Annotated in this window: 41 protein-coding genes, 5 tRNA genes, 3 rRNA genes and 1 pseudogene (1 of these 50 only partly in view); 13 read left to right on the top strand and 37 right to left on the bottom strand. The window is 39.1% G+C overall.

Features of this window, described 5'->3' with window-relative positions; translation table 11 throughout:
• Positions 1-36 precede the first annotated feature (36 nt).
• From C1726_RS16390 to C1726_RS16360, 7 genes are all read right to left on the bottom strand, one after another.
• Positions 37-118 (bottom strand) — tRNA-Leu (locus C1726_RS16390).
• Positions 119-128: 10 nt separating this feature from the next.
• A tRNA-Lys gene (locus tag C1726_RS16385) sits at positions 129-204 on the bottom strand.
• Positions 205-217: 13 nt separating this feature from the next.
• Positions 218-290: transfer RNA gene (locus C1726_RS16380), tRNA-Thr, on the bottom strand.
• A gap of 12 nt (positions 291-302) precedes the next feature.
• Positions 303-378: transfer RNA gene (locus tag C1726_RS16375), tRNA-Val, on the bottom strand.
• Positions 379-386: 8 nt separating this feature from the next.
• Positions 387-503: ribosomal RNA gene (gene rrf / locus C1726_RS16370) — 5S ribosomal RNA — on the bottom strand.
• 115 nt (positions 504-618) lie between these two features.
• Positions 619-3,553, bottom strand: a 23S ribosomal RNA gene (locus C1726_RS16365).
• Positions 3,554-3,870: 317 nt separating this feature from the next.
• Positions 3,871-5,421 (bottom strand): 16S ribosomal RNA (locus C1726_RS16360).
• The 16S, 23S and 5S rRNA genes sit together here with 4 tRNA genes alongside, the layout of an rRNA operon.
• A 356-nt stretch (positions 5,422-5,777) precedes the next feature.
• On the opposite strand from C1726_RS16360, the gene C1726_RS16355 reads away from it, so the two are divergent.
• Positions 5,778-6,155 carry a DUF488 domain-containing protein gene (locus tag C1726_RS16355; protein WP_102274145.1) on the top strand — a complete coding sequence of 126 codons (378 nt, stop codon included), beginning with the start codon at positions 5,778-5,780 and terminating at the stop codon, positions 6,153-6,155.
• A gap of 871 nt (positions 6,156-7,026) precedes the next feature.
• On the opposite strand, the gene C1726_RS16350 is transcribed toward C1726_RS16355, so the two are convergent.
• Positions 7,027-7,590: a GNAT family N-acetyltransferase gene (locus C1726_RS16350; protein WP_102274144.1), complete on the bottom strand. Its 564-nt coding sequence runs from the start codon at positions 7,588-7,590 to the stop codon at positions 7,027-7,029.
• On the bottom strand, positions 7,580-8,506 hold the full coding sequence (locus C1726_RS16345; RefSeq protein WP_102274143.1) for a DMT family transporter: 927 nt from the start codon (positions 8,504-8,506) through the stop codon (positions 7,580-7,582). Before C1726_RS16345 ends, C1726_RS16350 begins: the two co-directional genes overlap by 11 nt.
• A gap of 197 nt (positions 8,507-8,703) precedes the next feature.
• Between C1726_RS16345 and C1726_RS16340 the strand changes: the two genes are divergently transcribed.
• Positions 8,704-9,399 carry an MgtC/SapB family protein gene (locus C1726_RS16340; RefSeq protein WP_102274142.1) on the top strand — a complete coding sequence of 232 codons (696 nt, stop codon included), beginning with the start codon at positions 8,704-8,706 and terminating at the stop codon, positions 9,397-9,399.
• 87 nt (positions 9,400-9,486) lie between these two features.
• Here the strand turns inward: C1726_RS16340 and C1726_RS16335 are convergent, their stop codons facing one another.
• The 12 genes from C1726_RS16335 to C1726_RS16280 form a co-directional block, all read right to left on the bottom strand.
• Positions 9,487-11,157, bottom strand: coding sequence for a peptide ABC transporter substrate-binding protein (locus C1726_RS16335; protein ID WP_102274141.1), 1,671 nt, complete (start codon positions 11,155-11,157; stop codon positions 9,487-9,489).
• A gap of 24 nt (positions 11,158-11,181) precedes the next feature.
• Entirely contained in the window at positions 11,182-12,249 is a 1,068-nt protein-coding gene (locus C1726_RS16330) for a M24 family metallopeptidase (RefSeq protein WP_102274140.1), read from the bottom strand.
• A gap of 41 nt (positions 12,250-12,290) precedes the next feature.
• Complete coding sequence (locus tag C1726_RS26975) at positions 12,291-12,557, bottom strand: DUF3899 domain-containing protein (RefSeq protein ID WP_407642074.1); 267 nt, start codon at positions 12,555-12,557, stop codon at positions 12,291-12,293.
• A 134-nt stretch (positions 12,558-12,691) separates the two neighbouring features.
• Positions 12,692-14,689: an ABC transporter ATP-binding protein gene (locus tag C1726_RS26890; protein ID WP_102274138.1), complete on the bottom strand. Its 1,998-nt coding sequence runs from the start codon at positions 14,687-14,689 to the stop codon at positions 12,692-12,694.
• A 12-nt stretch (positions 14,690-14,701) separates the two neighbouring features.
• Positions 14,702-15,715 (bottom strand): oligopeptide ABC transporter permease, encoded by a 1,014-nt coding sequence (gene opp3C, locus C1726_RS16315; RefSeq protein ID WP_102274137.1) that lies wholly within the window; start codon positions 15,713-15,715, stop codon positions 14,702-14,704.
• A complete protein-coding gene (gene opp3b, locus C1726_RS16310) occupies positions 15,715-16,641 on the bottom strand; it encodes an oligopeptide ABC transporter permease (protein ID WP_102274136.1) in 927 nt (308 codons plus the stop codon). The genes opp3C and opp3b overlap by 1 nt, the downstream gene beginning before the upstream one ends.
• Before the next feature lie 261 nt (positions 16,642-16,902).
• On the bottom strand, positions 16,903-18,372 hold the full coding sequence (locus C1726_RS16305; protein WP_102274135.1) for an alanine/glycine:cation symporter family protein: 1,470 nt from the start codon (positions 18,370-18,372) through the stop codon (positions 16,903-16,905).
• 191 nt (positions 18,373-18,563) lie between these two features.
• Positions 18,564-20,048: an aldehyde dehydrogenase family protein gene (locus tag C1726_RS16300; RefSeq protein WP_102274134.1), complete on the bottom strand. Its 1,485-nt coding sequence runs from the start codon at positions 20,046-20,048 to the stop codon at positions 18,564-18,566.
• Between the two features lie 36 nt (positions 20,049-20,084).
• A complete protein-coding gene (gene dapA, locus C1726_RS16295; RefSeq protein ID WP_102274133.1) occupies positions 20,085-20,981 on the bottom strand; it encodes a 4-hydroxy-tetrahydrodipicolinate synthase in 897 nt (298 codons plus the stop codon).
• A 162-nt stretch (positions 20,982-21,143) separates the two neighbouring features.
• On the bottom strand, positions 21,144-22,085 hold the full coding sequence (locus tag C1726_RS16290) for a proline racemase family protein (protein WP_102274132.1): 942 nt from the start codon (positions 22,083-22,085) through the stop codon (positions 21,144-21,146).
• Positions 22,082-23,122: a proline racemase family protein gene (locus C1726_RS16285; RefSeq protein ID WP_102274131.1), complete on the bottom strand. Its 1,041-nt coding sequence runs from the start codon at positions 23,120-23,122 to the stop codon at positions 22,082-22,084. Before C1726_RS16285 ends, C1726_RS16290 begins: the two co-directional genes overlap by 4 nt.
• Complete coding sequence (locus C1726_RS16280; RefSeq protein ID WP_102274130.1) at positions 23,119-24,294, bottom strand: NAD(P)/FAD-dependent oxidoreductase; 1,176 nt, start codon at positions 24,292-24,294, stop codon at positions 23,119-23,121. The genes C1726_RS16285 and C1726_RS16280 overlap by 4 nt, the downstream gene beginning before the upstream one ends.
• 392 nt (positions 24,295-24,686) lie before the next feature.
• On the opposite strand from C1726_RS16280, the pseudogene C1726_RS16275 reads away from it, so the two are divergent.
• From C1726_RS16275 to C1726_RS16260, 4 genes and pseudogenes are all read left to right on the top strand, one after another.
• Positions 24,687-26,126 (top strand): annotated as a pseudogene (locus C1726_RS16275) (sigma-54 interaction domain-containing protein); the annotation flags it as partial.
• Between the two features lie 70 nt (positions 26,127-26,196).
• Entirely contained in the window at positions 26,197-26,472 is a 276-nt protein-coding gene (locus C1726_RS16270) for a (2Fe-2S)-binding protein (RefSeq protein WP_102274128.1), read from the top strand.
• On the top strand, positions 26,465-26,797 hold the full coding sequence (locus C1726_RS16265) for a (2Fe-2S)-binding protein (protein WP_102274127.1): 333 nt from the start codon (positions 26,465-26,467) through the stop codon (positions 26,795-26,797). The genes C1726_RS16270 and C1726_RS16265 overlap by 8 nt, the downstream gene beginning before the upstream one ends.
• On the top strand, positions 26,794-28,038 hold the full coding sequence (locus C1726_RS16260; RefSeq protein ID WP_102274126.1) for an NAD(P)/FAD-dependent oxidoreductase: 1,245 nt from the start codon (positions 26,794-26,796) through the stop codon (positions 28,036-28,038). Before C1726_RS16265 ends, C1726_RS16260 begins: the two co-directional genes overlap by 4 nt.
• 244 nt (positions 28,039-28,282) lie before the next feature.
• Here C1726_RS16260 and C1726_RS26250 read toward each other — a convergent pair whose 3' ends face one another.
• From C1726_RS26250 to C1726_RS16250, 3 genes are all read right to left on the bottom strand, one after another.
• On the bottom strand, positions 28,283-28,447 hold the full coding sequence (locus tag C1726_RS26250) for a hypothetical protein (RefSeq protein WP_180968229.1): 165 nt from the start codon (positions 28,445-28,447) through the stop codon (positions 28,283-28,285).
• Positions 28,448-28,458: 11 nt separating this feature from the next.
• Entirely contained in the window at positions 28,459-28,881 is a 423-nt protein-coding gene (locus C1726_RS16255; RefSeq protein WP_102274125.1) for a hypothetical protein, read from the bottom strand.
• A gap of 187 nt (positions 28,882-29,068) precedes the next feature.
• Positions 29,069-30,175: a M24 family metallopeptidase gene (locus C1726_RS16250; protein ID WP_102274124.1), complete on the bottom strand. Its 1,107-nt coding sequence runs from the start codon at positions 30,173-30,175 to the stop codon at positions 29,069-29,071.
• A 247-nt stretch (positions 30,176-30,422) separates the two neighbouring features.
• On the opposite strand from C1726_RS16250, the gene C1726_RS16245 reads away from it, so the two are divergent.
• Positions 30,423-30,495, top strand: a tRNA-Ala gene (locus C1726_RS16245).
• A gap of 109 nt (positions 30,496-30,604) precedes the next feature.
• Here the strand turns inward: C1726_RS16245 and C1726_RS16240 are convergent.
• The 3 genes from C1726_RS16240 to C1726_RS16230 are packed head-to-tail and all read right to left on the bottom strand — an operon-like array spanning position 30,605 to position 32,836.
• Positions 30,605-31,024 carry a TrbC/VirB2 family protein gene (locus C1726_RS16240; protein ID WP_102274123.1) on the bottom strand — a complete coding sequence of 140 codons (420 nt, stop codon included), beginning with the start codon at positions 31,022-31,024 and terminating at the stop codon, positions 30,605-30,607.
• Entirely contained in the window at positions 31,021-31,590 is a 570-nt protein-coding gene (locus tag C1726_RS16235) for a replication-relaxation family protein (protein ID WP_235822792.1), read from the bottom strand. The genes C1726_RS16240 and C1726_RS16235 overlap by 4 nt, the downstream gene beginning before the upstream one ends.
• A complete protein-coding gene (locus C1726_RS16230; protein WP_102274122.1) occupies positions 31,538-32,836 on the bottom strand; it encodes an FtsK/SpoIIIE domain-containing protein in 1,299 nt (432 codons plus the stop codon). The genes C1726_RS16235 and C1726_RS16230 overlap by 53 nt, the downstream gene beginning before the upstream one ends.
• Before the next feature lie 250 nt (positions 32,837-33,086).
• On the opposite strand from C1726_RS16230, the gene C1726_RS16225 reads away from it, so the two are divergent.
• Positions 33,087-33,284: a helix-turn-helix transcriptional regulator gene (locus C1726_RS16225; RefSeq protein ID WP_102274121.1), complete on the top strand. Its 198-nt coding sequence runs from the start codon at positions 33,087-33,089 to the stop codon at positions 33,282-33,284.
• A 32-nt stretch (positions 33,285-33,316) separates the two neighbouring features.
• Here C1726_RS16225 and C1726_RS16220 read toward each other — a convergent pair whose 3' ends face one another.
• Both C1726_RS16220 and C1726_RS16215 read right to left on the bottom strand, forming a co-directional pair.
• Entirely contained in the window at positions 33,317-33,556 is a 240-nt protein-coding gene (locus C1726_RS16220; RefSeq protein ID WP_102274120.1) for a YolD-like family protein, read from the bottom strand.
• Between the two features lie 2 nt (positions 33,557-33,558).
• The gene (locus tag C1726_RS16215; protein ID WP_102274119.1) at positions 33,559-33,777 is read right to left on the bottom strand and encodes a hypothetical protein; all 219 of its coding nucleotides are present in this window, start codon (positions 33,775-33,777) and stop codon (positions 33,559-33,561) included.
• Between the two features lie 104 nt (positions 33,778-33,881).
• Between C1726_RS16215 and C1726_RS16210 the strand changes: the two genes are divergently transcribed.
• Positions 33,882-34,211, top strand: a complete 330-nt coding sequence (locus tag C1726_RS16210; protein WP_180968228.1) for a YolD-like family protein — start codon at positions 33,882-33,884, stop codon at positions 34,209-34,211.
• Between the two features lie 11 nt (positions 34,212-34,222).
• Positions 34,223-35,488, top strand: coding sequence for a Y-family DNA polymerase (locus C1726_RS16205; protein WP_102274117.1), 1,266 nt, complete (start codon positions 34,223-34,225; stop codon positions 35,486-35,488).
• A 258-nt stretch (positions 35,489-35,746) separates the two neighbouring features.
• Here C1726_RS16205 and C1726_RS16200 read toward each other — a convergent pair whose 3' ends face one another.
• Positions 35,747-37,036, bottom strand: a complete 1,290-nt coding sequence (locus tag C1726_RS16200) for a hypothetical protein (RefSeq protein WP_102274116.1) — start codon at positions 37,034-37,036, stop codon at positions 35,747-35,749.
• A gap of 175 nt (positions 37,037-37,211) precedes the next feature.
• On the opposite strand from C1726_RS16200, the gene C1726_RS16195 reads away from it, so the two are divergent.
• The 3 genes from C1726_RS16195 to C1726_RS16185 all read left to right on the top strand — a co-directional run bounded on the left by C1726_RS16195 (position 37,212) and on the right by C1726_RS16185 (position 38,887).
• Positions 37,212-37,487 carry a hypothetical protein gene (locus C1726_RS16195; protein WP_102274115.1) on the top strand — a complete coding sequence of 92 codons (276 nt, stop codon included), beginning with the start codon at positions 37,212-37,214 and terminating at the stop codon, positions 37,485-37,487.
• A 194-nt stretch (positions 37,488-37,681) separates the two neighbouring features.
• Complete coding sequence (locus C1726_RS16190; protein ID WP_102274114.1) at positions 37,682-38,248, top strand: CBO0543 family protein; 567 nt, start codon at positions 37,682-37,684, stop codon at positions 38,246-38,248.
• A gap of 174 nt (positions 38,249-38,422) precedes the next feature.
• Positions 38,423-38,887: a hypothetical protein gene (locus C1726_RS16185; protein ID WP_102274113.1), complete on the top strand. Its 465-nt coding sequence runs from the start codon at positions 38,423-38,425 to the stop codon at positions 38,885-38,887.
• Between the two features lie 51 nt (positions 38,888-38,938).
• Here the strand turns inward: C1726_RS16185 and C1726_RS16180 are convergent, their stop codons facing one another.
• The 7 genes from C1726_RS16180 to C1726_RS26440 form a co-directional block, all read right to left on the bottom strand.
• Positions 38,939-39,994: a glucosaminidase domain-containing protein gene (locus C1726_RS16180; protein WP_102274112.1), complete on the bottom strand. Its 1,056-nt coding sequence runs from the start codon at positions 39,992-39,994 to the stop codon at positions 38,939-38,941.
• The gene (locus C1726_RS16175) at positions 39,991-40,224 is read right to left on the bottom strand and encodes a holin (protein ID WP_102274111.1); all 234 of its coding nucleotides are present in this window, start codon (positions 40,222-40,224) and stop codon (positions 39,991-39,993) included. The genes C1726_RS16180 and C1726_RS16175 overlap by 4 nt, the downstream gene beginning before the upstream one ends.
• Positions 40,224-40,505, bottom strand: coding sequence for a hypothetical protein (locus C1726_RS16170; RefSeq protein ID WP_102274110.1), 282 nt, complete (start codon positions 40,503-40,505; stop codon positions 40,224-40,226). The genes C1726_RS16175 and C1726_RS16170 overlap by 1 nt, the downstream gene beginning before the upstream one ends.
• 137 nt (positions 40,506-40,642) lie before the next feature.
• Entirely contained in the window at positions 40,643-41,026 is a 384-nt protein-coding gene (locus tag C1726_RS16165; protein WP_102274109.1) for a hypothetical protein, read from the bottom strand.
• A 158-nt stretch (positions 41,027-41,184) separates the two neighbouring features.
• Positions 41,185-41,322, bottom strand: a complete 138-nt coding sequence (locus C1726_RS16160) for an XkdX family protein (protein WP_102274108.1) — start codon at positions 41,320-41,322, stop codon at positions 41,185-41,187.
• On the bottom strand, positions 41,322-41,531 hold the full coding sequence (locus C1726_RS16155; protein WP_102274107.1) for a hypothetical protein: 210 nt from the start codon (positions 41,529-41,531) through the stop codon (positions 41,322-41,324). The genes C1726_RS16160 and C1726_RS16155 overlap by 1 nt, the downstream gene beginning before the upstream one ends.
• Positions 41,528-42,175 carry the 3' end of a hypothetical protein gene (locus C1726_RS26440; RefSeq protein ID WP_216629095.1) on the bottom strand. 981 nt of this gene lie beyond the right edge of the window, so the window shows 648 of its 1,629 coding nt (coding positions 982-1,629); the start codon falls outside the window, past its right edge; it ends in the stop codon at positions 41,528-41,530. The genes C1726_RS16155 and C1726_RS26440 overlap by 4 nt, the downstream gene beginning before the upstream one ends.

The following is a 42,175-nucleotide window of genomic DNA, read 5'->3' as shown; positions in this document are numbered from 1 at the left end:
TGTTCTACCACTGAACTACTTCCGCAGATAAAATGATGCGGGTGAAGGGAGTCGAACCCCCACGCCTTGCGGCGCTAGATCCTAAGTCTAGTGCGTCTGCCAGTTCCGCCACACCCGCATTATTTAAATGGTGAGCCATGAAGGACTCGAACCTTCGACCCTCTGATTAAAAGTCAGATGCTCTACCGACTGAGCTAATGGCTCAAAACTAAAAACATGCCGGCCAGAGGACTTGAACCCCCAACCTACTGATTACAAGTCAGTTGCTCTACCAATTGAGCTAGGCCGGCATAATAAAATGATGGTGGAGGATGACGGGATCGAACCGCCGACCCTCTGCTTGTAAGGCAGATGCTCTCCCAGCTGAGCTAATCCTCCATTTTAAAGCTTGGCGGCGTCCTACTCTCACAAGGGGACAGCCCCTAACTACCATCGGCGCTGAGAAGCTTAACTTCCGTGTTCGGGATGGGAACGGGTGTGACCTTCTCGCTATCGCCACCAAACTTTTTTAAAGACAAGTTTTATTATAACGTCTTTTTGAAATTTTTCAAGAGAAAAATTAAAATTTATTCTCTCAAAACTAGATAATGTTAAAGAAGAATTTCAAGTAATCATTTTTTGGTTAAGTCCTCGACCGATTAGTATTTGTCAGCTCCACGTGTCACCACGCTTCCACCTCAAACCTATCAACCTGATCATCTTTCAGGGGTCTTACTAGCTTGACGCTATGGGAAATCTCATCTCGAGGGGGGCTTCATGCTTAGATGCTTTCAGCACTTATCCCTTCCGCACATAGCTACCCAGCGATGCTCTTGGCAGAACAACTGGTACACCAGCGGTGCGTCCATCCCGGTCCTCTCGTACTAAGGACAGCTCCTCTCAAATTTCCTGCGCCCACGACGGATAGGGACCGAACTGTCTCACGACGTTCTGAACCCAGCTCGCGTACCGCTTTAATGGGCGAACAGCCCAACCCTTGGGACCGACTACAGCCCCAGGATGCGATGAGCCGACATCGAGGTGCCAAACCTCCCCGTCGATGTGGACTCTTGGGGGAGATAAGCCTGTTATCCCCGGGGTAGCTTTTATCCGTTGAGCGATGGCCCTTCCATGCGGAACCACCGGATCACTAAGCCCGACTTTCGTCCCTGCTCGACTTGTAGGTCTCGCAGTCAAGCTCCCTTATGCCTTTACACTCTTCGAATGATTTCCAACCATTCTGAGGGAACCTTTGGGCGCCTCCGTTACTTTTTAGGAGGCGACCGCCCCAGTCAAACTGCCCACCTGACACTGTCTCCTGCCCCGATCAGGGGCATGGGTTAGAATTTCAATACAGCCAGGGTAGTATCCCACCGATGCCTCCACCGAAGCTGGCGCTCCGGCTTCCAAGGCTCCTACCTATCCTGTACAAGCTGTACCGAAATTCAATATCAGGCTACAGTAAAGCTCCACGGGGTCTTTCCGTCCTGTCGCGGGTAACCTGCATCTTCACAGGTACTATAATTTCACCGAGTCTCTCGTTGAGACAGTGCCCAGATCGTTACGCCTTTCGTGCGGGTCGGAACTTACCCGACAAGGAATTTCGCTACCTTAGGACCGTTATAGTTACGGCCGCCGTTTACTGGGGCTTCAATTCAGAGCTTCGCGTGAGCTAACCCCTCCTCTTAACCTTCCAGCACCGGGCAGGCGTCAGCCCCTATACTTCGCCTTGCGGCTTCGCAGAGACCTGTGTTTTTGCTAAACAGTCGCCTGGGCCTATTCACTGCGGCTCTTCGAGGCTTTAACACCCCAAAGAGCACCCCTTCTCCCGAAGTTACGGGGTCATTTTGCCGAGTTCCTTAACGAGAGTTCTCTCGCTCACCTTAGGATTCTCTCCTCGCCTACCTGTGTCGGTTTGCGGTACGGGCACCTTATCCTCGCTAGAGGCTTTTCTTGGCAGTGTGGAATCAGGAACTTCGGTACTATATTTCCCTCGCTGTCACAGCTCAGCCTTCACGCAAACGGGATTTTCCTCGCTTGCAGCCTAACTGCTTAGACGCACATATCCAGCAGTGCGCTTACCCTATCCTCCTGCGTCCCCCCATTGCTCAAACGGAGTTTGGTGGTACAGGAATATCAACCTGTTGTCCATCGCCTACGCTTTTCAGCCTCGGCTTAGGTCCCGACTAACCCTGAGCGGACGAGCCTTCCTCAGGAAACCTTAGGCATTCGGTGGATGGGATTCTCACCCATCTTTCGCTACTCATACCGGCATTCTCACTTCTAAGCGCTCCACCAGTCCTTGCGGTCTAGCTTCAACGCCCTTAGAACGCTCTCCTACCACGGACATCGGTAGATGTCCATCCACAGCTTCGGTGATACGTTTAGCCCCGGTACATTTTCGGCGCAGAGTCACTCGACCAGTGAGCTATTACGCACTCTTTAAATGGTGGCTGCTTCTAAGCCAACATCCTGGTTGTCTAAGCAACTCCACATCCTTTTCCACTTAACGTATACTTTGGGACCTTAGCTGGTGGTCTGGGCTGTTTCCCTCTTGACTACGGATCTTATCACTCGCAGTCTGACTCCCATGGATAAGTCTTTGGCATTCGGAGTTTGTCTGAATTCGGTAACCCGATGGGGGCCCCTAGTCCAAACAGTGCTCTACCTCCAAGACTCTTTCTACATGAGGCTAGCCCTAAAGCTATTTCGGAGAGAACCAGCTATCTCCAAGTTCGATTGGAATTTCTCCGCTACCCACACCTCATCCCCGCACTTTTCAACGTGCGTGGGTTCGGTCCTCCATTCAGTGTTACCTGAACTTCAACCTGGACATGGGTAGATCACCTGGTTTCGGGTCTACGACCACATACTCATTCGCCCTATTCAGACTCGCTTTCGCTGCGGCTCCGTCTATTCAACTTAACCTCGCATGTAATCGTAACTCGCCGGTTCATTCTACAAAAGGCACGCTATCACCCATTAACGGGCTCTAACTACTTGTAGGCACACGGTTTCAGGATCTCTTTCACTCCCCTTCCGGGGTGCTTTTCACCTTTCCCTCACGGTACTGGTTCACTATCGGTCACTAGGGAGTATTTAGCCTTGGGAGATGGTCCTCCCTGCTTCCGACGGGATTTCTCGTGTCCCGCCGTACTCAGGATCCACTCTGGAGGGAACGAAGTTTCAACTACAGGGCTTTTACCTTCTCTGGCCGGCCTTTCCAGACCTGTTCATTTACCTCGTTCCTTTGTAACTCCGTGTAGAGTGTCCTACAACCCCAAGAGGCAAGCCTCTTGGTTTGGGCTAATCCCGTTTCGCTCGCCGCTACTCAGGGAATCGCGTTTGCTTTCTCTTCCTCCGGGTACTTAGATGTTTCAGTTCCCCGGGTCTGCCTTCATTACCCTATGTATTCAGGTAAAGATTCTATCCCATTACGGATAGAGGGTTCCCCCATTCGGAAATCTCCGGATCAAAGCTTACTTACAGCTCCCCGAAGCATATCGGTGTTAGTCCCGTCCTTCATCGGCTCCTAGTGCCTAGGCATTCACCGTGCGCCCTTTCTAACTTAACCTACTTCGGTCAACAATCAGCTTCGAATCTCTGCGTCAGCTCTCTCACTCCGCTCCTCACGTACTGAGTACGCTCCGGTGCTCGTTCGGTCGCTTCCTTGATCTTCTCGCTGCTTGTTGCCCTCATGGTTTGTACTCTTATTTTGATTATAAAAAATCATTTAATAAGAGAAAACTAAGATGGCGATTACTCGGTTATTCTTCTTTATATACATTATCTAGTTTTCAAAGAACAAATTCATATGAGAGAATTGCTCTCTCAAAACTGAACGAACAATGAAACGTCTTTTAATGAAGTTAGACTTCATTTCATCCTTAGAAAGGAGGTGATCCAGCCGCACCTTCCGATACGGCTACCTTGTTACGACTTCACCCCAATCATCTGTCCCACCTTAGGCGGCTGGCTCCTTGCGGTTACCCCACCGACTTCGGGTGTTACAAACTCTCGTGGTGTGACGGGCGGTGTGTACAAGGCCCGGGAACGTATTCACCGCGGCATGCTGATCCGCGATTACTAGCGATTCCGGCTTCATGCAGGCGAGTTGCAGCCTGCAATCCGAACTGAGAATGGTTTTATGGGATTGGCTAAACCTCGCGGTCTTGCAGCCCTTTGTACCATCCATTGTAGCACGTGTGTAGCCCAGGTCATAAGGGGCATGATGATTTGACGTCATCCCCACCTTCCTCCGGTTTGTCACCGGCAGTCACCTTAGAGTGCCCAACTGAATGCTGGCAACTAAGATCAAGGGTTGCGCTCGTTGCGGGACTTAACCCAACATCTCACGACACGAGCTGACGACAACCATGCACCACCTGTCACTCTGTCCCCCGAAGGGGAAAGTCCTATCTCTAGGATTGTCAGAGGATGTCAAGACCTGGTAAGGTTCTTCGCGTTGCTTCGAATTAAACCACATGCTCCACCGCTTGTGCGGGCCCCCGTCAATTCCTTTGAGTTTCAGCCTTGCGGCCGTACTCCCCAGGCGGAGTGCTTAATGCGTTTGCTGCAGCACTAAAGGGCGGAAACCCTCTAACACTTAGCACTCATCGTTTACGGCGTGGACTACCAGGGTATCTAATCCTGTTCGCTCCCCACGCTTTCGCGCCTCAGCGTCAGTTACAGACCAGAGAGTCGCCTTCGCCACTGGTGTTCCTCCACATCTCTACGCATTTCACCGCTACACGTGGAATTCCACTCTCCTCTTCTGCACTCAAGTCTCCCAGTTTCCAATGACCCTCCCCGGTTGAGCCGGGGGCTTTCACATCAGACTTAAAAGACCGCCTGCGCGCGCTTTACGCCCAATAATTCCGGACAACGCTTGCCACCTACGTATTACCGCGGCTGCTGGCACGTAGTTAGCCGTGGCTTTCTGGTTAGGTACCGTCAAGGTACCGCCCTATTCGAACGGTACTTGTTCTTCCCTAACAACAGAGTTTTACGATCCGAAAACCTTCATCACTCACGCGGCGTTGCTCCGTCAGACTTTCGTCCATTGCGGAAGATTCCCTACTGCTGCCTCCCGTAGGAGTCTGGGCCGTGTCTCAGTCCCAGTGTGGCCGATCACCCTCTCAGGTCGGCTACGCATCGTCGCCTTGGTGAGCCGTTACCTCACCAACTAGCTAATGCGCCGCGGGCCCATCTGTAAGTGATAGCCGAAGCCATCTTTCAGCTTTTCCACATGTGAGGAAAAGAATTATCCGGTATTAGCTCCGGTTTCCCGAAGTTATCCCAGTCTTACAGGCAGGTTGCCCACGTGTTACTCACCCGTCCGCCGCTAACTTTTGGGAGCAAGCTCCCGCAAGTTCGCTCGACTTGCATGTATTAGGCACGCCGCCAGCGTTCGTCCTGAGCCAGGATCAAACTCTCCAATAAAGAGTAAGATTAGCTCTTAAGTTTAATACTTGAATTAACGTTGACGTTTTTTGTTCGTTCAGTTTTCAAAGAGCAATAATGTTTTTTTTAACCCGTCGCCCAGAAACGACTTTATTAATATAACACACGACCTTGTTTTTAGTCAATAATTTTTTTAAAGTTTTATTGTTTGTAAATCATGTTGTTTTACAAGGACGAGTTCTAATATAACATGTACAAAATATGTTTGCAATATAATTTTTCATTCCCCCCTTTTTCAATAACCAAGGAAATAATTAAACCTTCTTTCTTTCCTTAATGTATATTTAGTGTAAAAACCACAAGCTCCCATTTTCTTTAAATTCAGGAGGTAAGTTGTGATAGAGATATTATTAAAAAGAATCTATGAACCATATGATCAAATGGATGGATATCGTATTTTAGTCGATCGTCTATGGCCAAGAGGCATTTCAAAAGACAAAGCAAAATTATCAATGTGGGCAAAGGAGCTGGCTCCAAGCCACGAACTGCGAAAATGGTTCGGACATAAATCTGCATTATATGAAGAATTTCAAATCAAATATCTTGAAGAACTTAAAACTGATCCTACCAAATCTCAATGCTTTGAAAATATTTATCAAATCGCTTTAACTAAAAAGATTACTCTACTATACGCTGCAAAAGACCCGCTTCATAATAATGCATATATTTTAAAAGAGGAATTACTCAAGAAAGCAGACATAATATCCAAATGAATGCTAATTTATTTGTCCAACATAATTCTCAGCTGCTGTAATCATTGAATTGGAGATACATCAATATAATAAATACACATATATTCACAAACTTATTAACAACTAAAATATGAAAAGAAAAGTAATCCACTATTTTATTCACAGCTTGTGGATAACATTATCCTAGTTACCCACAGAATATGAACAAAAAGAAGCTACCCCCATTACTCAATGCAGGAAAGGTATAGGAATAAAAGTTTATGCATATTATCTACTAACTCTATCATTTAGAAAGGTGTGATTCCTGCTGGAAACAGCCGCACTATATTTGTCTGTAATAATGGCAGTGTTTTTATTCTCCTATTCATATATACAGGGGATAAAAATAGCTAACTCAGAAGGAAAGGTATACGGAGGAACTTTCATATTATCACTAACAGCTGCATTTGTATTTGCAGGCTTTACTCATGTTTTTATATAAAACCTCTCCATATCATTCAAGAAGCAATGATCATTAACCTATAAGAAAAACGCAAGCGCCTTGGTTATCTCCGTACAAACGCAGAAGGGCCGGTTCTTTCGATAAAGGAAACACGGCAACCGATGTTGACGCAATCGTTACGGAGGGGACCTGTAGTTTGATAGGCCATAGGACGCTTACGCTAGACAATCCAAAATGCGGAGGCGGCTTGCCCAGGGGCGACAAGCTAAGACGAATCGTCAAGAAGGCTGCTCTTTAGCCTTCTTGGTGAGTTGGCTTATGACCTCGAGCCCTAGCCGCCGTAGCTAGACAATTCTTTAAGTCCAAAGTTTTAAATTCTGATACTGCAAAAAAAGCTTGAGGATAATAAAATCCCCAAGCTTTACAAATTATATTATACAATCGGGTGATCTAGCGAATATTTTCATTTAAAATCGCAGAAACAGCAGCATCCACAAATTTACCTTTTTCAAAATACCGCTTTTTTAATATCCCCTCAAATTCAAAACCATTTTTCTCAAGAACTCTCCCAGACGATCCATTCCTTGGATCATAAAAAGCTTCTATCCTGTTAAGCTGCATACTTTTGAATCCATACTGAATGACAGCTTCAATCACTTCAGTCATTATCCCCTGTCCCCAAAAGTCAGGATGTAGCTCATAACCTATTTCAGCTTTGTAATGCTCCTCTTCGATCGCATGAAACCCACATGTCCCAATTAACTGATCACTATTATCCCTTAAAGTGATCGCCCAGCGGATCTGCTTTCGTTCTGAATATCTTTGTTGAAATCTACGAATAAGATCCTCTGCTTCCTTTTCAGAAGTAAACGATTCTAAATCATAATATTTTGTCACTTCGTCTTTGGAAAAATAGCTAAACATATTGGGTGCATCATACAAATAAATTTCACGCAGTAATAATCTATCAGTTTCTAGAAGAGGAAATTCTAAAAAAGCCGTTTCAATTCCCATCCTTTATTCCCCCAATCATTTTTTTCTTCATTTCCCTTATTCTAACTCTTCGCTCATCTATTAAAAATAATGATACTCCTCCAATAACGATGGCTCCTCCAAGAGCCTGTGTCCAAACTACAGCCTCTTGCAATAAATAATACGCTAATATCGCTGCACCTACTGGTTCAAACAATATGGCCATTGAAATCGTTGATGTACTAAGAAATTTTAACGACCAGTTAAACAATGTATGCCCAAGCAAATTAGGAATAAGTGCTAGAAGAATAAAATAGATCCAATCACTTGTACCATAAGGAACTAAAGGTTCCTGCCTAATAAGTACATAGATAAAAAGGGAAATTGTGCTAATGCTGTAAACGACAAATGTATAGGTGACTAATGATAATCGCTTTCTGACTGATTGGCCAAACATTAAATAAGCTGTAACTAATGCACAAGCAATTAAAGCCAACAAATCGCCAAAAAGGGCAGATCCGCTAATTTTAAAATCGCCCCAGCTTATAATAATACTCCCAAAAACAGCTAGCAGCCCGCTCAAAATTGCTTTCCAAGAAAACTTTTCTTTGAAGAAAAAGTAAGTTCCTATAAATGCAAACAGCGGCTGCAAAGTCACCAACACTGTCGAGCTTGCAACTGATGTGTAATTTAATGATTCAAACCAAAGAATAAAATGAAATGCTAAGAAAACACCTGCAGCGATTGAGAACATCCAATCCCGTCTTGTAATAAGCCGCAGCTCGGGAACATATTTTATTAGGAATACCGGTAACATAAATAGGACAGAAAAAAACATCCGATAGAACGCGATCACTCCTGATGGAGCTGTTGATACTTTTACGAGGATAGCTGATGTGGAAACGGATAAGACCCCTATGGCCAAAACGGCATAAGGATTTACTTTTGTGCCTGACATTCTGTATTCTCCTTGTTCTTAATGCGTAAATTTTATTCTATTGTATATCTTTCAGTGCCTTTTTTCTATGTATTAATTCATTTCTGTACTCGTTATCTGCATTCACGTGGCAAATTAATATTGTTTCTTCATTCAATGTAAGGGTATATATTCATTTTATCAGCACATTTTTTAATAATTACAGGAGCGGGGATGTCATGAGCAATTTGGAAATGGAAATATTAATAAAACTGGGTATATCAGCTTTTCTTGGTCTTGTGATCGGAATTGAACGTGAACTAAAGAGAAAACCTGTTGGATTAAAAACAAGTCTCGTTATCTCTATTGTAAGCTGCTTGTTGACGATTGTTTCTATTGAGTCAGCATACGCATTTCCTGGAAAAGAAGGAATCAATATTACGATGGATCCGCTGCGGCTCGCTGCTCAAATAGTATCAGGAATAGGATTTCTAGGAGCGGGTGTCATTTTAAGAAGAGGAAATGACAGCATTTCTGGCCTTACCACTGCAGCCTTAATTTGGGGGGCAGCAGGGATCGGCATTGCTGTCGGTGCAGGCTTTTATATCGAGGCAATGGCTGGCGTTGCCCTGTTAATCATTAGCGTAGAATTTATTCCATTTATGATCGGACTCGTTGGTCCTAGAAAATTAAGAGAAAGAGAAATTACCCTCCAGCTAAAAGTAACGGACAAAGAAAATATTAAAGACATTCTTTCAGCAATCAAAGACTTAAAAATATCTATTAAACGTGTTCGTATTAAAGACTTAGAAGAAAAGAAACATCTCATCCAGCTCATAGTAACTGTTAATCAGAAGAAAAGCATTACCGATGTCTATTACAGTGTTTCACAGTTAAAAGGGGTTAAGAGTGTTGAGGTGGAGAGTATGAGCTAAACAAAAAGACCCGTCATGATTTGACGGGCTTCACCCAACTATCAAGTAAGAAGCCTTATTCATGTAGGAAAAAGGCTTCTCATATATTTATTTCCCTTCAATATATGCCCACTTATATGAAGCAAATACACCAAAAGGATGTGCGACATACCCCTTAACATAAGGCTTTTTAAGCTGTGCAAGCCCAGATTGATACATAGGTGAAATCGCAGCGTCCTCTTCTATTAGTATTCTCTCAGCTTCTTGCATGTTTTCCCACCGCTTGGCAGTATCTGCAGGATTCATTTTTGCTTCCATTACAAGCTGATCAAAATTCTCATTAACATAATTTGACCAGTTATATGAACCATCTGAAAGATAAAGGTCAATAAATGTTATTGGATCTTGGAAGTCAGGTCCCCAGCCTGAATAAGTAAGGTCGTATTGCATGCTTGATTCAAGCTCCAGCTTTTGCTTATTTGGCTGTTGATTAATTGTTATCGTTAATCCAGGTAAATTAGTCTCTAATTGATTTTTAAAATATTCACTGACTCGTTTTCTTTCCTCGCTATCATAGCTCAAAAACTCTAACTCTATTTTTTCTACTCCTAGCTCCTTTAACCCCTTCTCCCAATATTCTTTTGCTTTCTCTACTCCTTCTTCATTAAAACCTTGATATTTTGCCCGGAAATCTTTTCCGCTTTCATCAAAAGCAAAATCCTTTGGCACTAAATAGGTAGCAGGAACTGACCCATTATTCAATAGGCTTTCCGCTGCTGCTTTTTTATCCCAGCCCATATCAATGGCTTTACGAACATTGACATTAGCCAAATATTTATTATTTTGATTCATCCGGATAAAGAAAACTTCTGGCTTCAGCAATGTACTGTAATCTGGAGTACTCGCATATTGATCAATAAACTCAGAAGTAATTTCTGTTAAATCAATTTTTCCAGTATCATATAAATTGACTCTTGTTGCCGCTTCTTTTACGACTTTTACATTAATCGTATCCAGCTTTACTGTATCAGCATCCCAATAGTCTGGATTTTTCTTATAAACCCAGCCGACCTCATGATCCCAGGAATCTAAAATGAAAGGACCGTTATAAATAAGGTTTTCGACTTCTAATGCATATTTATCTCCTTGAGATTCAGCAAATTCCTTATTTTGCGGAAAAAATACTGGATAGGTGATAAGACTTAAAAAATATGGGACTGGATGATCTAGTTCAACTTGGAAGGTATGATCATCAATCGCCTTAATGCCAACCTCTTCTACCTTTCCATACAAACTATTTTCAGCATCCTGTATAGAAGCAGCATTCTTTATATCATTAAACAAATAAGAATACGTTGACAATGTTTCAGGATTAATCGCCTTTTTCCATGCATACTCAAAATCCTTAGCTGTAACAGGTGTACCATTGCTCCATTTCACATCTGAACGAATATGAAAGGTATAAACCTTTCCATCCTCACTTAATTCATGACTCTCTGCCATTCCTGGTATCGGTGCATGAGAATCATCTAGTCTATATAGACCTTCAAATATATTATTCATTGTTCTGCTTGAAAGCGCATCAAATAATCCAAGTGTATCAAGGGTAGGAATCTCTCCACCTTCAACAAGATTTAACACTTGTTCTGATGAATTTTCATTGGTATTGCTTTTTTCCTCTTCCTCAGAAGTTGTTTTTTGGCTATCTCCTCCATAACATCCTGCCAATAAGGAACTAACAAAAAGCATCAAAATCAAAAAGGTTCGTTTCATTTTCATAAAAATTTCCTCCTATATTCTTTTTTACAAAATGATTAGATCTTTTGATGACTTCGTAAGAACCTCATTTCCATCGCGAGTGATTAAAATATCATCTTCAATTCGAACACCGCCAAGATTTTGAATATAAATACCTGGTTCAACAGTTAAAACCATCCCAGGCTCTAGTTTAATCTGGCAATTCACATTCTTAAATGGCTCTTCGTGTATATCTAATCCAATTCCATGTCCGGAGCCATGCCCGTATTGTTTTCCATATCCTTTCTCAGTGATAAAATCTCTTGAGTAAGCATCAGCCTCTTTTCCTGTTATCCCCGGTTTAATACTTGTTAGCGCCTTTGATAGCGACTCCATGACTATATAATAGATTCCCTTTAACTCTTCTTTTGGATCACCGATTGCCAGCGTTCTTGTTATATCTGATCTATACCCTTCGTAGCATGCACCGAAGTCAAGTGTCACCATATCCCCTTTCTCAATAACCTTATGGCTTGCAACACCGTGGGGAAATGCAGAACGATGACCTGATGCAACAATGGTGTCAAATGCTGAAGAGGCAGCTCCCTGCTTTCTCATATAAAACTCTAATTCGTTTGAAACTTCAATTTCTGTTCTGCCTGGTCTGATAAACGATTGAATATGTGTAAATGCAGCATCTGCAATTTCTGCTGCCGTTCTAATCGTTTTAAGTTCTTTCTCATTCTTAATCATTCGAAGTTTCTCAATGACACCTGTCAGAGGAACTAATTCAATATGTAGCTTCTCTTTGTATTCAGAATAAGAATAATAGCTCACATGAACTTGTTCGAATCCAAGCTTTCCTATATTTAAGCACGCAACTTGCTGCACTATTTCTTCGAGCAGATTTGCCTTTGTGCTTACTTCAATGACAGTGTAATTTTTTGCCTGAGCATTTGCTTGTGCTGCATACCGGAAATCAACAACTAAAAATGCTTCTTCCTTAGTAATAAGGACTAAACCTGCAGTACCTGTAAATCCGGTCATATACCTGCGATTCTGATCATTAGTAATAAGCATTGCATCTATTCCATATTCATCAAATACAGCTCTTAATTTCTCAAGTCTTTCCATACAATCACTCCTAAATAGTAATTCCTTGCATTTCTACCGTGTTATATAACTGTTATAAATAGTGTAAGAAAGAACAATGAGGCTCCAGATAAAAGAATTGGGTACATATATAAATCAATCAAACTACTATTAATTGGGCTTTTAGGTGATTCTTCTATCTGTTCAGAAACATACCCTTCAAGCTTTGACGTACGCTTGTAAAACTGGCGGAAACTATAGATGATACCATTAAACATGCCACCCTTTAAGACTAATAGTGCCCCCCCTATCATCAGTAATAGAAGGCCTATGAAAAATAATAGATTGATAAATTCCAGCCATTTTCTATCAGATGAAAAATAGGAGGCAATAGATGAGATGACTAGAGAAATAATTATGATTCTCAGTGATATTTTAGTAATCTACTTCTCCTCCTTTGTTGGATGGTTCATTTCACTGCTAATTAAATAGCGTTTAATTGTTTTTTTATATTTTGATACTCTTGCTCTGTACACGAAACCCAATGCCCTTTCCTTACTTCTCTTAAAATTGGCTCCTCTCCCTTTCCATTCCAGAAGAATTTCTCTTCAAATTTTATTCTCTTTCTTACTTTCTCCGTTTCTGGATCTGGCAATGGAATAACTGAAAGCAAGGATTGGGTATAAGCATGCAATGGATTATGATAAAGTTCTTCACTATCAGCCAATTCAACAATTCTCCCTTTATACATGACACCTATACGGTCACTAATATATTTCACCATTGACAGGTCGTGAGCAATAAAGAGATAAGTAAGCCCCTTTTCTTTTTGCAGCTTTTTCATTAAATTAACAACTTGTGCTTGGATAGAAACGTCCAAAGCAGAAATTGGCTCATCCGCAATAATAAATTCGGGTTCAACTGCTAGCGCCCTGGCAATTCCAATTCTCTGACGCTGCCCCCCACTAAATTCATGAGGATAGCGATTGGCATGTTCGCGATTCAATCCTACTGTTTCTAGCAATTCATATACTTTTTCCAATCTTTCTTTGTTATTGGATGCTAGCCCATGGATATCTATACCCTCTGCAATAATATCTGCAACGGTCTGCCTTGGATTTAGAGATGAATATGGATCCTGAAAAATCATTTGGATTTTTTGATTTAATTTTTGTAAATCTCCTGACGATTTCTTCTCACTGATATTTCTATTGTTATATAGAATCTCTCCTTCCGTTGCCTCATACAGACGGATAATGGTTCGGCCAGTTGTCGATTTTCCACACCCAGATTCTCCAACAAGCCCAAAGGTTTCCCCTTTATATATATCAAAATTGATTCCATCTACCGCTTTAACCACATTTGATCCTGTAGAAAAATATTGCTTCAAATTCCTTATTTCAAGAAGCTTATCTTCTTTTTCTCTTCTTTTATCTATACGATCGTTTTGTTTTTCTTTCGCCTTAACATGTCTATGCTTTCTAAGCATATCTGGCGGCATAATCTTAGGTGACTTTTCATGCAATAGCCAAGTAGCCGCAAAATGTGTTTCAGAAAGCTTAAACATTGGAGGTTCTAGCTGATAATCAATTTTCATCGCATATTTATTACGTTCAGCAAATGCGTCCCCTTTAGGTGGTTTTAAAAGATTAGGAGGTGAACCAGGAATGGTTATAAGTTCCTCTGCATCCTCATTTAGATTCGGCATCGCTCCTAATAACCCCCAAGTATATGGGTGCTGAGGATGATAGAAAATTTCTTCCACTTTTCCAATCTCAACAATTTTCCCTGCATACATAACAGCTACTCTGTCAGCAATATTAGCTACAACACCTAGGTCATGGGTAATAAAAATGATTGATGTCCCCATTTTTTGCTGTAAATCTCTTAAAAGCTCGAGAATTTGCGCTTGAATTGTTACATCCAGTGCAGTAGTTGGCTCATCAGCAATTAACACCTTTGGATTACAGGAAAGAGCCATTGCTATAACAACCCTCTGCCTCATCCCACCGGAGAATTGATGCGGATAAGAGGACAATCTTTTCTCTGGGCTAGAAATGCCAACCATTTTTAATAGCTCAATTGCTTTTTCTTTTGCTTGATGCTTTGATTGTTTTTGATGCTTCATAATAGTCTCCATTATCTGGTTCCCAACAGTCATTGTCGGGTTAAGGGAGGTCATTGGATCTTGAAAAATCATTGAAATATCAGATCCGCAAATTTTCTGCATCTGCTTCTCTGTAAAATCGACCAAGTTTTTTCCTTCAAAGACGATTTCTCCACCTGTAATTCTCCCGGGCGGACTTGGGATAAGCTTCATTAAGCTTTTTGATGTAACCGACTTTCCAGAACCTGACTCTCCTACAATAGCAAGTGTTTCACCTTTATTAAGATAAAAAGAAACTCCCCTTACTGCCATTACCTCCCCCGCATACGTATCAAAGGATACTTGTAAATCCTTCACTTCCAGTATTTTTCCCATGTATTCATCCTCCTATTTACGCATTTTAGGGTCTAAAGCGTCTCGTAGGCCATCTCCTATCAGATTAAAACTAATCATGATCAAGCTGACAATTATGGAAGAAAATGCAAGCATATGCGGATAGATCCGCAATAATTTGTATCCATCATTTATTAATGTTCCTAAAGAAGCGGTAGGCGGCTGAAGCCCTAGACCGATAAAACTTAAAAATGCCTCAGTAAAAATTGCTGTAGGGATTGTGAACATTGTTGTAATAATGATTGGACCCATTGTATTTGGAATTAAATGCTTCCAAATTAATCGTCTATCCTTTGCGCCAAGTGTTCGGGAAGCTAATACATATTCTTGTTCTTTAAGCTTAAGAATTTGCCCGCGCACAATCCTTGCCATTCCAACCCAGCCTGTAATAACCATCGCTAAAGTAATAGAAATGATCCCTGGCTGCAATACTAAAATCAGGAGAATGACGACAATAAGGCTTGGGATTCCTACTAATATTTCAACAATCCTTTGCATGAAATTATCAATTCGTCCACCGTAATAGGCAGATATGCCCCCATAAGCAACTCCGATGATTAAATCAATAATCGCAGCTAATATAGCAATATATAATGAAATACGGGTTCCTTCCCAAACACGTGTCCACAAATCCCTTCCTAAATTATCTGTGCCAAACCAAAAGTATTCGGTAACTCCGCTTTCTTTATAACGGTCTATGCCCTGAGCATCTGTTCCATTAAGACCTAGCCAAGAAGCTTGTTCAAGAATCGGTATCTTTGGCGGTAAATTGGCTCGTGTCAGATCTTGTTCATCATAGCCATGTTTGTTTGCATAAGGACCAAATATAGCTAAAGCTAGAATAATAGAAATCAATATAAGACCTATGAATGCCGCTTTATTCTTTCGAAAGCGCTTCCACACTTCAGCCCAATATGTAATTGTTGGTCGAGAAATTTCCTCTGAAGTTTTTTCTAAATCAGCTGGCAGGAATAGATCATCTGTGATTTTTTTCTCGTTTATAATCATTATTTTGTCCCCCCAGATAATCTTATCCTTGGATCAATGATTCCATATAGAATATCTACAATTAGAACCACACCTATAAATAAAATGCTATAAAATAGTGTCACACCCATAATTACCGGAAAGTCATTTGTCATAATCGATTTAACAAATTGCTCCCCAAGTCCTGGAACACTAAAAATCTTTTCGATAACCAATGTGCCAGTTAGAAGCGAAACTGTCATTGGACCCAGTATTGTAATGATTGGAATAGAAGCATTTCGAAGCCCGTGCCTCATTACGACCGCAAATTGATTTAGCCCTTTTGCTTTCGCTGTTACAATATAATCCTGCCCTAATACTTCAAGCATTTCAGTCCGCATAAACCTAGCGATTGTCGCAATAACAAAAACAGATAACGATACCGTTGGCAAAATGGAGTATTCGAATCCTTCCCAAAATGCAACTGGCAGCCATTGCAGTTTGACCCCCACCCAATATTGCAATAATCCAGCAAAAACAAAGTTTGGGACCGATAATCCAATAACTGCTATTACCATGGCCGCATAGTCAATGGCTGTATTGTGTCTAATAGCAGCAATAATCCCAAGAATCATTCCAACTATACATCCAATTAGTAATGATTGTGCCCCTAAGACGGCTGATGCCCCAATCCGTTCCCCTATAATGTCAGAAACTGGTCGACCATCATATTGAAAGGAAACCCCAAAATCCCCTTTAAATATATTGGTCATGTACTTTACATATTGAATAGGAGCAGGCTCGTTCAATCCGTATCTCTCATAAAGTTTTTCTTTTTGTGACTCAGATAGTTTTTCATCATTAAATGGAGATCCCGGCAACGTCTGCATTAAGAAAAATGTAAACGTGGCAATAACTAAAAATGTAACTAGCATATAACCTAATCTTCCAAAAATGTATCGACCCATTTTTTCACCTCCACCCTAGAATATTGCCCAAATTGGATATGATTAAAGTAATGCAATTTTCATACCATTTTATTCGAATTCATATAATATTCGGAAAATCACCTCTCCAAAAGACTTATCATTATTTAGGTGTCCAAATAATTAGACATTATCATGTATATTTTTTTTAAAATGTACAAAATTTTTTCAAGTGATGCCTTTAGAGTAAACAAAACAGACAGCCTCTTTATAGAAGCTGTCTATTTACGAGAAATTAAACTTTTATCCTGCAGACTTATTATTATTGAAAGCGCTATCTTCTTTGCATTTCTCTTCCCAGAAGTCTGCCCCTTTAATTCCAACTTTAATTGGATCAAAAACTGGGTCCAGACCTGCTCTTTTTTGAGTTTCATAGTCTTTAAATACTTTGATTGCTGGCTTAGTTAAAAGCAAAATCGCAATGAGGTTGAGCCAAGCCATGCTCCCAAAACCTAGATCGCCAAGTGCCCATAATAATGATGCTGATTCAACACTTCCAAAGTAGACCATTCCTAAAAAGACGATTTTCAAAATAGTTTTTAGCCAATTCATTTTCAATTTTTTATCAAGAAAAACAAGAGTCGTTTCAGCAATATAGTAATAGGCCATTAAAGTTGTAAAGGCAAAAAAGAAAATTGCGATAGATACAAATAAAGATCCAAAGCCCGGAAAGATACTTTCTACAGCCTCTTGCGTCCAAATCGGTCCTGCTTCAATGCCTGCCATTTTATCAACGATTGGCTCTTCCCCTTCAGGCGTAACGCTATACATGCCTGTAATAAGGATCATTAGAGCTGTTGCTGTACAGACAACGATTGTATCAATATATACGGAAAAGCCTTGTACAAGCCCTTGCTTTGCAGGATGGGAGACTTCTGCTGCAGCAGAACTATATGTTCCTTCACCAACCCCTGCCACATTAGAAAATACCGCTCGTTTAACACCCCACGCAATCGCAGCTCCAATTATCCCGCCAAATAGCTCGTTTGCTCCAAAGGCACTCGTGATAATCAAAGAGAGCATCGCGGGAACTTCAGCAGCATTAGCAAATAGAAGGATAAAGGTCACAATCACGTACCCTAATGCCATAAAAGGAACTACTTTTTCTGCTACATTTGCAATTCGCTTTACCCCTCCGAAAATGATTATTCCAAGTAAAAGAACTAAAACGATTCCGGTAATGCTTTTATGAATATCTGCTGTATTTTCAAATCCTACTGCGATCGTATTTGCTTGAATGCCAGGAACTAATATTCCATAGCAAAGGGTGACAACAATCGCAACTAATGCAGCAAACCATTTTATCTTTAACCCCTTTTCAATAAAATAAGGGGTCCCGCCTCGATACTGGTTCCCTTCTTTGATTTTATAAACTTGGGCTAAGGTGGATTCAATAAAGGCACTCGCTCCTCCTAATAAAGCCATGATCCACATCCAAAAAACAGCTCCTGGCCCCCCGAACGCAATAGCAGTTGCAACCCCTGCAATATTGCCTATTCCCACTCGTCCAGCAAGGGCCATACAAAAGGCTTGAAAGGATGATACGCCTGTTTCTGAACTTTTCCCCTCAAATAGCAATTTAATCATTTCTTTAAAGTATCTAATCTGGACAAATCGTGTAGCTATCGAAAAAAATAAACCTGCCCCAAGTGCAAAAACAACTAAGCCAAGACTCCATACTTGTCCAACTGCCCAATCGACTATTTTTTCCATCGTGTGCCTCCTTAAAGTGAATAAGTAAAAATACGCTAAAATTTAATGAATCATAAGAATTTTCAGATATTTATAACTAAAAAAAATAAAGCCAATATACCTTATAATAGAGAACGGATAGCCGCCTAATATGTTAGCTGTCCGTTTCTCCATTGTTACTAAGATTTTCCTAAATTAAGATATTCCAAATATTACTTCAATTTAACCCAAACACATTTCACTTCTGTATAATTATCAAGTGCATAGGAACCCATCTCACGTCCAATGCCTGACTGCTTATACCCGCCAAACGGGGCAGCAGCATCTTCAAGATTGTAATCATTAATCCAAACAGTTCCCGCTTTTAATTTGTTAGCTACATAATGGGCGGTTTTCACATTCTCCGTCCATACACCTGCTGCAAGCCCATAAGGAGTATTGTTTGCCCTATCAATGACTTCTTCTACATTATCAAATGGAAGCACGGCAACAACTGGTCCAAAGATTTCTTCCTTTGCAATTGTCATTTCGTCTGTAACATCAGCAAAGATTGTTGGCTTAACAAAATAACCTTTATCAAAAGCTCTTTCTCCACCTGCAGCTACCCTTGCTCCCTCTGCTTTTCCTTTCTCAATATACCCTAGTACCCGCTCTAGCTGTTTTTCAGAGACAAGAGGTCCCATTTCAGCTCCAGTTTCCATGCCCGCACCCAACTTAACACTATTCGCCATTTTTGCAAGTTCGTCCACAACCTGTTCATAGTGCTTTCTATGAACAAATACGCGGGAGCCAGCACTGCAATTTTGTCCATGATTATACATAATCCCGTTAAATGCACCAGGAATGGCTTCTCCTAAATCAGCATCTTCCATAATAATGTTAGGAGATTTTCCGCCAAGCTCGAGGGTAATATTTTTGATTGTTTCTGCTGCTTGTCGCATAATGTATTTTCCAGTGACAGTAGACCCCGTAAATGCAACCTTATCGACATCATGATGATTAACAATCGCTGCTCCCGCTGTTTGACCAAATCCTGGTACAAAATTAACAACCCCATCTGGGAAGCCAGCATCTTTATAAAGCTGAGCTGTGTATAAAAGAGATAGCGGTGTCTGCTCTGCCGGTTTTATCACAATCGTACATCCAGTTGCTAGGGCTGCTCCCATTTTCCACGCTGACATCACTAAAGGATAATTCCATGGGATTATCTGACCGACAACCCCAATTGGCTCATGTGTTGTATAATTTAAGTAATCCTTTGAAATTGGGAATGTTTGACCAAGAATCTTTGTAGCCCAGCCTGCATAATAGCGATAATGCTCAACTGTAGCCGGTATATCATCCTGAAGGGCAACCTGATAAGGCTTTCCATTATCAAGCGCTTCCAATTGAGCTAATTCTTCTTTATTTTCTTCAATTAAATCTGCTAACTTATAAATTAATCTTGCTCTTTCAGCCGCACTTAGATCAGGCCATGGTCCTTTCTCAAATGCCTGACGTGCGGCTTTCACTGCTAAATCAACATCCTCATCCTGCGCCTCGCTTACTAATGCAAGAACTTCTTCTGTTGCTGGGTTATATGTTTCAAACTTCTTCCCGCTTACTGAAGGTACAGATTTGCCATTAATAAAAAGGTCAATATTTCCTTCAAGAAATGCTTTCACCTTTGGTTTTAATTCAATTTGTGCCGTTAACAATCGATATTCCTCCTTTTAATGGAATCTATTAAACTGCTACACGCTTGGGACAACAGATAGGCTTGATAAAATATCCTTTAGCTTTTGATCCTCTTCCTGTGAAAGTCCTAATCGAGGGTAACGGGATGGTCCTCCAGCTTGACCTGTTAATACCATTGCTCTTTTTACAATTTGCACATATTTACCTGATCCCTCCAGGAAGGCGCAGAGCGGCAAAATGCGATCATTGATTGCCCACGCTTCCTCAAGCTCGCCATTTTGAAAATGATTAAACATATCCGTTACAAGCCTTGGTACGATATTCCCCGCAACAGATATCCAGCCTGTTGCCCCAACAAAATAAGATTCCATAACAAGCTCTTCTGCCCCGCAAAAAACCTCAAAGTCTCCTTTTCCTTTTCTTGCTAAGTCTCGTACTTTAGTAATATCGCCACTTGACTCTTTTATATGCGTTACTCTTTCACACTCTTTTCCTATTTGCAGCATTAAGTTTGTGCTCATATTGACTCCTGATGTAAATGGATTGTTATAGAGCATGATTGGGAGATTAACAGCATTTGAGATTTCTTTGAAGTGGAAGTAAATTTCATTTTCCTTTGGTTTGCAGTAATAAGAATTAATAATTAAGGCACAATCCGCTCCTTGCGCCTCTGCCTGCTTTGTGTATTCAATTGTTTCTTTCGTTGTTTCCGCTGCGGTTCCGACAACGACAGGAATACGTCCATTTACCTCCCTTAAAACCGTTTCAACCATTTGAAATTTTTCTTCTTTTGATAAGCTGACAAACTCTCCAGTACTGCCGTTAATAACGATTCCTGCAACACCTTGATCGACGAAAAAATTCACATTATTTTTTACTCCGCCCCAATCAATCTCCTGTGCCTCTGTCATCGGTGTAATTAAAACTGGATAAGCGCCTCTAATTGTTGTCATTATCTTTTTCCTCCTAGTCATATGAATATTTTTATCAGCAACATACACTATCTATCAAATGATTTATCAGCCAATTTTGGTAGTTTATCAGCCAATATTGATCATTTAACAGCCAATTCCAGTTAGTTATCAGCCTATCTCCAAAAACCCGCCATAGAAGGCTTACTTTAATAAAAACCCTGCAGCCAGCGGATCTGTCGGATCTAAAACATAAGTCTGAATCCCAGTAATAAAGCCGCGGCTATTAAATGAAAACTGAAAACTGCCCCCAGATTGGTAAGCTAATTGAATGGTTATGGAGCTGTTGAAAATACTTTCATTCCTAAAAGGCTGATCCATACTGAATTCACCGCTAGCAAGTAAACTGGCGTAACATGCTGCAGCTGATCCGAAACCTGGTGAACGGACTATAAAATTGTCTCTTCGAAAGGTAACCGTTTTAATTTTTCCACTTTCCAATAGCGAATCATCGAGCAAAATAGCACCTTTGATCGAGCTCTTCACATCAAGAGCTTTGTTTACCTCCTGCCCCCATTTTTGCACCTTAGGCAGATCTTCCATTTGCAGTTGGAAAGGAACATCACTTTTTTTGAAAACAGCATATAATTGATCCGCTTGAACAAGGGAATAATGTGTATCTTTATAAGGGATATTCATTTGAACAATTTGACAGGGCTCGCTTTTAAGCTCCACTGAAACAACCTCATTATTTTCTACAACTGCTTTAAGGGGAATAATACCGTCTGCTGTTTCCAATTTATACTCATTGGATTTGTTAGGAGGCAGCTGGCCACACTCCAGTAAGGCAGTTATGACAGCAACTGCTCCCCCATACGATAAAGGCATCGTTCCTTCATGCGTAAAAAATACAACCGCTGCATCTGCCTCACGGCTAAACGGGGGAATGACCAAACAACCGTTCAAACCTGCAAATCCGCGGGGTTCATTTAGCAAAAACTTAATTACATCTGCATATTCATGAGGAAATTGCTCTTCTAATTGCTGCAAGCTTTGATAATAAATAAATGGTGCTTCTCTGATGATACGAAACGCCTCTCCGGCCACATGAACATCTGTTGCTGTATATGCCTTCTGAATCTTCATTTTACGTCCTCCGTTTCATGTTCCTCCATTGGGGGAATGAGGAGAAATCCTTCTTTAAGCGGATCATCTTCGTTATAAAAGAATTTGTGCATGCCCATGAGCCAGGCTGACCCAGCTATTCGCGTCACGACCGCCGGCACGCCATTTACATCTATTTCCTCAAGAACATGACCACGGAATAGTGAACCAACAATGCTTTCATGGACAAATTCTTCTCCAATACTAATTTCTTGCTTTGAATAAAGCGCTGCCAATTTAGCCGATGTTCCCGTTCCGCATGGCGAGCGGTCAATTCCGCCTGGAGGAACAATAACTGTGTTTTTTACATCAGCCTCTTCATGTTTCGGGTCGGTGAAAAACTCAATATGTGTTAACCCACGTATAAATGGATATTCTGGATGAACAATCTCTGTTGCATCGTTAATCGCATTTCTAATATTGATAGCTATTTCAATAATCGTTGATGCGTTCTCTGGCACTAATTCTAATCCGACCGATTTTGCATCGATAATGGCATAGAAGTTGCCTCCATAAGCAATATCTGCATCTACACGACCGATCCCCTCCACATCAACAGATATACTCTTTAATAGAAAAGCTGGGATATTACAGAAAGCCACCTCTTTGGCTTTGCCATGTTCAACAGTGATATCCACTTCTACCAGCCCAGCAGGTGTGTCCAGTCTGATTGCAGTAATGGGCTCCTGAATAGGAATTAGCCCAGACTCAACTAACGCAGTACAAACCCCAATTGTGTCATGACCGCACATAGGCAAATAACCGCCAGTTTCAATATAGATTACACCGATATCAGCATCTGGATGACATGGGTCGGTTAATAATGCTCCAGACATGACATCATGTCCTCTTGGTTCATTCATCAATAATTTTCGAATCCAATCATACTCTTTTTTCATATAGAGCATTTTTTCAGACATTGTTTCTCCCTTTAATTCTGGAAGACCGCTAATGACTGTCCTTGTTGGATTGCCTCCTGTATGTGTATCGATGGTTGTAAAGACTCTATCTGCTCTCATCTCGCCAACATCCTTTCTGTAAACCGGTTAAAGCTCAGCGGTTCAACAGGAATACAAGTTTCCCTTTCATTAATAAGCTCTTCGATCACTTTCCCTGTCACAGCAGCAAGACTAATGCCGTCCCCTTCATGACCAGCTGCAATATAATAGTTAGGAATATGTTCTACCCTTGATACAATCGGCAAATGATCCTCAGTCCACGGCCGCAAGCCAGCATATGAACGAATGACCATCATATCTGCCATTTTCGGATAAAAGCGGATTGCCCGATTAGCAATGCATTTAATCACCTCGTTGTTCACTTTTGTATTAAATCCAACGAATTCCCTGCTGCTGCCAATCAGAAAGTTTTGGCTTTCTGTTGGTTCAAAAACAAGTGCAACCCCATATTTTTCGGTTAATGGATCCACATGGCGCTGTCCGCCAAATTTAGAAATTAAGTAACCAAACTCCATGACCTTTCTTGAACCGACATACTGCTGCCTGGATGCTACGATAATATGACCTTTTCTTGGCTCTATCGGAATCGTTAAATCGAGCATTTCTCCTAATCTTGGAGCCCATATTCCCGCCGCATTCACAACATGATTAGCTGTAAAAGTTCCTTTTGATGTTTCTACAGTGAATAACCCATTTACTTCTTTTTTCATCGATTGAACTTCAGTTTGCTTATATGCCTTTGCACCGAATTTCTTTGCGGCATCAAGCAGTGAAAAGGCAAGAAGATAAGGGTTAACTGTAGAATCTGTTGCACATTCAAGTCCCCCTAATAAATCATCTGCAAAAAACTTCGATTCCTGACGGATGTCTTGCCGGTCAAGCATGCGAAATGGCAGACCTGCTTCTTTTTGACGGTCCACCCATTTCTGCGCAGCCTCCATCTCTTCTTCTGTCTCACAAACAAGAATACTGCCAGGTGCACGATATTCGAATGGTTGAGCTAATTCCTTACTTAAATCAGCTACTAATTTTTGACTGACCAAAGACATTTGACTATCAAATCCTGGATCTTTATCGATAGCAAGAATGTTTCCGTCACACCTGGAGGATGTTCCGCTGACAAATTCTCCTTTTTCAAGGATTGTTACGTCAATACCAGATTTGGAAGTATAATAGGCAATTGAACAGCCTATGATTCCACCGCCAATGACTAATACATCACAATGATTCACATTACAAGTCTCCCTTCGCTTGGCTGCCTATCTTATCTAATGCAAATAGTGTGCCAACAGAGTTATTTTCAAAAATAATCACTCCTTCACTAGTAATTTTTAAAAAATTTGATAGACTTATGTTCAATATTTTATACAGTGTATATTTTCTTTTACACATCGAGGAGGGGATATGTATGTTTTCTTTGCCACCAATAAAAGAATTAATTGAAAATAAGTTAATCGACGGTTCTTTTGAGGAATGTATCACAGAAAAAAATGGAGAATACTTTGTCGGAATAGCTGAAACACCAAGCCCGATTATTAGAATAGATGACCCCTTTGATTCTTTAATACAGTCCGCTAAACATGGCTCCACGATGGTTATTTTGGATACAAATAAAAGACCAATAGGCTGCATCACTGCATCACAACTTATCCATTTCCTTCATAATTCTTATAATCAGTTAAAGGCATTCTATGAGACTGTTATACGAACAATGGATGCTTCAGTCACCGTTATTGATGACAATGAGCATGTACGCACATGGACGGAAGGGGCGGAAAAGATTTTTTCAGTTAAGCAAAAGGAAATCATCGGCAAACCAATCACTGATTTCTTTAAGCCAAAGGACCTTGAAATCTTACAATCCTTATATAAGGGAAAAAAAATCACTGCTCAGCATCATCAGCCTCGTTCAGATTTATTTGTCCTTATCAACTCCAATCCCGTTTACTTTAATAATCAAATCATCGGTGCAGTCGTTTCTGAAACAGATATAACGAATCAAGTGGTATTAAACGAGAAGCTATTTAATATGTCTACTGAGGTCCATCGTTTAGAGCAAGAGGTCGCAAGGTACAAGCATTCATCCGATCCATTTAATTTAATTAAAGGGAATAGTTCAGCCTTGCAAAGAACAGTACTGCTTGCTAAAAAAGTATGCTCTGTGAAATCAACCGTCCTAATACTAGGAGAAAGCGGGGTCGGCAAAGAGGTATTTGCAAAAGCCATCCATGAAGCAAGTGAAAAGGAGAATGCACCATTTATTTCGATAAATTGCGGCGCGATCCCAGCATCCTTATTTGAAAGTGAATTTTTTGGCTATGAACGTGGGGCCTTCTCAGGTGCTGACCAAAAAGGGAAGAAAGGAAAAATTGAATTAGCCAAAGGCGGTACCCTGTTTCTAGATGAAATTGGTGAATTGCCACTTGAAATGCAGGTAAAGCTGCTGCGGGTACTTCAGGAAAGGAAATTTTACCGGGTTGGCGGGGAAAAAGAAATTGAAACAAATTTCCGTGTAATTGCTGCTACAAATAGAGACTTAAAAGATTTGATGATTGAAGGGCAATTTCGGGAAGATTTATATTACCGTCTCAATGTCGTTAGTATACATATTCCCCCATTAAGAGAAAGACGGGAAGATATTTTTGAATTAACACATTATTTTTTAAACGATTTCTCTATGCTCTACCAACGGCCGATTCATCAACTCTCACAAGAGGTCATGCAGGAAATGCTGCGCTATGAATGGCCAGGGAATATCCGGGAGCTTCGCAACGTTGTTGAACGTCTCGTCGTCTTTGCAACAGATGGAGTCATTAGAAAGGACTATTTGCCTTTCCATTCACAGCCTAGTTGTAACGAAAGAGATCATTTACCTGAACAGTACAACTCAAATGAGATAGATAACATCCTCTTCCCATTGCAAGAGGAAATGGATAAGCATGAGAAAAAAGTGCTTGAAAAAGCACTTCTGATGTCAAACGGCAATAAGCTAGAATGCGCCAAAAAGCTCGGCATTACAAGAGCAACTTTATATAACCGTTTAAAGCGTCTAGAAATGAATTAATCTTACTCCTCTATTTTGGTACGTTTTTTGCATAGTATTTTTATAGTAAAAAAATAGAGGAGGTTTCCAAATGAACAGCAATGAAGCAATTGTCGTCTGCCGCTGTGAGGAAGTAACTTATGGACAGCTTCAGACTACAGCAAAAGAACATCAATGCACTGCTAGGGAACTAAAATTAAGGACAAGAGCAGGGATGGGTTTTTGCGGGGGCCGAACATGCAGAATCCCACTGGATCGAATCATTGAAGATGTCCTTCCAAATGTTTCTCAAGGAGATATTCCATTAAAATACCAGCCGCCAATTCGCCCAGTTTCGTTTGGAACAGTAGGTGAGAACAATGGCTAGAATTGTAGATCACCCTATTTTAGGAAAATTAGAAGATAGAAAAGCCGTTGCATTTATGTTTGATGGAGACACTTATGAAGCACTAGAAAATGAAACCATTGCCGCAGCCCTATTAGCAAATGGCATCAGGACCTTACGGGTTCACGAAGAGAGCGGTACACCGCGAGGATTTTACTGCAATATCGGTCATTGCATGGAATGCCGTGTAACCGTGAATGAACAAGCGAATATCCGAGCCTGCTTAACAGTTGTTGAACAAGACATGGTGATTGAAAGCGGCAGACAGCATCCTAACATCGTAAAAAGGATGGTGGAGAAGCTATGATAGATGTGATTGTCATTGGCGCCGGACCAGCTGGGTTGGCTGGAGCTATTGCTTGTGCTTCTTCTGGCTTAAAGGTGATAGTTATTGATGAATTTATAAAGCCTGGCGGAAGATTACTTGGACAACTTCATCAAGAACCATCTGGTGAATGGTGGAATGGAATAAAAGAATCAGATAGGCTTCATCAAGAAGCGATTAGAAAATCAGTTAACATCCACTGTAGTGTTTCCGTTTTTAACATCGAGAAAGACGATGATTTTTGGAATGTGCATACAAGCATCGGTACATTGACAGCTCCATTTGTATTGCTAGCAACAGGAGCGGCAGAGTATCCGATTCCACTGCCTGGATGGACTCTTCCTGGAGTAATGTCCATTGGTGCTGCTCAAGTTATGACGAATGTCCACCGGGTTCAAATTGGAAAAAAAGGAATCATCATCGGGGCAAATATATTAACCTTTGCGATTTTAAATGAGCTGCAACTCGCTGACATTCATGTAGATCGGATCGTTCTGCCAGAAAAAAGTCCGTTAAGCGGGAAAGCAGGAGAACCGGAGGAAGTTATGAAATCGCTTCTGAGTGCGGCACATCTTGCTCCCTCCCCTCTTTTAAGAATGGGAAGCCAGTTTATGAAAAATAATTGGCTCCGTAAGAAAGGAATGAAATTTTTTCCTAAAAGCGGAGTAAAGGTAAATGGCACTCCCTTGCTTCTTCGCAAAGCCGCTTTAGAAATTATCGGAACCGAAAAAGTGGAAGGTGTACGTGTAGCCGATACGGATGTGAATGGAACGATTATTCCTGGCACGGAAACAGTAAACGAAGCCGATTTCGTTTGTATTGCAGGCGGCTTGTATCCGCTTGCTGAGCTTGCTGCCGTTTCAGGCTGCCCATTCCAATACATTCCCGAACTTGGCGGACACGTGCCCCATCATTCAGAAACGATGGAAACCCCGCTTACAGGTCTGTTTGTTGCCGGTAATATTACCGGCATTGAAAGCGGAAAAATTGCAATGGCTCAAGGAACAACTGCTGGTTATTCGATTGCTAAACATGCTGGTAAAGGCGGACCGGCAATTGACGAGCATCTGACTCAAGCTGTACAAAATGTCCGTTTGATTCGTAAACAATCAGCAATTCAATTTAATCCTGACATTGAAAGAGGGAGAAGGAAAATGTCTGAGCTGTGGGAAAATCTCTATGAAAAGCCTGCAAATTTACACCCCATACAAAAGCTAGGGTGAAAACAGCCGCGTCATTTGGTTAATGGAAAGAAAATAATAATAAAGCTACTTCAAAATTGAATATATTTTTCAGGTCACTTGTAATTAGGAAAAGGATGGGATGAATAGAGTAAAATATCTATTCTTCCTATCCTTTTTGAATGATTATTTTCCCACCCCATGGAATATCTCTGTTTCTTACCAGGGAGTGTACATTTCTTCCATCATCAATTTTATTTATTTTTTAATCGCATAAATACACCTTTTAAAATCGATATTTAATAAGAACAAAACTAGCTATAGCGTATATTAGCGCAATAATAGGATGGTTTGTAAAACCCGCAACAAATACATTAACAATTGAAGTTAAAGCCATTACTCTAAAAGCCAACTTCACTCTAGTTTCAGCTGCTTTAACATCTGCCTTCATATTTACACCGCCTAAAAAAGAAAATACGTACATACTAATACTATCGTCACCAGCAAATTAAATAGAGTTATTCCCCAAAATACTTTAGCTAAGCCATTTAAATACTTCTTGGAATATCCTCCATAAACATAAGTACGATGCTTATTACCTGATTTTAATGAGGCATTTTTCAAATTGGAGTTAGTTCTATACTGAGTAGACGATGTTGATCGTAAATTAGACCTATTTTGAGTCGGCGAGGTAATACTAGGAATCCATGTGTGCCCACAATTTAAGCAACATAACCTTATCTTACCTTTCCCATGTAACCCGGCTAAAGCACCCAGTGAACCAATCGTAATAACACCAACTGCTGCCTTTCCTATACTAAATCCCTTTTCTCCAAATTGAAGCTGATTACTATTACATTTAGGACACATAACAATGTTAGACATAAATTTCATCACCTGCTATATTGCTGATTTCTCCTACTATATATCGGCATATTATTTAACAGGTTAATAGATCTGAATCTCCTGCTTTAGTGGGAATACAAAAGATTTGCAGTTTCTCAACCAGGCTAATTTAGAAAATATAATCCTATTAAAGGTGTTATTTTACAAAGAAGTTGCTACTTTTTTATTAGCCAATCCGCATGAGCTCAGTCGGAAAAGATGTAAGCTGCTTTCCATGTCCAAGTTCATCAATATATACATTTTCCTCAATGCGCACACCGCCATAGCCCGGAATATAAATACCAGGTTCAATTGTAAATAGGAATCCACTCTCTACTAATAAATGATTGTTTTCGTGAATGGAAGGCTCTTCATGTACATCTATTCCAAGGCCATGCCCTACACGATTATTAAAATATTGACCAAATCCCGCTTCTTTAATGACATTTCTTGCAGCAATATCAATCTGTCCAATTGGAATACCCGCTTTTGCCGCTTCAACGCCGGCTTGCGTAGCTTTAAGAACGATATCATAAATCTCTCTCTGCTTTGGTGTTTCTTCACCAATAATAAAAGTTCGCGTAATATCTGAGCAATATCCGTCAACAAGAACACCCATATCAATTAATAAAAAGTCTCCTCTATTAATCGTCTTACTATCAGGATGTCCGTGCGGCAATGCCGCTTTCGGTCCTGACAATACAATAGATGAAAAAGAAGGGCCCGCAGCACCAAACTTTCTCATTAAATACTCTAGCTCTGCAGTTAACTCCTGTTCTGTCATGCCTTCTTGTACCTTTTTGATCCCCTCTTCCATTACCTTTTCTATCACATGGATAGCACGCTGAACTTTATTGCATTCTGCTTGTGTTTTTCTCATTCTTTGCGATGCAATGAAGTCGCCGATATTTAGGTATCGGAAGCTTTGAAAACTATTAAGCAGCTGTTCCTGCTGGAATAATGAAATCACCTTTGTCTCTAAACCGATCGTTTGAATGCCCTCACCGATCGTATCCTTTAATACTTTATAGGGATTGACCTCATCTGAAATAGGAACAATTCGTTTAACATACGAGTCACCCTCAGCTATATCCAAATCTAAAGAGGGCACGAATAAATATTGGCTTTGTTTTTTTAGATCAATTACTAGTGCCATAAACCTTTCATGTGGATTGGAATTGAAACCTGTGTAGTAGAACACATTTTTCGGGTCATTAATAATTGCTATTTCTACATCTAGAGTTTCCAAATAATTCGTTAACCTAGTTAATCTGTCTTGATATTGTTCATTCATAATCATCATCCCCTAACTTTTATTTTTTCTTTTAATCTATAATTTTCTCTCTTGCCCTACTGCTCCTTTTACATTTATACTTTATGCAATTTTTATGCCACAACCCTTTATCCTTCTTAGACTTTCAATTAATATAATGAGGAAGAAGACATTTTAACAAATCATACATTATTGAAGGAATATTCTACAAAAATCTTCTTGCCAAAAACCTTTGTGGTAGATATAATTTTTCTGTACCTATTAACTTGGGGCATTAGCTCAGCTGGGAGAGCGCTACGCTGGCAGCGTAGAGGTCAGGGGTTCGAGCCCCCTATGCTCCATAACTAAACCCTTAGAGCCACATAGGTTCTAAGGGTTTTTTATTTTATCTAAAAATAAAAATTTTGTATTTGTCGCCGAATTGTCGCCGAAATAATTTTTTTGCTATTTTTACACTGCATTTCCTACTTGTTTTAGAACATTTAGTATTAATGGAGAAACTTGTATAAGTACATATCCAAGTCCTGCATTTTGAATCATTGTCCACGCTCTTTCTGCACTGCCAAACATAAATAGAAAGCACGCCCCTACAATTACTACACTTGCAACCGGAAATGCCAAAGCTACAAGAATATCCACAACTGGATCCAACACATGTGCTAGCGCAGATAAAGTTTGCTCTCCCATCCATTCTTTTGCTGTAGCCGGTACTGCTTCTGTTGTAGCTGCAAAAGCTGGCTTTGCCATAACTAATGGTACTGCAATAGATGTACCGATTCTTCTAACCAATTTTCCTACCTTCTTCTGTTTCTTTTCATCTTTATATTCCCCTGCCATAAATTCCTTAATGGAAAATGTTTGTATACTCATTTTAGGTCCTCCCATAGATAGATTTGGATTTTTAGACCTTCACATAGCTGCTGAAGCTTTTTCTTTCTATAAGGGGTTGTTGTCACCCATATAAGTGCAAACTGTGGATTATATGTTGATAACTTTTTATATCTTTTGATTTTTTGAATATTTTTCGCCATTGATTGTTTGAAGTCGATTTCTATAAAATGATGGAGTTTGTTAGAGATGAAGGCTGCATCTGCTATGAGGGATATGTCATTAATGGTTATTTTCACTTCATTTTGCCAAGTAGATGGTTTACCTTTTGCAATGTATAGATCATTTCTCATTAGATAATGATTTACTTGAGTATTTTTCGTTCTTTTCTTTTCTGCTTGCACCAATTCTCGGCCGGCAGCATTTAAATAGTAAATCTTCTTCCTATTTTCTAGAAAGTGTGATAAGTATTCTTCCATATTGCTGAGAACTCGCTGTGCATTCCTGTCCTGCCCAAGTTTATGAATCTTTTGAAGCTGCTCTCTGGATAAAAAATCACATTTCTTCAAGCTTAAAAGAATTTCCTCCATTCTTTGTTGTTTTTTCAATGTTGATCTCCTCCTTTCGTGTTTTGATTACGATATGAGGAGCAATAATCTTCTCTATTTGTTCATTTTCAATAAATGGAGTTTGAACTAGCTGCACACCTTCTGGAGACTTATAAATTGCACGCCCAGGTACTTCAAGTTTTTCTGCACCAGATTCATCTAACACAACCCTCGAGGCGACAGCATCCCTTAACTTATAAGTAATTACAGTATCGCAATTCTGCTTAATCTGCTTGTTCATTACGTCAGCAGTGGGATATTGGCTACAATAAATCAATCTATATCCTAATCCTGCACCTATTCTTGCTATTTCCGAGAGCGCTTCTTCACATTTGCGGGCTTTTTCCCTCTCTTCTTTCCCCGTGATGATGTTTGGTGAGATTTGTGCTGCTTCATCAACAATAATGAAATGTCTAGTATCAATCCCAGCTTCTTTAATGTCTTCGGATCCATTCTTATCAAACCATCCTTTCATTTGATTCATCTCATTTTTGACCTTTTGCAAGGCAGATAAAGCTTCGTCTAAATTTGTGGCCACCTCCAGCACTTGTTTAGCATTTTTAAAACGGGTAAATGCCAAGCCACCTTTTAGATCAATAAGTGTAAGTTTTGTGTTTTCAGGTTGTTGATACATTAACGATGTGATTAAAAGCTTTAAAAAAACTGTTTTTCCTTTTCTTGTTGCCCCAGCTAATGTGATATGACCTCGTTCCATATCATGATTTATAAAGCCATATCTTGTTTCACCTAATGGAATTTCCCAATCAATGCACTCACCCAGCATATCTACATTGAAATGAATCCTATTGGGAATATGTCTATCTAAAACTTTAATATGGAGCATCCCATCATAATTTAATTCGACGTCTTTATCCGATACATAACGATCCTTTAGTATTTGTTTAATTTGAGGTAAAAGCTTTTCTTTTAAGTTCATTTGCGTAAATGCTTTATAATTCAAAGGATTTTTTCTATTGTTCAGTCCATCTCTTATATGCTCCATTTTCTTTTCAAAATCAGATAAAGACATACCTAATGGAATTCGATAAATATACTCCATTCCCCATTCATGCTTTTGTTTACGATATAGTTGGATGGTTCGAATTTCTTTGCCTTCTTTAACATACAGACCACAGTTCAATGCAATTTTCCTAATCTTTTCCCCGTCATCTAATTCTGTTCGTTTAAAATAACTGAATCCAACCATCGCAGCAGCTGCGGAAGTCGATAAAATTTCAAAGAGCATTTCGTCACCCCTTATTTATTATTTAATAAATAGTTAATCTAAAAACGAATGGAGAAATGTTAGTTCAATCCCACGGTATTAGTACATTTGTATATTTCGCTTACCTGGTCATTTAGCGAATTTGGGTTCGAAGCTATTTGCGAATATCTTGCTGAATGGTAAATGATATGTGGTGATATGTTTGTCCTAAAACTAAAAAGTTTAGAGGACAAGCATTTTTTTTGCAGAATTTTAAAGTGAGGTGATTTTTATGGAGACAAAGTTGCAGAAATACCATAAGGAAACTGGAGTTAAACAAGCTTTTATCGCCAATAAAGCTAAACTTACACCTGGAGCGTATAGTCTTATTGTCAGAGGGGAATCGCTCCCATCACTTCCTGCAGCAATAAGAATTGCAAGAGTACTAAATGATACAGTAGAAAATCTATGGGGAGAATTTGTGGAATAAAAAAGCTCTTCTCAAATGAGAGGAGCTCCCTTCTATAGTATAGAAACTTTCATAATATCCATAAACGGAACCTTTGTAACACTTGAGTCCTTTTCGATATGAATTAATTTTGTTCGGCTATCCATTTTTATAATTTGACCTTGAACATTTTCTTTTTCCCAAACATCTAAAATTACCTCTGATTTTTCATCAAATGCCTCAACAAGTGTATTACCAATCTCCTCTAATTCAAATTCATCCCTTGTTGGTCGTTTTTTCTTAACTTTAGCCATGATTATGCTCCTCTCCTTATGCTTCGTACTGGCCCGACTGATAAGATGTTACTTATTTTAAAGGTTCTCTGCTGCTTTCGAATGTAGCAATGGGCTTGAAATGACTCCTCTTTTACTAATAACACCTTAATTCTCCGCTGGCTAATATTCCCCTTACAGTCCAAGTATATCATTTCTAATAATTCGCCCCTCGCTGCTGCCTTTAATAGTAAACTTCTCATCGTTCTGACCTCCTTATCTTATATTTTATACGAACATTTATTCGATTTCAAGTTGAATAAAGAACTAATGTTCGCATATAATAAATAAAAAGGAGATGTATCAAATGATAAAAGACCGCGGAACTATAAAGTGGACTGCAATGATGCTACCTGAGCATGTCCAGAGTTTGAAAGATGCACTAGTAGATGAACAAAGAATTGAAAAACCCTTACTTGACGAACAAGCAATAGAGGAGTTTGAGCTGATTATTTGTGAGGCAATGGATTCTAACGAAACCTTGAACATTGAAGTATTTGATAATGGCTTTACAAATATAATACAGGGCACTGTCCACTACATTAACACCATGAAGAGCCAAATAATTCTACAAGATGATAAAGGTTATTTTCATCATATTCCCTTTAAACATTTAGTTAATATACAACCAGAGTGAGGTAAAACATTATGATTGACTACTCCCAATTTCCAGAGCGACAAATCTTATGTATCGACATGAAAAGCTTTTATGCAAGTGTTGCAGCTGTTGATTTAGGATTGGACCCACTTACATGCTACCTTGCTGTTGTTGGTAGTACAGATAGACAAGGTAGTGTTGTTCTTGCTGCTTCACCAAGATTAAAAAAAGAGTTTGGCATAAAAACAACAAATAGATTATTTGAATTACCTAATGATCCAAGGATTAAAGTTGTTAATCCTAAAATGGGCTTGTTTATTAAAGTCTCCACCGAGATTACAAAGCTTTTTTATAGATACGTCCCACCTAATGCTGTGCATACCTATTCCGTTGATGAATCATTTCTTAATGTAAAAGGTCTCGAAAAAATATGGGGAGATGCAGAAACGATTGCCGCTAAGATACAGTCGGATATACAGCATGATTTTGGATTACCATGTACTGTTGGTATTGGTCCCAACATGCTGATAGCTAAATTAGCCCTTGACCTTGAATCAAAAAAGGCACCCAACGGTATTGCAAAATGGACTTATGATGATATCCCAAAGAAACTATGGCCAATTAGCCCACTATCCGAAATGTGGGGTATCGGGCGAAGAGTGGAAAAAACACTTAATAGTATGGGTATATTTTCAGTAGGTCAGCTTGCAAAATATGATCTTGCATTGTTAGAGCAGAAATTTGGGATTTTGGGAAACCAGCTATATTTTCACTCTTGGGGTATAGACTGCTCCGAAATAGGAGCCCCTATATTAAAGGGGCAAGTTAGTTTTGGAAAGAGCCAAATTTTAATGAGGGATTACAAAGAAGAACACGAAATAAAAGCTGTTGTCTTGGAAATGTGCGAGGAAGTTGCAAAAAGAGCCAGGGATGCTAGGAAAGCTGGAAGAACAATCACTTTTGGTCTTGGGTACAGTAAGGATGAGTTTGGTGGAGGATTTAACAGAGCAAGAACTACTGAGATTCCTACCAATGTAACGATGGATATATATAATGTGTGCTTGCAACTGATGAAGGAAAATTACCGTGGGCAAACGGTCCGATCAATTTCTGTATCGATAACAAAATTGGTTGATGATTATGAGATGCAGCTAGACCTTTTTGATGTTGATGGTTGGAAAAAGCGAGAGATTGGGTATGTAGTAGATAAGATTAGGAATAAGTATGGGGCAGCTTCTATTTTGAGAGCTGTGTCTTATACAGGTGCAGGCACTGCTTTGCATAGGAGTAAACTGGTAGGTGGCCATAAGGGTTAGGTCTTATTGATAACTAAATACAGCTCAGTATTAAAAGAGTATAATAAAAAAAGAAAAGACCATTTCCTAAAAATGGTCTTTTCTTTTATCATTTCCCCAACTTGGAAATGTTTCTTTTAATATTTTCTGATGCTTCTTTAATTATATTACTTTCATGTCGTTTTAATTCAAAGGCCATCTTTTCTTTGTGTGAAATATTAAAATATTGCTTGTGTTCATTTGTTACTAATTTTTCATTCGAAAAGAATTGTGTGAGCATTATTCTATCCCCTTTAAATAGTTTTTGTAGAAATTGTAATTTAACTCAGGAGTGAAATAATGTTTCCTTTTAATCCAAACAAGTCCATCACCCTTAGTAATAACACATACATCTACTGGTCCACCAACAGATTCAGCATCCATACTTATACGACGCTTAAATGACGTTAGGTTAACTAATGCTTCTGCCATTTCCGCAAGTTCCTCTTTAGGGAGAATTTGTAAAATATCTATGATTGGTTGTGCATAATACTGTGATTGAATTCTATCTAACTCATTATAAATACTTTCCACTAATTGATCTGGAATTCCTTCTTTTATTTCCAGAAAATCTTCGTCCATTGAAAATTCCTCTACCAGTAAATTATTATATTCATTGATCACATTTTTTATTATTCTCAACATGTTATTTTGCAATGAAGGCTCTATACCATTCATAAATGAGTATACCATTTCTTTTTGAGCAAATGGCCTCATAGCTGCTGTTGCATATGTTTCATCAATATATGAATTTATACGAATAGGAGTTCTTTCTTTGTATTTCAATTCACCTAAAAAAATACCCTCTATATGAAATTCAAATAAGCTAGGAAATATTTCTTCCTCACCATAACCTGATATAACAACTCCTGAGTAACTACTAGAGAGTATATCACTTTGGACTAATCTTCCACAAAAATCTATATACAAGTCAATTACAGAGTTATGTAATTCAAAGTTAATTACACTATTCAATATATCATTTATTGTATCCCTATGTTTATCCGAAAATTCAGGGATAAAACCTTCTTTACTAAGAATAATCTCTTTTTCATTTAATATTTGTATTTTTTCCTCCAAAACATTACTCATAATTTTTTCTACGTCTGAATTATGTACAGCTTCCCCAGTACTAGTAAGATCATTAATTCTTTGGTTAACTTCACCATCTAACATTTCTAATAATGCATTATAAAATATTCTAGAGACAAGATCTTTTTCAGTTTGGTCATTGTATAATCTTGAATCTCTTACCAAAAAGTCAATAAAATCTTGTCCATATTCTTCAAGACTATCAAACTTTTCTCCTTCTAAATTCTTCCTATAAGTTTTTATAATTGTTTCCCACGGGACTCCCATAAAACTAGCTCCACCAAATATCATTATACCTACGGGGTGTATTTTTGAAAGCGCAAACAATTTATTGGCAGAATTATATACTTTTTGGTTTCCCCCGCCTCCAATTGTAACAGCACTATCAGCAGCTAATGCTACTCCCGATCTGTTTAATATTCCTATTTCAGCCGTCATACTAACATTCTCCTTTTGTCATAACCTAATAATTTACTTTTTCTAGTTCTATATTACCATAAACTCCTATATTACATTTATTTTTAAAAAGAAAATATAAATAAATTTTTCACAATACCGTCACAAGGACTTCCCTCCTATTTGCCTAATATATGGGTAAAAGGAGGGGTTTTTTATGGAATCACCATTAGAAAAAATCGTCTTCCAGAAGAAAGGTGCACCCGGGGTTATTTCGTTTGACTCAGGTCTTATGATTTATAAGCAAAAAGAAGTAATGGAGTGGCTATGTATCAAGTATAAAAAACGTTACGAGATCTATTTATTGCTCGACGATTTGGAGGATTCACCTTATCGTAATCATTTGACATCTGGTGTTGGACGAACACTTGAACAAGCTCGTAAAGCAGCTGTTAAGAATATGGAAAAATTGATATTTGATAATGTTCATTAGACCTCCCATAGTGTGGAAGGTCTTTTTAATGAATTTATTTAACTTATATATCAGTTTAGTGGAAAAATAATTATCATTAACTTTTTTCAACAGTCAGGAAAAGGTGCAAAATTGAAAACAGTTATAAGTATAGAAGCGAAATTAATTGTAAAAAATATCTCTTAAGAATTACAAAATGGGAGAGGGGTTGAAGAATGACAGTTGAAGAAGGTATGAAACAAACTGAAAATGCATACCAACTGCTAATTAAAGTGAATAACTTAATGACCGATGCAGTAGTTAATGCTTATATGTTTACATGGCAATGGTGGTTTGGGGTCGGATTATTTATTATTCCATGGATAGTCTGGTTTCTGTTTAGAGACAAGAAATGTACAGGTAGGCTACTAATTGGAGGGTTTGTAACCATCATTTTATCACTAATTATTGATCTTATTGCCTTGTCTTATGGATTGTGGTCTTACCCGATGAAAATTTCACCAATAGCTCCACTATTATTTCTTCCTTATCATTTTTCTTTAGATCCTGTTGCAATCATGTTTGTTATTCAAATTAAACCAAAAACTAATCCACTTTTAAAAGGTATTATATTTGCTGCAATTGCTGCCTTTGGAGGTATGAATTTTTTTGCAATGCTTGATTTTTACAACTCCAAAGGATGGCCAACAATTTATGACTTTTTTATTTTTCTTTTCACTTTCTTAATAGCATATGGATTTAGCAACATGGATAGTTTTAGAAAATTGACAGATCCCTCTTAAAATTAAGTGAAGTTGTTCAAAGCCCTGCTAACTAAGAAGGGCTTTTTAATTTGGTTGTTTAGTTAGAAAGCTGAATAGCTGAGAATAGTACTATATGGCTTCAATAGCCTATTTAAAGTATGAATATTTGATAAATAGTGGGAAATAATAAGAGAAAAAAGGGAGGCTAGTTCCGTGAAACAGCCAGACTTTGCTTTAGGTCAAGGATGGTGGTACCCTGCAATTCTTAGTATTATTTTACTATTGATTGTATTTTTCATGCCTAAGAAAAGAATAAGTTGGAAGGAAGTCTATATAACTTTTGGAGTAATTGGTTATATCGTATGGATGGTTGATATGACAATTGCTGCACCATTTGACCTTTTCGATATAGGTAATCCACAAAAAGAGGGTTTACCTGAGATAACCCTTTTTGGAATTATCCCCTCATGTTTATCAGTAATATATTTAAACTTATTTGAAAAAGATCGTAAGTGGTTCTTAGTTATCCTGTTTTTTATCTTATCACTTACACTTGAATGGTTAGCAACTAGAGTTGGATTAATGAAACACTGGAATACTTGGTGGTCATCTCCTGTCCACTTTATTGCATATGCTTTTTACTTACCATGGCATTTAAAATTCATAAGGAAAAGCTAGGTTTTTCTTATATTAAAAGTCCTTCCAAAATCAGAAGGACTCTTATATTATTTATAATAATTTACGATCAGCAGCAACATACAACAGACCAATGGCATCTGATTCAGTGAGAGTTCCTTTTTTAAATTTATCTAACCAGGATTTATTTAAAGCTTTATCACCATGCTTCTTCTCTTCTGTAAGGTCCGTTAATACATTTTCTGTATGATCCATTAATGATTTTGAAGTAGGTTGATACAATTTGATTTCCTCCTTTTTTACTTCCTCTTTTTTAGGTGCCTTCCATGAAGTTGTTACCTCAAAATGTGGCATATCTGGTGTTTTCCACACACCACCCCAACCAATTCCTAAACTCATAGCGATCTGACCGGCTTTCTTTAACGTGCTCACATCATATAAAGATGGCTTGTTACATGCGATATCCCATGCCAAACGGCTTTTATGGTTACTGTTTCGGGTCCAAGTTACAACTTTTCCTGGTCTTGTTCTGCCTTGCTCATACAGATAATTCTGCCGTTCCTGTGATCTGTACGTTTCAGTGATAAAAATATCTAGTCCAGCTTTGTTACATTCTTCTAAGAAAAGTTTGCAGGCTGTCTGGGCAGTTGGATGTAATTCTGAAATATCACGACATGCTGTAGTAACAGACAAATTACTCTCCTCCTTGTCATAATGATATAATTCATATTTTTCGATAACATCGATTAGTTTTTGCGGATAGCTTGGATCTGTTGCATAGCCGCATTCGTAAATAACTCTTGAGGCTTCTTTATAGTCATTAATGCCCCACAAAGGTATATATCTTGACCGTTTTAAGAATACTGAACTTCTGTATTCAATGCATTCTTCAATGCTAGTAAAGTGGCAAAAAAGCGCTAAAACCTCTATCCATTTGCCATCCTCAAACTCTTTTGTTTTCAATTCATAAACTTGTCCACTCCATGATGGTCCTGCTTTAATACCAAATAGATTATTAGCTTCCACTGCCAATTCTGATATACCTGAATCACTCTCTAATATCGCTTGAGCAATTGTTAGAGAAGCCAGAATTCCTTCTGACTTCATGTATTTGACTGCGTGTGGTGAAATCCGATCAATAAAACTCATTTTTTAGTAATGATTTTAGATTGATCAAATAAGCCAGCAGCAGCTAGACCAATCATTAATCCAAACATAATTTTTTCTTGCATTGTCGCTACATCTACATAAAAAATACCCGCCAGCAATCCAAGAACAACGGATGCAGCAGGTAAGTATTTTACTGGAATAAAACTTAGTCTTTTAATAAATTCTGTTATGGCTAGAACAACGGCAATAATAATTGTAACTTCAAACATTAGGCATTCTCCTTTTCAATATTATCTAACCTCTTATGAATGGATTTATTGTTTTCTTCCACTCTTGTGACTCGCTCATTAAGAGCACCAATATCCTTTTGGTTTGCTCGTAATTCAAATCTAATATCATCCACACCCTTACCGATATAACTAAGCTGAGTACGAATTTCTGCATCCTGTTGTGAGTCTGTCTTTACTTCTTTGGTGCGGTTAAGTTGATAGCCAAAAAAACTTAACAACAAACCACCTATAGCGATTAATACTCCGATCTCTACTGTCATTTTGACACCTCATTAAAATAAAATACCCCGATCGGTTCGGGGCAAACTAGGGTCATGATGGCATAAAAAAAGAATCCTAAAATAGGATTCTTTAAGTGTATAATTTATTATATTGAGAATTTCCTTATACCTGTAATTTAATTTTTATACTGAGCACTTAAACTTCCTGTTGCTGAACAACTTAAATTAGGATCGTAACATTCAAGCATCATAACATAGCTTCCTGCAGGTACACCCATTACTCGATTAAAATCCTCTTTGCCAAAAGTAACAATGTCATTAGTATTTACACTCTTAACAAGAAAATATTCATTCCCATAGGCACCATCAGTCTTATCGTCAAAGTAAACTCCTAAGTATGCTCCATCTGGTACATTAATAACTCGAGTGTACTTTAAAGATTCACCTGGACCCAAAGTTACAGTAGATTGATCAATAATCGTATTGGCAGCAGATGCGGTGGTGGTTAACAAAATAGAACAAACTAGAAAAGCAAGAGCAACAAACCATTTTTTATTCATATTTCATCCTCCTAAATCTAGTAAAGTATCAACCTCTTAAATCATAGAACAACTAGAATCATTTGTCAACAATTACCATTTATGACAATTGTTACATAATCGTTAAAAACACTACACTACTATTTCCTAATAGTGACTTTAAGGAGTAAAAAATACACCTATACGGTAGGTGCTACATAATCCTCTTTAGTGATTTCTTTATACTGATCTGCAGTAATCTCATTAAGACGTACTGCCAACTGTAAATCTTCTATACTTGCCCACCCAAATTTATAAGCCATTTGCCAAAATGTCATTAAACAGTACCTCCTTCAAGGGCTGCTAATCTTAGATTCGCTTTAACTAATTGTTGACCAATAGTAGTAACTAATTCTTTAGTTTGCGCATGATCCAGTTTTTCTTGAACTAATGCTAACCCTAAAGCATCCAATGACAAAGGGATATTTTCCTGATTTTCTCTTTGCTCTTTTAACACACTTAAAGGGATTTCGTTAACGATTTTCAATCAAACGCACCTCCAAATCCCTCGAATCTTACTTGCTGCGTGGCTGTCCCTTTGTTAAGCGTAAACCTAATATTAATTCCCCAATGTTCAGCTGTTTTTACGGTATTCGTAAAGGTATAGCCTCGCTTATTCATAGCCATTCCAGTTATATCTTCCCATGTTGGAGCATCGTCAAAGGCATTGTTACAAGCTTCGATTTTAATGGTTGATCCAATAGGTACATAAACATCTGGTGTAACAAGTACTCTAGTAGCAGCAATATCAGTGACAAAAGGATTCTTTAATTCTAGTAAAATCGTATCTTCTGTTCTAGTAAATGTGAAAGTTCGAATAGATTTCGCCCCAAATGTGTCCACGGCTTCAACTGTCAATGTGTGCTGCTGCAGTTGTAATGGAATCCACATTTCTAATGGGATTTCAATTGAATAATCCGTATTTGGTGTTGCTTCAAATGTTCTGATAACCTGTCCATTAATCTTTTCTGTGACTGTGATTACCTGTCCTTCAGGGTCATTCACCTGGTAAGTGACGGAAGGTGATTCTATCAATGTTCCAAGGTCACGATCTGAATCGGAAATTACTGGCGGCCGGTTATGGATGACTCGGAAATTTCTTTCTTCAATAGTCGATGATCCACCAGCTCC

The organism is Cytobacillus massiliigabonensis (assembly GCF_900199725.1).
Classification (GTDB): Bacteria; Bacillota; Bacilli; order Bacillales; family Cytobacillaceae; genus Cytobacillus; species Cytobacillus massiliigabonensis.
Note: the sequence above shows the minus strand (reverse complement) of the source record. Positions and strands in the feature narration are given on the sequence as shown.

Bases quoted from the DNA above. Each gene is read 5' to 3' on its own strand.
- C1726_RS16350 (WP_102274144.1), bottom strand. From the start codon at position 7,590: ATGGGAATTGAAACGGCTTTTTTAGAATTTCCTCTTCTAGAAACTGAT.
- C1726_RS16345 (WP_102274143.1), bottom strand. From the start codon at position 8,506: ATGTCAGGCACAAAAGTAAATCCTTATGCCGTTTTGGCCATAGGGGTC.
- C1726_RS16340 (WP_102274142.1), top strand. From the start codon at position 8,704: ATGAGCAATTTGGAAATGGAAATATTAATAAAACTGGGTATATCAGCT.
- C1726_RS16335 (WP_102274141.1), bottom strand. From the start codon at position 11,157: ATGAAAATGAAACGAACCTTTTTGATTTTGATGCTTTTTGTTAGTTCC.
- C1726_RS16330 (WP_102274140.1), bottom strand. From the start codon at position 12,249: ATGGAAAGACTTGAGAAATTAAGAGCTGTATTTGATGAATATGGAATA.
- C1726_RS26890 (WP_102274138.1), bottom strand. From the start codon at position 14,689: ATGGGAAAAATACTGGAAGTGAAGGATTTACAAGTATCCTTTGATACG.
- opp3C (WP_102274137.1), bottom strand. From the start codon at position 15,715: ATGATTATAAACGAGAAAAAAATCACAGATGATCTATTCCTGCCAGCT.
- opp3b (WP_102274136.1), bottom strand. From the start codon at position 16,641: ATGGGTCGATACATTTTTGGAAGATTAGGTTATATGCTAGTTACATTT.
- C1726_RS16305 (WP_102274135.1), bottom strand. From the start codon at position 18,372: ATGGAAAAAATAGTCGATTGGGCAGTTGGACAAGTATGGAGTCTTGGC.
- dapA (WP_102274133.1), bottom strand. From the start codon at position 20,981: ATGACAACAATTAGAGGCGCTTATCCAGTTTTAATTACACCGATGACA.
- C1726_RS16290 (WP_102274132.1), bottom strand. From the start codon at position 22,085: ATGAAGATTCAGAAGGCATATACAGCAACAGATGTTCATGTGGCCGGA.
- C1726_RS16285 (WP_102274131.1), bottom strand. From the start codon at position 23,122: ATGAGAGCAGATAGAGTCTTTACAACCATCGATACACATACAGGAGGC.
- C1726_RS16270 (WP_102274128.1), top strand. From the start codon at position 26,197: ATGAACAGCAATGAAGCAATTGTCGTCTGCCGCTGTGAGGAAGTAACT.
- C1726_RS16265 (WP_102274127.1), top strand. From the start codon at position 26,465: ATGGCTAGAATTGTAGATCACCCTATTTTAGGAAAATTAGAAGATAGA.
- C1726_RS16260 (WP_102274126.1), top strand. From the start codon at position 26,794: ATGATAGATGTGATTGTCATTGGCGCCGGACCAGCTGGGTTGGCTGGA.
- C1726_RS26250 (WP_180968229.1), bottom strand. From the start codon at position 28,447: ATGAAGGCAGATGTTAAAGCAGCTGAAACTAGAGTGAAGTTGGCTTTT.
- C1726_RS16255 (WP_102274125.1), bottom strand. From the start codon at position 28,881: ATGTCTAACATTGTTATGTGTCCTAAATGTAATAGTAATCAGCTTCAA.
- C1726_RS16250 (WP_102274124.1), bottom strand. From the start codon at position 30,175: ATGAATGAACAATATCAAGACAGATTAACTAGGTTAACGAATTATTTG.
- C1726_RS16240 (WP_102274123.1), bottom strand. From the start codon at position 31,024: ATGAGTATACAAACATTTTCCATTAAGGAATTTATGGCAGGGGAATAT.
- C1726_RS16230 (WP_102274122.1), bottom strand. From the start codon at position 32,836: ATGCTCTTTGAAATTTTATCGACTTCCGCAGCTGCTGCGATGGTTGGA.
- C1726_RS16225 (WP_102274121.1), top strand. From the start codon at position 33,087: ATGGAGACAAAGTTGCAGAAATACCATAAGGAAACTGGAGTTAAACAA.
- C1726_RS16220 (WP_102274120.1), bottom strand. From the start codon at position 33,556: ATGGCTAAAGTTAAGAAAAAACGACCAACAAGGGATGAATTTGAATTA.
- C1726_RS16215 (WP_102274119.1), bottom strand. From the start codon at position 33,777: ATGAGAAGTTTACTATTAAAGGCAGCAGCGAGGGGCGAATTATTAGAA.
- C1726_RS16210 (WP_180968228.1), top strand. From the start codon at position 33,882: ATGATAAAAGACCGCGGAACTATAAAGTGGACTGCAATGATGCTACCT.
- C1726_RS16205 (WP_102274117.1), top strand. From the start codon at position 34,223: ATGATTGACTACTCCCAATTTCCAGAGCGACAAATCTTATGTATCGAC.
- C1726_RS16200 (WP_102274116.1), bottom strand. From the start codon at position 37,036: ATGACGGCTGAAATAGGAATATTAAACAGATCGGGAGTAGCATTAGCT.
- C1726_RS16195 (WP_102274115.1), top strand. From the start codon at position 37,212: ATGGAATCACCATTAGAAAAAATCGTCTTCCAGAAGAAAGGTGCACCC.
- C1726_RS16190 (WP_102274114.1), top strand. From the start codon at position 37,682: ATGACAGTTGAAGAAGGTATGAAACAAACTGAAAATGCATACCAACTG.
- C1726_RS16180 (WP_102274112.1), bottom strand. From the start codon at position 39,994: ATGAGTTTTATTGATCGGATTTCACCACACGCAGTCAAATACATGAAG.
- C1726_RS16175 (WP_102274111.1), bottom strand. From the start codon at position 40,224: ATGTTTGAAGTTACAATTATTATTGCCGTTGTTCTAGCCATAACAGAA.
- C1726_RS16170 (WP_102274110.1), bottom strand. From the start codon at position 40,505: ATGACAGTAGAGATCGGAGTATTAATCGCTATAGGTGGTTTGTTGTTA.
- C1726_RS16165 (WP_102274109.1), bottom strand. From the start codon at position 41,026: ATGAATAAAAAATGGTTTGTTGCTCTTGCTTTTCTAGTTTGTTCTATT.
- C1726_RS16160 (WP_102274108.1), bottom strand. From the start codon at position 41,322: ATGACATTTTGGCAAATGGCTTATAAATTTGGGTGGGCAAGTATAGAA.